Origin of the sequence: Bacillus sp. Bvel1, from assembly GCF_014872755.1 — a bacterium.
In the GTDB taxonomy this organism is placed as follows: Bacteria; Bacillota; Bacilli; order Bacillales; family Bacillaceae; genus Bacillus; species Bacillus velezensis.
On record NZ_JAAOBZ010000003.1, the window covers coordinates 1 to 55,818 of the forward strand.

Below are 55,818 nucleotides of genomic sequence, written 5' to 3' on the forward strand. Positions count from 1 at the left end.
CGAACACGGAAGTTAAGCTCTTCAGCGCCGATGGTAGTCGGGGGTTTCCCCCTGTGAGAGTAGGACGCCGCCAAGCTATATTTACGGTAAAGGCAGCTCATCATGAGCTGCCTTTTTTGTGTTTTTCTGCATACGTTATATAGTATGAGAAAAGTAACGATATGGCTTTTTGCAAAAGCAGGTTTTATGCTTGTGTAAAGTGGAAATAATAGAGATAGAGCGATACAGTTGAAAAATTTTGCGAAACACCTTATAGTAAGATTAAAGTCAAATATAGTCAAAGTCAATAAAGGAGGGGGTTGAGTGGGACATAATATTTCTGACATCATTGAACAGTACTTGAAACAAGTATTAGATCAAAATGGCAAAGAAATTTTAGAGATCAAACGCAGTGAAATCGCTGATAAATTTCAATGTGTTCCTTCCCAAATAAATTATGTCATCAACACCAGATTTACAAGTGAAAGAGGATATATTGTTGAAAGTAAACGGGGAGGCGGCGGTTATATTCGTATTATCAAAATTAAAATGAATAACGAAGTCGTCCTCATCAATAATATTATTTCGCAGATTCATACCCACTTGTCCCAGGCAGCCTCTGATGACATTATTCTCAGACTGTTAGAGGACGGAGTTATTTCGGAAAGAGAAGCTAAAATGATGGTGAGTGTAATGGATCGTTCAGTGCTATATATTGATTTGCCCGAACGGGATGAACTAAGAGCCAGAATGATGAAAGCAATGCTCACATCTTTAAAACTAAAGTAAGCGGGTGAAAAGATTGATTTGTCAAGAATGCAATGAGAGACCGGCCACTTTTCACTTTACGAAAGTTGTTAATGGAGAAAAGCAAGAAGTTCATATTTGTGAACAATGTGCAAAAGAAAATAGCGATTCATACAGTATAAGTGGAAACCAAGGGTTCTCGATTCATAATTTATTATCAGGACTGCTGAATATGGAGTCCTCATTTCAAAACACCGGTTCTCAAATGTTCGGCTACTCAGAGCAAGGCACAGCTTGCAAGAAATGCGGTATGACGTTTCAGCAGCTGAGAAAAACAGGGCGTTTCGGCTGTGCGGAATGTTACGATACGTTCTACAGCCAAATTACGCCGATCTTGCGAAAAGTTCACAGCGGGAATACGGTGCATGCCGGGAAAATTCCAAAACGAATAGGCGGAAACCTGCATGTAAGACGGCAAATGGAAATGTTAAAAAAAGAACTTGAATCTTTAATACACCACGAAGAGTTTGAAAGAGCAGCGGAGGTCAGGGATCAGATCCGATCGTTAGAGCAGGAATTAAAAAGTACAGACAGTGAGGGGGAACAAGGGTAATGTCGCTCAAGCATTTTATTCAGGACGCACTAAGCAATTGGATGAAGCAAAAGGGACCTGAAAGTGACATTGTACTCAGCAGCCGTATACGGTTGGCCCGAAACTTTGAAAATATAAAGTTTCCCGCCCGGTATACGAATGAAGAAGCCTCATCCATCATTCAGCAATTCGAAGATCATTTTTCAGGTAAGGAACTGCCTGATATCGGTCAATTTCATTTAATCAGAATGAGTGAAGCTCAGCCTTTGGAAAAACGGGTGCTGATGGAGAAACATCTGATCAGCCCGAATTTAACGGAATCTCCTTTTGGCGGCTGTCTGCTTTCTGAAAATGAAGAAGTCAGCATTATGTTAAATGAAGAAGATCATATCAGAATTCAATGCCTCTTCCCCGGCTTCCAGCTTCTCAATGCCATAAAAGCGGCAAACCAGGTTGATGACTGGATTGAGGAGAAAGTGGATTACGCCTTTGGAGAGAAGAGAGGGTACTTAACAAGCTGTCCTACAAATGTAGGGACGGGACTAAGGGCTTCAGTCATGATGCATTTGCCGGGCCTTGTATTAACTAGGCAAATGAATCGAATTATCCCGGCAATTAACCAATTAGGCTTAGTTGTTAGAGGAATTTACGGTGAAGGCAGCGAAGCATTAGGAAATATCTTTCAAATTTCAAATCAAATCACACTCGGAAAATCAGAACAGGACATTGTAGATGATTTAAACAGTGTGGCTGCCCAGCTGATTGAGCAGGAACGTTCAGCCCGAGAAGCGCTTTACCAAACTTCGAAAATTGAATTGGAGGACCGGGTATTCAGATCTTACGGCGTTTTATCCAACTGCCGTATGATTGAATCAAAGGAAACGGCGAAATGCCTTTCTGACGTTCGGCTGGGGATAGACCTTGGGATCATCAAAGGGCTATCAAGCAATATACTTAATGAACTGATGATTTTGACACAGCCGGGTTTTCTCCAGCAATATTCGGGCGGTGCATTACGGCCGAACGAAAGAGACGCGAGAAGAGCGGCGCTTATCAGGGAAAGGCTGCATTTAGAAATGAGTGCAAATAGACAGGAGGATGATTCGATATGATGTTTGGAAGGTTTACAGAGCGAGCTCAAAAGGTATTGGCACTGGCACAGGAGGAAGCACTGCGCTTAGGCCATAACAATATTGGAACTGAACATATCTTATTAGGTCTGGTTCGTGAAGGAGAAGGGATTGCGGCTAAAGCACTCCAAGCACTCGGACTCGGTTCGGATAAAATTCAGAAAGAAGTGGAGAGCTTAATCGGACGGGGACAGGAAATGTCTCAAACGATTCATTATACGCCAAGAGCAAAAAAAGTCATTGAGCTCAGCATGGATGAAGCCAGAAAGCTAGGACATTCTTATGTGGGAACAGAACACATACTTCTCGGATTGATCCGTGAAGGAGAAGGCGTGGCGGCGAGAGTTCTGAATAATCTCGGTGTCAGCTTGAATAAAGCGAGACAGCAAGTGCTGCAGCTTCTGGGAAGCAATGAGACGGGGTCTTCTGCATCCGGTACCAACAGCAATGCAAACACGCCGACGCTTGACAGTCTGGCGCGTGATTTAACTGCGATTGCGAAGGAAGACAGTCTTGATCCGGTTATCGGGCGAAGCAAAGAAATTCAGCGTGTTATTGAGGTATTAAGCCGCAGAACGAAAAATAATCCCGTTCTTATCGGAGAACCGGGTGTAGGTAAAACTGCGATTGCTGAAGGCCTCGCACAGCAGATCATCAATAATGAAGTGCCGGAAATTTTACGTGATAAACGCGTAATGACGTTAGACATGGGTACGGTTGTAGCCGGTACGAAATACCGCGGAGAATTTGAAGACCGCTTGAAAAAAGTAATGGATGAAATACGTCAGGCCGGCAATATTATTTTATTCATTGACGAACTGCATACACTGATCGGAGCGGGGGGAGCAGAAGGTGCGATTGACGCATCGAATATCTTAAAACCTTCACTGGCCCGCGGAGAGCTTCAATGCATCGGTGCCACAACGCTTGATGAATACCGTAAATATATCGAAAAAGACGCGGCTCTCGAGCGCCGTTTCCAGCCGATTCAGGTGGATCAGCCGTCAGCCGATGAAAGCATTCAAATTTTAAAAGGGCTCCGTGACCGCTATGAAGCGCATCACCGCGTATCCATTACCGATGAAGCGATCGAAGCCGCGGTTAAATTGTCCGACCGTTATATTTCTGACCGCTTCCTTCCGGATAAAGCGATCGATTTAATTGATGAAGCCGGTTCAAAAGTGCGTCTCCGTTCTTTCACAACGCCTCCGAACTTAAAAGAGCTTGAGCAGAAACTCGATGAAGTTCGCAAGGAAAAAGACGCTGCCGTTCAGAGCCAGGAGTTTGAAAAAGCGGCTTCCCTTCGTGATACGGAGCAGCGCCTGAGAGAACAGGTGGAAGACACGAAAAAAACCTGGAAAGAAAAACAAGGCCAGGAGAACTCCGAAGTTTCTGTAGAGGATATCGCGATGGTTGTATCCAGCTGGACCGGGGTGCCCGTATCTAAAATTGCCCAAACGGAAACAGATAAGCTTCTCAATATGGAAAGCATTCTGCATTCCCGCGTCATCGGCCAGGATGAAGCCGTTGTAGCCGTGGCAAAGGCTGTCAGACGTGCAAGAGCCGGACTGAAGGACCCGAAACGTCCGATTGGTTCATTCATCTTCTTAGGCCCTACAGGCGTTGGGAAGACAGAGCTGGCAAGAGCGCTGGCGGAATCCATTTTCGGTGATGAGGAAGCGATGATCAGAGTGGATATGTCCGAATACATGGAGAAACACTCGACTTCACGTCTTGTCGGTTCTCCTCCGGGATATGTCGGCTATGATGAAGGCGGCCAGCTGACAGAAAAAGTGAGAAGAAAACCTTACTCTGTCGTATTGCTTGATGAAATTGAAAAAGCACACCCTGATGTGTTTAACATTCTCCTGCAAGTGCTTGAAGACGGACGCTTGACTGATTCAAAAGGACGCACTGTGGATTTCCGCAACACGATCCTGATTATGACGTCAAACGTCGGGGCGAGCGAGCTGAAGCGCAACAAATATGTAGGCTTCAATGTCCAGGATGAATCACAAAACCATAAAGACATGAAAGACAAAGTCATGGGAGAGTTGAAGCGTGCCTTCAGACCTGAGTTTATCAACCGGATTGACGAAATTATCGTCTTCCACTCCCTTGAGAAAAAACATCTTACAGACATCGTGTCGCTTATGTCTGATCAGTTAACAAAACGTCTGAAAGAACAAGATCTCTCTATCGAGCTGACGGATGCTGCCAAAGCAAAAGTAGCAGAAGAGGGCGTCGATTTGGAATACGGCGCACGTCCGTTAAGAAGAGCGATTCAAAAGCATGTGGAGGACCGGTTATCAGAAGAACTCCTCAGAGGCAATATTGATAAAGGCCAGCACATTGTTCTTGATGTTGAGGACGGCGAATTTGTCGTAAAAACAACTGCTAAAACGAACTAATATAGTGACAAACATGAGGCATACGTAAGCGAGTGTATGCCTCACTTTGTTATATAGAGAAATATTCGATAAGGAAGAGGTCTTACAACATATATGGCTAAATCAAAAACAAAATTCATCTGCCACTCATGCGGTTATGAATCCGCAAAATGGATGGGAAAGTGCCCGGGCTGCGGGGCTTGGAATACAATGGTGGAAGAAACCATAAAAAAAGCGCCGGCGAATCGGCGGGCGGCTTTCTCCCACTCCGTTCAAACCGTCCAGAAACCATCACCCATTACATCAATTGAAACATCAGAAGAACCCCGCGTTCAAACAAAGCTCGAAGAATTCAACAGAGTGCTTGGCGGCGGCGTTGTGAAAGGCTCGTTAGTATTGATCGGCGGCGATCCCGGGATCGGAAAATCAACGCTCCTTCTCCAAGTATCCGCACAATTAGCAGATACGGCCGGCAGCGTGCTTTACATTTCAGGGGAAGAATCCGTGAAGCAAACGAAGCTGCGCGCCGACAGACTTGGAATCAACAGCCAAATGTTACATGTTTTATCTGAAACCGATATGGAGTATATTTCGTCTGCTATACAAGAGATGAAACCCGCATTTGTTGTCGTAGACTCCATTCAGACCGTTTACCAAAGTGATATCACCTCAGCTCCCGGCAGTGTATCACAAGTAAGAGAGTGTACGGCCGAATTGATGAAAATCGCGAAAACAAACGGCATACCTATTTTTATCGTCGGACACGTCACAAAAGAAGGATCGATCGCAGGGCCGAGATTGCTTGAGCACATGGTCGATACCGTTCTATACTTTGAAGGAGAGCGGCATCATACATTCCGTATTTTGCGGGCCGTAAAAAACCGTTTCGGCTCAACAAATGAAATGGGCATCTTTGAAATGCGGGAAGAGGGGCTTACGGAAGTGCTCAACCCTTCTGAAATTTTCTTGGAAGAGCGTTCTGCCGGGGCATCGGGTTCGAGTATCGTTGCGTCAATGGAAGGAACGAGACCGATTCTGGTTGAAATCCAGGCGCTCATATCACCGACCAGTTTTGGAAACCCGCGCCGCATGGCTACAGGCATTGACCACAACAGGGTATCGTTAATTATGGCTGTGCTTGAGAAGCGTGTGGGTCTTTTGCTTCAAAATCAAGATGCATATTTAAAAGTCGCCGGCGGGGTCAAACTGGATGAACCGGCGATTGATTTGGCAGTAGCCGTCAGCATTGCCTCAAGCTTCAGAGATACACCGCCGAATCCCGCAGATTGCTTTATCGGTGAAGTGGGACTGACAGGAGAAGTCCGCAGGGTGTCAAGAATCGAACAGCGCGTAAAAGAAGCGGCGAAACTCGGCTTCAAGCGCATGATCATACCTGAGGCGAATGCAGACGGGTGGACAATACCAAAAGGGATTGAGGTTGTCGGAGTAGCAAATGTTGCAGAAGCGCTTCGTACTTCATTAGGAGGATCATAATAGATGGAAAAAGAGAAAAAAGGGGCGAAACAAGAGCTTGACCTGTCTGCAATTCTGCAGTTCGTTGCACCGGGCACCCCGCTCAGAGCCGGGATAGAGAATGTACTTCGGGCAAATACAGGCGGCCTGATTGTTGTCGGATACAATGATAAGGTAAAGCAAGTCGTGGATGGCGGTTTTCATATTAATACATCATTTGCGCCCGCTCACTTATACGAGCTGGCCAAAATGGACGGTGCCATTATTTTAAGTGATTCCGGCCAGAAAATTCTTTATGCGAATACGCAGCTTATGCCGGAGGCGACCATTTCTTCTTCAGAAACGGGAATGAGGCACCGTACGGCGGAACGGGTGGCGAAGCAGACCGGCTGTCTCGTCATCGCCATTTCTGAGCGCAGAAATGTCATTACGTTATATCAGGACAGCATGAAGTACACACTAAAGGACATAGGTTTTATTTTAACAAAGGCAAATCAGGCCATTCAAACGCTCGAGAAGTATAAAACCATTTTAGACAAAACAATTACGGCTCTAAACGCATTAGAGTTTGAGGAGCTTGTGACATTCAGTGACGTGCTGTCTGTCATGCATCGGTATGAAATGGTGCTCCGAATAAAAAATGAAATCAATATGTATATTAAAGAACTCGGAACGGAAGGTCACTTAATCCGTCTGCAGGTGATTGAACTGATTACGGACATGGAAGAAGAGGCGGCACTTTTCATCAAAGACTATGTCAAAGAAAAAATCAAAGATCCGTTCGTGCTGTTAAAAGAGCTCCAGGATATGTCCAGCTATGATCTGCTGGATGATTCCATTCTGTTTAAACTGCTTGGATACCCGGCTTCTACGAATCTTGATGATTATGTGCTCCCGAGAGGCTACAGGCTGCTGAACAAAATTCCGCGTCTGCCGATGCCGATTGTTGAAAATGTGGTTGAGGCGTTCGGATTTTTGCCAAGCATAACGGAAGCCACTGTAGAAGAGCTTGATGATGTCGAGGGTATCGGCGAAGTGCGCGCCCAAAAAATCAAAAAAGGCTTAAAACGCCTTCAGGAAAAACACTATATAGATAGACAGCTTTAAGTATCGCTTAAACCTGTCGGAATCCGGGTATATTATTGTTAGTTTTTGTTTATTCTGAATTTGTAGGCTCTGACAGTCTGCTGAAAAAATGCTACTTAAAAGGAGGTGGAGGTATGTTAAAACGAATAGTTCAGGCGTTCTTCATTATTGTGGGCGGCGTTGTCGGTATCTTTTTAATACCTGAATTGTTTGTGCTGTCAAATATACAGGACATACCTTTAATAACAAACGCATATACGTCTGCTGCAATTGGTGCTATTATCTTTTTTCTCATCAGTATATGGACGACAGAATATGTGATTAATTGGGTAAAATGGATTGAAGATTCTTTGCTGAGAGCTCCGGTGCCGGATCTGTTATTCGGGAGTCTCGGATTGGTTTTTGGACTTATCATCGCATATCTCATTGTAAACGTGATTCCGCTGGACAATATTCCGTACCGTATATTCAGCACCATCATTCCGGTCTTTCTGGCTTTCTTTCTCGGTTATCTGGGCTTCCAAGTCGGATTTAAGAAAAAGGATGAACTGATCAGTCTTTTCTCCATTTCTGCAAGAATGCAGAAGAAAAAGGGAAGTGCTGATGAGGAGCAGGAAGAACAGGATAAAAGGCTGAAAATCTTGGATACAAGTGTTATTATTGATGGGAGAATTGCAGATATTTGTCAGACGGGCTTTTTAGAAGGCGTCATTGTCATTCCTCAATTTGTGCTGGAGGAATTACAGCATATCGCTGATTCTTCAGATGTTTTAAAACGTAACAGAGGACGCCGCGGACTGGATATCTTGAATCGCATTCAAAAGGAACTGGATATTACGGTTGAAATTTATGAAGGCGACTTCGAAGACATTCAGGAGGTTGACAGCAAGCTTGTCAAACTTGCGAAGCTGACATCCGGTGTCGTTGTGACGAATGATTTTAATTTAAATAAAGTATGCGAGCTTCAAAAGGTTGCGGTACTGAATATTAATGACCTTGCAAACGCGGTGAAGCCGGTTGTGCTTCCGGGCGAAGAGATGAATGTGCAGGTGATTAAGGACGGGAAAGAGCATAATCAAGGTGTGGCTTACTTAGATGACGGCACAATGATTGTTGTGGAAGAAGGCCGCAATTATATAGGGAAACATATTGATGTGCTCGTAACCAGCGTACTGCAGACAGCGGCGGGACGAATGATTTTTGCCAAGCCCAAGCTGCTTGAGAAAGCTCTTTAAGAGGGAGTTCATATGGAGTATGTTGTCGTTATTCCGGCTGCCGGACAAGGAAAACGGATGAAGGCCGGGAAAAATAAGCTGTTCATCAGCTTAAAAGGTGCGCCCGTTATTATACACACACTGCGGGTTTTTGAAAGCCACGCACCCTGTCAGAAAATAATCCTGGTGATAAACGAGAGTGAACGGGAAGATTTTCGCCAGCTGCTGGCCCAATTTCCGATTCAGACGGAAATTGAGCTTGTTACCGGAGGTGCGGAGCGTCAGCACAGTGTATACGAAGGACTGAAAGTGATTGATAAGGAATCGGTCGTCCTTGTTCATGACGGAGCGCGCCCGTTTGTCACACATCAGCATATCGATAAGCTCGTTGAAACAGCAGAGGAGGCGGGAGCGGCTGTCCTGGCTGTTCCTGTGAAAGACACGATAAAACGGGCGGAAGGCTCCCGGGCTGCGGAGACCTTTGATCGTTCAAGCTTGTGGGCCGTTCAAACGCCGCAAGCTTTTCGTCTTTCTTTATTGAAGACGGCGCATATGGAAGCGGAAAACAAAGGCTTCTTAGGTACGGATGACGCCAGCCTCGTCGAGCGTCTTGATGGATATCAGGTGAGTATCGTTGAAGGCAGCTATACCAATATTAAGCTGACAACGCCGGATGACCTGATATTTGCGGAAGCAATCATGAAAGCGGAAAGTGGGAATCATAATGTTTAGAATCGGACAAGGATTTGATGTGCATCAATTAACGGAAGGCCGTCCGCTCATCATCGGCGGAATTGAAATTCCTTATGAAAAGGGACTGCTCGGACATTCAGATGCTGATGTATTGCTGCATACAGTCGCAGACGCGTGTCTCGGAGCGGCAGGTGAAGGAGATATCGGCAAGCATTTCCCGGATACTGATCCGGAATTCAAGGATGCTGATTCTTTTAAGCTGCTTCAGCATGTCTGGAACATTGTAAAAGAAAAAGGGTACGTACTCGGAAATATAGACTGCACGATTATTGCGCAAAAGCCGAAAATGGCGCCGCATATTGATGCTATGAGAAAACGGATAGCGGAAGGCCTTGAGGCGGACGTCTCTCAAGTAAACGTAAAAGCGACGACGACTGAAAAGCTCGGGTTTACCGGAAGAGCCGAAGGAATTGCCGCTCAGGCAACCGTTCTGATTCAAAAAGCCTGATCATTGTTTTGATGCCGGGTCTATTTGGTGGTAGAATAGATACATATATTCGGCTAGAGGCTACAGACGAGATGAAAGGAAGTATTTGAACATGGGAAATGAAGTACGCGTTCGTTATGCACCGAGTCCGACCGGACATTTGCATATCGGTAACGCCAGAACGGCGCTTTTTAACTATTTATTTGCCCGCAGCCAAGGCGGAAAGTTTATTATCCGGATTGAGGATACGGACAAAAAGCGAAATATTGAAGGCGGAGAGCAAAGTCAGCTTAACTATTTGAAATGGCTCGGCATGGACTGGGATGAAAGTGTGGATGTCGGCGGAGAATACGGCCCGTACCGCCAGTCTGAGCGTAACGACATTTACAAAGAGTACTATGAAGAGCTTCTTGAAAAAGGGCTTGCTTATAAATGTTTCTGTACGGAAGAAGAACTTGAAAAAGAACGTGAAGAGCAAATCGCCCGCGGGGAAATGCCGCGCTATTCCGGCAAACACAGAAACCTGACTCAGGAAGAGCAGGAGCAGTTTTTAGCCGAAGGCAGACAGCCGAGCATCCGTTTCCGCGTGCCGGAAGGGAAAATCATCGCATTTAACGATATCGTAAAAGGCGAGATTTCTTTTGAATCAGACGGCATCGGCGACTTTGTCATCGTCAAAAAAGACGGAACACCGACGTATAACTTTGCCGTCGCGATTGACGATTACTTAATGAAAATGACGCACGTGCTCCGCGGTGAGGATCACATTTCAAATACACCGAAACAGATCATGATTTTCCAGGCATTCGGCTGGGATATTCCTGTCTTCGGACATATGACGCTTATCGTAAACGAAAGCCGCAAAAAATTAAGTAAACGTGATGAATCAATTATCCAGTTTATTGAGCAGTATGATGAGCTGGGTTACCTGCCTGAAGCGCTGTTTAACTTTATCGGACTTCTCGGCTGGTCTCCCGTCGGTGAAGAAGAGCTTTTCACAAGAGAACAATTCATTGAAATTTTTGATGTAAATCGTTTGTCTAAGTCACCGGCTCTGTTTGATATGCATAAACTGAAATGGGTCAACAACCAATACGTCAAAGCGCTGGATCTTGATCAAGTGGTTGAGCTGACCCTGCCGCACCTGCAAAAAGCAGGAAAAGTCGGCACTGAGCTTTCTGCCGAAGAACAGGAATGGGTTCGTAAATTAATCTCTCTTTACCATGAGCAATTGAGCTACGGCGCTGAAATTGTCGAGCTTACTGATTTGTTCTTTAAAGATGAGATCGAGTATAATCAAGAGGCAAAAGCCGTTCTGGAAGAAGAACAGGTGCCTGAAGTGCTCAGCGTATTTGCTGCGAAGCTTGAAGAGCTTGAAGAATTTACGCCTGAGCTGATCAAAGCCTCAATCAAAGCTGTTCAGAAAGAAACAGGCCATAAAGGCAAAAAGCTGTTCATGCCGATTCGTGTAGCGGTTACCGGTCAGACACACGGTCCGGAGCTTCCGCAGGCCATTGAGCTGATCGGCAGAGAAACAGCCGTCAGACGCCTGAAAAGCATTTAAATATACGATTGTTGACAGGGAAGAGTATAAAACAATGACCATTACAGAAAGAATCTTCATCGGCTGAGAGAGATTCATGCGTCATGTTTTAGAAGTGCGCCCTTAAGACCTTTGAAGAACATTTCTGCGGAAATCAGTATTTAAAGGCGGCCGCCGCCGTTACCGGCTTTTAAGTTGGGAAAACAGTGACTTGTTTTTCAAACAGAGTGGAACCGCGCGGTAAAAGCGTCTCTGTCATGTCTACATGCAGAGGCGCTTTTTTTTATAGGCGGAAAAACAGACTGGAGCGGGGAGAGAATGGGGGGAAGCATGTGTTTTTTAAAATGCTAAAAGAAGACATAGATACAGTGTTCGATCAAGATCCGGCAGCAAGAAGCTATTTCGAAGTTGTTTTAACTTATTCTGGTTTACATGCTATATGGGCGCATCGGATTGCACATGCTTTATATAAACGGAGATTTTTCTTCCTGGCGCGCCTGATATCACAGATTGCCCGTTTCTTTACCGGAATTGAAATCCATCCCGGCGCGACCATCGGGAGAAGGTTTTTCATTGACCACGGTATGGGGGTCGTCATAGGGGAAACATGTGAAATCGGCAATAACGTGACGGTATTCCAAGGTGTCACTCTCGGGGGAACGGGAAAAGAAAAGGGGAAGCGGCATCCGACCATAAAAGATGATGCTTTAATTGCAACCGGAGCGAAGGTGCTCGGCTCTATTACGGTCGGGCAGGGGTCTAAAGTAGGGGCCGGCTCCGTTGTGCTTCGTGATGTTCCCGACTTTTCGACCGTTGTCGGCATACCGGGGAAAGTCGTCATTCAGAACGGAAGAAAAATCAAACGCGATCTCAATCACCAAGACTTGCCCGATCCGGTTGCTGACCGGTTTAGAGCATTGGAGCAGCAGATTTTTGAACTGCAGGCTGAACTGGAAGATAAAAAAGAAAGGATCAACCAAAAATGACCATTACACTTTATAATACATTGACACGGAAAAAGGAAACATTCGTTCCTCTTGAGGAAGGCAAAGTAAAAATGTACGTGTGCGGGCCGACTGTATACAACTATATTCATATCGGAAACGCCCGTCCGGCGATTGTGTATGATACCGTACGCAACTATTTGGAGTATAAAGGATACGATGTTCAATACGTATCGAATTTCACCGATGTTGACGACAAACTGATTAAGGCGGCCAACGAGCTCGGCGAGGACGTCCCGACCGTTTCTGAACGGTTCATTAAAGCGTATTTTGAAGACGTGGGCGCCCTCGGATGCCGGAAAGCGGATCTTCACCCCCGGGTCATGGAAAACATGGACGCCATTATTGAATTTGTCAGCGAGCTGATTAAAAAAGGCTACGCTTATGAATCAGAAGGCGACGTCTATTTCAAAACAAGGGCCTTCGAAGGCTACGGCAAGCTATCTCAGCAATCAATTGATGAACTCAGATCAGGCGCGCGTATCCGTGTCGGCGAGAAGAAAGAGGATGCGCTGGACTTTGCGCTTTGGAAAGCTGCTAAGGACGGAGAAATTTCATGGGATAGCCCTTGGGGAAAAGGCCGCCCGGGCTGGCATATTGAATGCTCCGCAATGGTGAAAAAGTATTTGGGTGACGAAATCGATATTCACGCCGGCGGTCAGGACCTGACATTCCCGCACCATGAAAACGAAATCGCGCAATCTGAAGCATTAACAGGCAAGACATTCGCAAAATACTGGCTTCACAACGGATATATCAATATCGATAATGAGAAAATGTCAAAATCGCTCGGCAACTTTGTTTTGGTGCACGATATCATTAAGCAATATGACCCGCAGCTTTTGAGATTTTTCATGCTGTCCGTTCATTACCGCCACCCGATCAACTATTCGGAAGAGCTGCTTGAGAAAACAAAAAACGCGTTTAACCGCCTGAAGACGGCATACAGTAATTTAAACCATCGTTTGATTAGCAGCACGAATCTGACTGACAATGATGAGGAATGGCTCGCTAAAATCGAAGAGCACCGCACTGCGTTTGAAGAAGCAATGGATGATGATTTTAATACGGCGAATGCGATTTCCGTTTGGTTTGATCTGGCGAAGCTCGCCAATTACTACATGCAGGAAGACAATACGGCGGATCACGTCATTAAAGCCTTTATCAGCATGTTTGACAGAATCGGATCTGTTCTCGGACTTACGCTCGGCGAAGAAGAGCTTGTCGACGAAGAGATTGAAGAGTTGATTGAGAAGAGAAATGAAGCCCGCCGCAATCGCGATTTCGCTTTGTCAGACCAGATTCGCGATCAGCTGAAAAGCATGAATATCATTCTTGAAGATACAGCCCAGGGAACTCGCTGGAAGCGGGGAGAATAAGCGGATGCTTCAATTTGAACAAATCAAAGATTCAAAGCAGTTAAACGGTCTTGCGCTTGCTTATATGGGTGATGCCATTTTTGAAATATACGTCCGGCATCACCTGCTTAAGCAGGGCTTTACGAAACCGAATGACCTTCATAAGAAGGCGAGCCGGATTGTATCGGCAAAATCACAGGCAGACATATTGTTCCGCCTTCAGGACGAATCCTTTTTCACGGAGGAAGAGGAAGCCGTGCTGAGAAGAGGCAGAAACGCGAAATCAGGGACCACGCCTAAAAACACAGATGTACAGACGTACCGCCATAGTACAGCTTTTGAGGCTTTACTCGGATACCTTTTTCTTGAGAAAAGAGAAGAAAGACTGAATCAGCTGATTGCTGAGGCTATACAAGTCGGGACGTCAGGGAGGAAAACAAATGAGTCAGCAACATGATTACGTCATAGGAAAAAACGCTGTGATTGAGACGTTAAAGTCAGATCGCAAGCTGTATAAGTTATGGATGGCGGAAAACACAGTAAAAGGACAGGCGCAGCAAGTTATGGAGCTTGCTAAAAAGCGCGGCGTCACCATTCAATTTGTACCGAGGAAAAAACTCGATCAGATGGTGGAGGGGCAGCATCAGGGTGTTGTCGCCCAGGTGGCGGCATATGAATATGCACAATTAGACGAATTATATAAAAGAGCGGAAGAGAGAAACGAACAGCCTTTCTTTCTCATATTGGACGAGCTGGAAGACCCTCATAATCTCGGTTCCATCATGAGAACGGCTGACGCTGTCGGTGCACACGGCATTGTGATTCCGAAACGCAGAGCGGTCGGACTGACATCGACGGTCGCAAAAGCTTCGACCGGTGCGATTGAACACATTCCCGTCGTGAAGGTGACCAACCTTGCCCGGACACTTGATGAAATGAAGGAGCGGGGGATTTGGGTCGTCGGAACGGATGCATCCGCCCGGGAAGACTACCGCTCTATGGACGGCAAGATGCCTTTGGCGCTCGTTATCGGAAGCGAAGGCAGAGGAATGGGCCGGCTTGTGAAAGAGAAATGTGATTTTCTCATTAAACTTCCGATGGCCGGAAAAGTCACGTCTCTGAATGCGTCGGTAGCGGCCGGCCTTCTCATGTATGAAGTCTACCGGAAGCGCAATCCTTTAGGGGAATAAAGACAGATGGACATCCTGTTAGTAGACGGATACAACATGATTGGAGCTTGGCCGCAGCTAAAGGATTTAAAAGCGAACAGTTTTGAAGAAGCGAGAGATGTACTGATCCAGAAGATGGCGGAATATCAGTCCTACACGGGAATCAGAGTCATTGTGGTGTTTGACGCACATCTGGTAAAAGGCATAGAGAAAAAACAAACGAATCACAGAGTCGAAGTGATTTTTACACGGGAGAATGAGACGGCGGATGAGCGGATCGAGAAACTTGCCCAGGCGCTGAATAATATTGCGACACAGATTCATGTCGCAACCTCCGATTATACGGAGCAGTGGGCGATTTTCGGACAAGGGGCTCTCCGCAAATCCGCCCGGGAGCTTCTGAGGGAAGTGGATACGATAGAACGGCGGATTCAAAGGCGGGTTTCAAAGATCACTTCTGAAAAACCACCGGGTAAAATCGAGCTGTCCGAAGAGGTTTTGAAAACGTTTGAAAAGTGGCGCCGAGGCGGTCTGGATTAGGTTGACGCTTTTTCGCCCATTAATGTATAATATTTCTATCTACGTGCGCCGGGGGGATCGCAGTGAATCTACAGAACAGCAAGGGAAAGTTCAACAAAGTGCAATTTTGCCAGTTGGAGGACGAGCAGGTCATTGAAAAGGTTCATGTTGGGGATAGTGATGCGTTAGATTACTTGATTACGAAGTACCGTAATTTTGTACGGGCGAAAGCAAGGTCTTATTTTTTAATAGGGGCCGACAGAGAAGATATTGTACAGGAAGGGATGATAGGCTTATATAAGTCTATCCGAGACTTTAGAGAGGACAAGCTTACTTCATTTAAAGCTTTTGCAGAATTATGCATTACCCGCCAGATTATTACCGCAATAAAGACAGCTACCCGTCAGAAACACATTCCTTTAAATTCCTATGTTTCTTTAGACAAACCTATTTTTGATGAAGAATCTGACAGAACACTGCTTGATGTCATTTCAGGCGCTAAAACGTTAAATCCTGAAGAGATGATTATTAATCAGGAAGAATTTGATGATATCGAAATGAAAATGGGAGAACTGCTGAGCGATCTGGAGAGAAAGGTGCTTGTTCTGTACTTGGACGGAAGAAGTTACCAGGAAATTTCAGATGATTTAAACCGACACGTAAAATCAATCGATAATGCCCTGCAGCGCGTGAAGCGCAAGCTTGAAAAGTATTTGGAAATAAGAGAAATCAGTCTGTAGCGGGTTTCTGTGTCATATTGACAGAATTTTTCTGACTGTGCTATTTTATTAAGATAAATGATTGTTTAGGAAAAGGTGTAACGACATGAGAAAAAAGATTACGCTGGCATGCAAAACATGCGGAAATCGTAATTATACGACAATGAAAAGCTCTGCATCAGCGGCTGAGCGGTTAGAAGTTAAGAAGTACTGCAGCACTTGCAATTCACATACAGCTCATTTAGAAACAAAATAGTGTTCGCTTTTTAAATTGTGGAGGTCTTTTACATGCGCATGATGAGTTTCTTTAAAGATGTTGGGAAAGAAATGAAAAAGGTTAGCTGGCCTAAAGGCAAAGAGTTAACGCGCTATACGATCACGGTGATTTCAACGGTTATCTTTTTTGTTATCTTTTTTGCCCTCCTTGATACAGGAATTTCTCAATTAATTCGTTTAATAGTTGAATAATGATCAGCAATACGTGCTATAATAGATCATAATATCGTTTGCCAAAACCCGTTCAGCGGGTTTTTTATTGTGTTGAAAAAAGGATTCATAGGCTCTGAGCCTATTTTTTGTTTTACACTTCATTTTTAAATGCGGGGAGGGAAGGACTGCAGAGTCCTGATAGAATGGAAAAGAATTGGTATGTTGTTCATACGTATTCCGGTTATGAAAACAAAGTAAAAGCGAACCTTGAAAAACGTGTGGAATCAATGGGAATGCAGGATAAAATTTTCCGCGTTGTCGTCCCTGAAGAGGAAGAGACTGATATTAAGAACGGCAAGAAAAAAGTAGTCAAAAAGAAAGTGTTCCCGGGTTATGTGCTTGTTGAAATCGTCATGACTGATGATTCCTGGTATGTGGTCCGCAACACGCCGGGCGTTACCGGATTCGTCGGATCAGCCGGTTCAGGCTCAAAGCCGACTCCGCTTCTTCCTGGCGAAGCAGAAACCATCTTAAAGCGGATGGGCATGGATGAGCGGAAAACCGACATTGATTTTGAATTGAATGAGACAGTCAAAGTCATAGACGGACCTTTCGCCAACTTTACAGGATCAATTGAAGAGATTGATTATGATAAGAGCAAAGTGAAAGTATTCGTTAACATGTTCGGCCGTGAAACGCCGGTTGAGCTGGAATTTACCCAGATCGACAAATTGTAATGTGAAAAAACTTGAAATTGCTATATATTAATGATAATATAGCAAAGGTACGTCTTGGACTAATCCAAGGCAGCTAGCTTGATATTTCGTCATTCATATAAAGAATGAAACCTTGAGTGGGAGGGTTTACCCTATTACCACATCACGGACTTAAGGAGGTGTGTCTCGTGGCTAAAAAAGTAGTAAAAGTTGTAAAATTGCAAATTCCTGCTGGAAAAGCTAACCCAGCGCCGCCAGTTGGACCTGCACTAGGTCAAGCCGGTGTAAATATCATGGGATTCTGTAAGGAGTTTAACGCTCGTACAGCTGACCAAGCTGGTTTAATCATTCCTGTTGAAATTTCGGTTTACGAAGACCGTTCATTTACATTTATTACAAAAACTCCGCCTGCTGCAGTATTGCTTAAAAAAGCAGCTGGAATTGAGTCTGGTTCTGGTGAACCAAACCGTAATAAAGTGGCAACCGTTAAGCGCGATAAGGTTCGCGAAATCGCTGAAACGAAAATGCCTGACTTAAACGCAGCAGACGTTGAAGCGGCAATGCGCATGGTTGAAGGTACTGCCCGCAGTATGGGTATCGTTATCGAGGATTAATTTGTTTCTTGTCGGGTTGCGAGTTTTCACAAGTTCGCAACCCTTATTCGTGGGAGGTTATTCCGCTATAACCACATAAGGAGGAAATTTTAAAATGGCTAAAAAAGGTAAAAAGTACGTTGAAGCTGCGAAGCTTGTAGACCGTGCGAAAGCTTACGACGTCGCTGAAGCAGTGGCGCTTACTAAAAAAACAAACACAGCTAAATTCGACGCTACAGTTGAAGTTGCTTTTCGTTTAGGGGTTGACCCTCGTAAAAACGATCAGCAAATCCGCGGTGCAGTTGTACTTCCTAACGGAACTGGTAAAACTCAGCGCGTGCTTGTATTCGCTAAAGGCGAAAAAGCAAAAGAAGCTGAAGCTGCCGGTGCAGACTACGTCGGCGATTCTGATTACATTGCGAAAATCCAGCAAGGCTGGTTCGAATTCGATGTAATCGTTGCGACTCCTGACATGATGGGTGAAGTCGGTAAAATCGGCCGTGTGCTTGGACCAAAAGGTCTTATGCCAAACCCTAAAACAGGAACTGTTACATTCGAAGTAGAAAAAGCAATCGGCGAAATCAAAGCTGGTAAAGTAGAATACCGCGTTGACAAAGCTGGTAACATCCATGTTCCGATCGGAAAAGTTTCTTTCGAGGATGAAAAACTTGTTGAGAACTTCACAACAATGTATGATACAATCCTGAAAGCAAAACCGGCTGCGGCTAAAGGTGTTTACGTGAAAAACGTTGCCGTTACTTCTACTATGGGCCCTGGTGTCAAAGTAGACGCTTCTACTTTCAACGTAAAATAATATTTGACTTTAGATCAGCATTCTGATATGATTCAAAATGTTGTAAAATATAATATGTCATTTATACCGTAGACAGCAGGGGCCGTTGAGGCTTAATATCCTGCCGAGGTGTATATATATCACAGCTATTACGTTACGTATGCTTGTATATACAGCCTCCATGTCCACATGGAGGCTTTTTATATGAAATCGTCGTCACAGTCGTGATCACCTAGCGGTATAAGTGTTACACAAAATCTACAGGAGGTGTAACCATGAGCAGCGCAATTGATACAAAAAAAGTTGTTGTTGAAGAGATTGCTTCTAAACTGAAAGAAAGCAAATCAACGATCATCGTTGACTACCGCGGACTTAACGTTTCTGAAGTAACTGAACTCCGTAAACAGCTTCGCGAAGCTAACGTAGAGTTCAAAGTGTACAAAAACACAATGACTCGCCGTGCGGTTGAACAAGCTGAACTTGATGGTTTGAATGATGTCTTAACTGGACCGAATGCGATCGCATTCAGTACTGAAGATGTTGTCGCTCCGGCAAAAGTTCTTAACGAGTTCGCGAAAAATCACGAAGCTCTGGAAATCAAAGCGGGCGTTATCGAAGGAAAAGTATCTTCTGTTGAAGAAGTGAAAGCTCTTGCTGAACTTCCTTCACGCGATGGCTTACTTTCTATGTTGCTTAGCGTACTTCAAGCTCCAGTTCGCAACCTTGCACTTGCAGCTAAAGCAGTTGCAGACCAAAAGGAAGAACAAGGCGCTTAATCTGATTTTACCCTAAAATAAAACAAATGGAGGAATTTCAAATGGCTTTAAATATCGAAGAAATCATTGCTTCCGTTAAAGAAGCAACTGTACTTGAATTGAACGACCTAGTAAAAGCAATCGAAGAAGAATTTGGCGTAACTGCTGCTGCTCCTGTAGCTGTAGCTGGCGGAGCTGCTGCTGGCGGCGCTGCTGAAGAGCAAAGCGAATTCGACCTTATCCTTGCTGGTGCAGGTTCTCAGAAAATCAAAGTTATCAAAGTTGTTCGTGAAATCACTGGTCTTGGCTTGAAAGAAGCTAAAGAACTTGTTGACAACACTCCAAAACCACTTAAAGAAGGTATTGCGAAAGAAGAAGCTGAAGAGCTTAAAGCTAAACTTGAAGAAGTTGGCGCTTCTGTAGAAGTTAAGTAATCTTCACTTGCCTGTAGGGGAAGCTCGCTTTTATGAGGCGGGCTTTTTCTTTGCTTTTCTTTAAGTGCAATTAAAAAAGGAGGTTCTAATAATGAGTGAACACTATTATTCAGAAAAACCTTCAGTTAAAAGCGATAAACAGACATGGTCATTTACACTGCGGAACAGATCTTATACATTCACAAGTGACAGCGGCGTTTTCTCGAAAAAGGAAGTTGATTTCGGTTCGCGTGTCTTAATTGAAGCGTTTGAAGAGCCGGAGATCGATGGTGACTTCCTGGATGCAGGCTGCGGTTACGGCCCGATCGGTCTGTCGCTCGCCGGTGCATTTACAGACCGGACCGTGCACATGATTGACGTGAATGAAAGAGCCGTAGAGCTGTCAAATGAAAATGCAGAAAAAAACGGAATAAAAAACGTTCGGATTTATCAGAGTGATTTATTTTCAAATATTGATTCTGCTCAAACATTTGCTTCTATTATTACAAACCCCCCAATCCGCGCCGGAAAAAAAGTTGTCCATGCCATTTTTGAAAAAAGCGCTGAGCATTTAAGGGCTTCAGGTGAATTGTGGATCGTTATACAGAAAAAACAGGGCGGGCCTTCTGCCATTGAAAAACTGAAGGAGCTTTTTGACGAAGTTTCTGTGGTTCAAAAAAAGAAAGGCTATTATATCATAAAAGCAAAAAAAGTTTGACTTGAATTTTCAGCTATGTTAATATTGTAAAATGCCAATGTATATATTTTGCATGATATGCTCAAATAATCATAGTGCATGTATAAATTATACAAACATGGAAATGCTAATAAAATCGGTATTTGTTTTTGGATGTGGTTTTCTTAATTAGAAACCCTTTTTTCTTTTGTCTTGTAAAAGTATTTCTTTATCGTAAGAGATGCTTATTACACATATAATACGCATGATTTGAGGGGTGAATCAGTTGACAGGTCAACTAGTTCAGTATGGACGACACCGCCAGCGCAGAAGCTATGCTCGCATTAGCGAAGTGTTAGAATTACCAAATCTCATTGAAATTCAAACCTCTTCTTATCAGTGGTTTCTTGATGAGGGTCTTAGAGAGATGTTTCAAGACATATCACCAATTGAGGATTTCACTGGTAACCTCTCTCTAGAGTTCATTGACTACAGTTTAGGAGATCCTAAGTATCCCGTTGAAGAGTCAAAAGAACGTGATGTGACTTACTCAGCTCCGCTAAGAGTGAAGGTTCGTTTAATTAACAAAGAAACTGGAGAGGTAAAAGACCAGGATGTCTTCATGGGTGATTTCCCTATTATGACAGATACCGGTACTTTTATCATCAACGGTGCAGAACGTGTTATCGTATCTCAGCTTGTTCGGTCTCCAAGTGTATATTTCAGTGGTAAAGTAGACAAAAACGGTAAAAAAGGTTTTACCGCGACTGTCATTCCAAACCGTGGCGCATGGTTAGAATACGAAACTGATGCGAAAGATGTTGTGTATGTCCGCATTGATCGCACACGTAAGTTGCCGGTTACGGTTCTTTTGCGTGCTCTCGGCTTCGGTTCCGACCAAGAGATTCTCGATCTCATTGGTGAGAACGAATATCTCCGCAATACACTGGATAAGGACAACACCGAAAACAGTGACAAAGCGCTTCTTGAAATCTATGAGCGCCTTCGTCCCGGAGAGCCGCCTACAGTAGAAAACGCAAAAAGCTTGCTGGATTCCCGTTTCTTCGATCCGAAGCGATACGACCTTGCGAATGTAGGACGCTATAAAATTAATAAAAAGCTTCATATCAAGAACCGCCTGTTTAACCAGCGCCTTGCAGAAACACTGGTGGATCCGGAAACCGGTGAAATTCTCGCTGAAAAAGGGCAGATTCTTGACAGAAGAACACTTGATAAAGTATTGCCATACTTAGAAAATGGAATCGGCTTCAGAAAACTTTATCCTAACGGCGGCGTTGTCGAGGATGAAGTGATGCTTCAATCCATTAAAATCTATGCTCCTACTGATGCAGAAGGAGAGCAGACGATCAATGTGATCGGCAATGCTTACATCGAAGAGGCGATTAAAAACATTACGCCTGCTGATATTATTTCTTCTATCAGCTACTTCTTCAACCTCCTGCACGGAGTGGGCGACACTGATGATATCGACCATCTCGGAAACCGCCGTCTGCGTTCTGTAGGTGAGCTCCTGCAAAACCAATTCCGTATCGGTTTAAGCCGGATGGAACGTGTCGTACGTGAAAGAATGTCTATTCAAGACACGAATACAATTACGCCGCAGCAGCTGATTAACATCAGACCTGTTATTGCGTCTATTAAAGAGTTCTTCGGAAGCTCACAGCTTTCTCAATTCATGGATCAGACGAACCCGCTTGCTGAATTGACGCACAAACGCCGTCTGTCAGCTCTCGGACCGGGCGGTTTGACGCGTGAGCGCGCAGGTATGGAAGTACGTGACGTTCACTACTCTCACTACGGCCGTATGTGTCCGATTGAAACGCCTGAGGGCCCGAACATCGGTTTGATCAACTCATTGTCATCATTTGCGAAAGTAAACCGCTTTGGTTTCATTGAGACGCCATACCGCCGCGTTGATCCTGAAACAGGAAAAGTAACGCCTAGAATCGACTACCTGACTGCTGATGAAGAGGATAACTATGTCGTAGCCCAAGCGAATGCTAAGCTGAGCGATGACGGTTCTTTCTTGGATGACAGCATCGTAGCGCGTTTCAGAGGGGAAAACACCGTTGTAGCCCGCAACCGCGTGGATTACATGGACGTATCTCCTAAACAGGTTGTTTCTGCTGCGACAGCATGTATTCCGTTCTTGGAAAACGATGACTCGAACCGCGCCCTCATGGGAGCGAACATGCAGCGTCAGGCTGTGCCTTTGATGCAGCCGGAAGCTCCGATCGTCGGAACGGGTATGGAATACGTATCCGGTAAAGACTCCGGTGCAGCCGTTATTTGTAAACACCCTGGTATCGTAGAACGGGTGGAAGCGAAAAACGTATGGGTGCGCCGCTATGAAGAAATTGACGGCCAAAAAGTAAAAGGCAACCTGGATAAGTACAGCTTGCTGAAATTTGTCCGCTCCAACCAAGGTACGTGCTACAACCAGCGTCCGATTGTAAGTGTCGGCGATGAAGTAGTCAAAGGAGAAATCCTTGCTGACGGACCTTCAATGGAGCTTGGTGAACTTGCTCTCGGCCGCAACGTAATGGTCGGCTTCATGACATGGGACGGTTACAACTATGAGGATGCCATCATCATGAGTGAACGCCTTGTGAAAGATGATGTATACACATCTATTCACATTGAAGAATATGAATCAGAAGCACGTGATACAAAGCTTGGACCGGAAGAGATCACCCGCGATATTCCAAACGTAGGGGAAGACGCGCTTCGCAACCTTGATGACCGCGGAATTATCCGTATCGGTGCGGAAGTCAACGACGGAGACCTTCTCGTAGGTAAAGTAACGCCTAAAGGTGTAACTGAGCTTACGGCTGAAGAACGCCTTCTTCATGCGATCTTTGGAGAAAAAGCGCGTGAAGTCCGTGATACATCTCTCCGTGTGCCTCACGGCGGCGGCGGAATTATCCACGACGTAAAAGTCTTCAACCGTGAAGACGGCGACGAACTTCCTCCGGGAGTGAACCAGCTTGTACGCGTATATATCGTTCAGAAACGTAAGATTTCTGAAGGTGATAAAATGGCCGGACGTCACGGAAATAAAGGGGTTATCTCGAAGATTCTTCCTGAAGAAGATATGCCTTACCTTCCTGACGGCACGCCGATCGATATCATGCTTAACCCGCTGGGTGTACCATCACGTATGAATATCGGTCAGGTATTAGAACTTCACATGGGTATGGCTGCCCGCTACCTCGGCATTCACATCGCGTCACCTGTATTTGACGGCGCGCGTGAAGAAGATGTGTGGGAAACACTTGAAGAAGCAGGCATGTCAAGAGACGCTAAAACAGTTCTTTATGACGGCCGTACGGGAGAACCGTTCGACAACCGTGTATCAGTCGGAATCATGTACATGATCAAACTGGCTCACATGGTTGACGATAAACTTCATGCCCGTTCTACAGGTCCTTACTCACTTGTTACGCAGCAGCCTCTCGGCGGTAAAGCCCAATTCGGCGGACAGCGTTTCGGTGAGATGGAGGTTTGGGCGCTTGAAGCTTACGGCGCAGCTTACACGCTTCAAGAAATCCTGACTGTGAAGTCCGATGACGTGGTCGGACGTGTGAAAACATATGAAGCCATCGTCAAAGGCGACAATGTTCCAGAGCCTGGTGTTCCGGAATCATTCAAAGTATTGATCAAAGAGCTTCAAAGCTTAGGTATGGACGTGAAAATCCTCTCAGGCGATGAAGAAGAAATAGAAATGAGAGATCTAGAAGACGAGGAAGATGCGAAACAGGCTGACGGCCTTGCATTATCAGGTGATGAAGCGCCGGAAGAAACAGCATCTCCAGACGTTGAACGTGACGCAGTAACGAAAGAATAGTCTCTGATTGATAAAGGCAAGTGACATCGGTTAATCCGAAGATAAAAAGGGAGGTAGGCCCCTTGCTAGATGTGAACAATTTTGAGTATATGAACATCGGTCTTGCTTCACCGGATAAAATCCGTTCATGGTCTTTTGGTGAAGTGAAAAAGCCTGAAACGATAAACTATCGTACGTTGAAACCTGAAAAGGACGGCCTGTTCTGCGAACGCATTTTCGGACCGACTAAGGACTGGGAATGTCATTGCGGCAAGTACAAGCGGGTTCGTTATAAAGGCGTAGTTTGTGACCGTTGCGGAGTTGAAGTAACGCGGGCTAAAGTCCGTCGTGAGAGAATGGGGCATATTGAACTGGCTGCCCCGGTTTCTCACATTTGGTATTTCAAAGGTATTCCGAGCCGTATGGGTCTTGTATTGGATATGTCACCGCGTGCGCTGGAAGAAGTTATTTACTTTGCTTCTTACGTCGTAACTGACCCGGCCAATACACCGCTCGAAAAGAAACAGCTTTTATCTGAAAAGGAATACCGTGCGTATCTGGATAAGTACGGTAACAAATTCCAAGCCTCTATGGGTGCGGAAGCCATTAATAAACTTCTGCAGGACATCGACCTTGTCAAAGAAGTTGATATGTTAAAAGAAGAGCTGAAGACTTCTCAAGGACAGCGCCGTACACGTGCGATCAAACGCCTTGAAGTGCTTGAAGCCTTCCGTAATTCAGGAAACAAGCCGTCTTGGATGATTCTCGACGTGCTTCCGGTTATTCCGCCTGAATTAAGACCGATGGTTCAGCTTGACGGCGGACGTTTCGCAACGTCTGACCTGAACGACCTTTACCGTCGTGTCATCAACCGTAATAACCGTTTAAAACGTCTGTTAGACCTCGGCGCGCCAAGCATCATCGTTCAGAACGAAAAACGTATGCTTCAGGAAGCAGTCGACGCTCTGATTGACAACGGACGCCGCGGCCGTCCGGTTACCGGACCGGGTAACCGTCCGCTTAAATCTCTTTCTCACATGCTGAAAGGGAAACAAGGGCGTTTCCGTCAGAACCTTCTCGGTAAACGTGTAGACTACTCAGGCCGTTCCGTTATCGTCGTAGGCCCGCATCTGAAAATGTATCAGTGCGGTTTGCCGAAGGAAATGGCGCTTGAGCTCTTCAAGCCTTTCGTCATGAAAGAGCTTGTTGAAAAAGGCCTTGCTCACAATATCAAGAGCGCAAAACGCAAAATCGAACGCGTGCAGCCTGAAGTATGGGATGTACTTGAATCTGTCATTAAGGAGCATCCGGTCTTACTGAATCGTGCCCCTACTCTTCACAGATTAGGTATCCAGGCTTTCGAACCGACGCTTGTTGAAGGACGCGCCATCCGTCTTCACCCGTTAGTATGTACAGCTTATAACGCTGACTTTGACGGTGACCAAATGGCGGTTCACGTACCTTTATCAGCTGAGGCTCAAGCTGAGGCGCGCATTCTGATGCTTGCGGCCCAAAACATCTTGAACCCTAAAGATGGTAAACCGGTTGTTACGCCGTCTCAGGATATGGTATTAGGAAACTACTACCTGACGCTTGAGCGCGCCGGAGCAGTCGGCGAGGGTATGGTTTTCAAAAATACGGACGAAGCGCTTCTTGCTTATCAAAACGGTTATGTTCACCTTCATACGAGAGTAGCTGTTGCAGCGAACTCCCTTAAGAATGTGACATTTACTGAAGAACAGCGTTCAAAATTGTTAATTACAACTGTCGGTAAGCTCGTCTTCAATGAAATTCTTCCGGAATCATTCCCTTACATGAATGAACCAACGAAGAGCAACATTGAAGAGAAGACACCTGACCGTTTCTTCTTAGATAAAGGTGCTGACGTAAAAGCTGTGATTGCTGAGCAGCCGATCAACGCACCGTTTAAAAAAGGTATTTTGGGTAAAATCATCGCGGAAATCTTTAAACGATTCCATATCACGGAAACGTCTAAAATGCTTGACCGCATGAAAAACCTTGGTTTCAGATATTCAACGAAAGCCGGCATCACAGTAGGGGTTTCTGATATCGTCGTTCTCGATGATAAACAGGAAATCCTTGAAGAAGCACAAAGCAAAGTGGATAATGTTCTGAAACAGTTCAGACGCGGTTTAATCACCGAAGAAGAACGTTATGAAAGAGTCATTTCAATTTGGAGTTCAGCGAAAGATGTTATCCAAGGCAAACTGATGAAATCATTAGACGAAGTCAACCCGATCTACATGATGAGTGATTCAGGAGCCCGTGGTAACGCATCTAACTTTACACAGCTTGCGGGTATGCGCGGTCTGATGGCCAACCCGGCTGGACGAATCATTGAATTGCCGATTAAATCAAGTTTCCGTGAAGGTCTGACAGTATTGGAGTACTTTATCTCCACTCACGGTGCGCGTAAAGGTCTTGCCGATACCGCCCTGAAAACAGCTGACTCAGGTTACCTTACACGCCGTCTTGTTGATGTTGCGCAGGATGTTATCATTCGTGAAACAGATTGCGGAACAGACCGCGGTATTCTTGCAAAACCGCTCAAAGAAGGCACGGAAATCATCGAGCGTCTGGAAGAGCGTCTGATCGGACGTTTCGCCAGAAAACAGATCAAACATCCTGAAACGGGTGCTGTGCTCATTAACGAAAATGAATTGATCGATGAAGATAAAGCGCTGGAAATCGTTGAAGCCGGAATTGAAGAAGTGTGGATCCGTTCTGCGTTCACATGTAACACTCCTCATGGTGTATGTAAACGATGCTACGGACGAAACCTTGCAACCGGAACTGATGTTGAAGTCGGCGAAGCAGTAGGTATTATCGCCGCTCAATCTATCGGTGAGCCTGGAACACAGTTAACGATGCGTACGTTCCACACAGGCGGGGTTGCCGGAGACGATATCACACAAGGTCTTCCGCGTATCCAAGAGCTTTTCGAAGCGCGTAATCCGAAAGGTCAAGCGACGATTTCTGAGATTGACGGTACAATTGCCGAAATCAATGAAGTCCGCGACAAACAGCAGGAGATTGTTGTTCAGGGCGCTGTTGAGACCCGTTCATACACGGCACCTTACAACTCACGCCTGAAAGTGACTGAGGGTGATCAGATTACCCGCGGTCAAGTGCTGACGGAAGGTTCAATCGATCCGAAAGAACTTCTTAAAGTCACTGACCTGACAACGGTTCAGGAATATCTTCTGCATGAGGTTCAGAAGGTTTACCGTATGCAGGGGGTTGAAATCGGCGATAAACACGTAGAAGTAATGGTTCGCCAGATGCTTCGCAAAGTCCGTGTAATCGATGCCGGAGATACTGATGTTCTCCCTGGCACATTGCTTGATATTCACCAATTTACAGAAGCGAACAAAAAAGTGCTGCTTGAAGGCAATCGACCTGCTACAGGCCGTCCTGTCCTTCTCGGTATCACGAAAGCTTCACTCGAGACGGATTCATTCTTGTCTGCCGCATCATTCCAGGAAACAACACGCGTTCTTACAGATGCTGCGATTAAAGGCAAGCGTGATGAACTTCTCGGCCTGAAAGAGAATGTTATCATCGGTAAACTGGTTCCGGCCGGTACAGGTATGATGAATTACAGAAAAGTAAAACCTGTTTCAAACGTTCAGCCTTCGGAAGATATGGTTCCGGCTGAATAACAGAAACTGCTGCAGGAAAGGCTGTTTCGACAGCTTTTCCTCAGTATTACAATTATTCTGGCGGGGGACTGCACTAAAAAATGTCATACGTTGTTGACATCCGTCCCGCAGAGTGATAATATAACCAAGGTGCTCGAAATAAAACCTGTTACTTTGGAGGATATGTTTATGTCTTATGATAAAGTATCACAGGCCAAATCAATTATTATTGGTACGAAGCAAACAGTGAAAGCTCTAAAACGAGGTTCAGTGAAGGAAGTCGTCGTGGCAAAAGACGCGGATTCAGTTCTTACGGCTGGCGTTATCCAGCTTGCAAAGAACCAAAATACCGCTGTCTGTATGGTGGATTCCATGAAAAAGCTCGGCAAAGCCTGCGGAATTGAAGTGGGAGCAGCAGCTGTTGCCATTATGTTATAGCGTACTTTTTGTTTTTATATAAGATATCAATCTTATGTAAAGACATTGTTTTTTGCCTAATGATGAACCACCTGGGTATGTGGGTTATAAAACGTAATGAAGGGAGGAACACAACATGCCTACAATTAATCAGCTAATTCGCAAGGGACGCGTGAGCAAAGTTGAAAACTCTAAGTCACCTGCACTAAACAAAGGATACAACAGCTTTAAAAAAGAGCACACTAACGTATCTTCTCCACAAAAACGCGGGGTATGTACTCGTGTGGGTACAATGACACCGAAAAAACCGAACTCAGCACTTCGTAAATATGCTCGTGTTCGTTTGACTAACGGAATCGAGGTTACTGCCTACATTCCTGGTATCGGTCACAACCTGCAAGAGCACAGCGTTGTACTGATCCGCGGCGGACGTGTAAAAGACTTACCGGGGGTACGCTACCACATCGTTCGTGGCGCGCTTGACACTGCCGGAGTTGAAAACCGTGCGCAAGGCCGTTCTAAATACGGTACGAAACGTCCTAAAGCAAAGTAATAATAATAAATCATTAAAACTATGAAGGGAGGATATTCAGATGCCACGTAAAGGTCCTGTAGCAAAAAGAGATGTTTTACCTGATCCGCTTTACAACTCTAAGCTGGTATCCCGCCTGATCAACAAAATGATGATCGACGGTAAAAAAGGTAAATCTCAAACAATCCTATACAAGTCATTCGATATCATTAAAGAACGCACTGGCAATGATGCAATGGAGGTTTTCGAACAAGCATTGAAAAACATCATGCCTGTACTTGAAGTAAAAGCACGCCGTGTAGGTGGAGCTAACTACCAAGTGCCTGTAGAAGTTCGTCCTGAACGCCGTACAACTCTTGGTCTTCGCTGGTTAGTTAACTATGCGCGTCTTCGCGGAGAAAAAACAATGGAAGAGCGCCTGGCTAACGAAATTCTTGATGCAGCTAACAACACTGGTGCTGCCGTTAAGAAACGTGAAGACACTCACAAGATGGCAGAAGCGAACAAAGCGTTTGCTCACTACCGCTGGTAGGATTTATATAATCAAAATAATAATTCCCTAATAAGGAAGGAGAAATTACCCAATGGCAAGAGAGTTCTCCTTAGAAAAAACTCGTAATATCGGGATCATGGCTCACATCGATGCCGGTAAAACGACTACTACAGAACGGATCTTGTTCTACACAGGCCGTATCCACAAAATTGGCGAAACTCACGAAGGTGCTTCGCAAATGGACTGGATGGAGCAGGAACAAGAACGCGGTATCACAATCACTTCTGCAGCAACGACTGCACAGTGGAAAGGTTACCGTGTAAACATCATCGATACACCGGGACACGTAGACTTCACAGTTGAAGTTGAACGTTCACTCCGTGTACTTGATGGTGCGGTTGCCGTACTTGATGCTCAATCAGGTGTTGAGCCTCAGACAGAAACAGTATGGCGCCAAGCAACAACTTACGGAGTACCGCGCGTTGTATTTGTCAACAAAATGGACAAAATCGGCGCAGACTTCCTTTACTCTGTAGGCACTTTAAGAGACCGTCTTCAAGCTAATGCTCACGCAATTCAATTGCCGATCGGCGCTGAAGACAACTTCGAAGGTATCATCGACTTAGTAGAAAACGTTGCGTATTTCTACGAAGATGACCTTGGAACTCGTTCAGATGCGAAAGAAATCCCTGAAGAGTACAAAGAGCAAGCTGAAGAGCTTCGCAGCAGCCTGATTGAAGCTGTAGCTGAGCTTGATGAAGAGCTTATGGAAAAGTACCTTGAAGGTGAAGAAATCACTATCCCTGAACTGAAAGCTGCTATCCGTAAAGGTACACTGAATGTTGAATTCTACCCTGTACTTGTTGGTTCTGCTTTCAAAAACAAAGGTGTTCAGCTTGTACTTGATGCTGTTCTTGACTACCTTCCTGCGCCAACTGATGTTGCTGCAATCAAAGGTGTACGTCCTGATACAGATGAAGAGATCGTTCGTCATTCTTCTGATGAAGAGCCGTTCTCTGCACTTGCATTTAAAGTTATGACTGACCCTTATGTCGGTAAGCTGACATTCTTCCGCGTATATTCCGGTACACTTGATTCCGGTTCATATGTAAAGAACTCTACAAAAGGCAAGCGTGAGCGCGTAGGACGTATCCTTCAAATGCACGCTAACAGCCGTGAAGAGATCTCTACTGTTTACGCTGGAGACATCGCAGCTGCTGTAGGTCTGAAAGATACTTCTACTGGAGATACTCTATGTGATGAAAAGGATCTTGTAATCCTTGAATCAATGGAATTCCCAGAGCCTGTTATCGACGTAGCGATTGAGCCTAAATCAAAAGCTGACCAAGATAAAATGGGTATCGCTTTAGCGAAACTTGCTGAAGAAGATCCTACATTCCGTACACAAACTAACCCTGAAACGGGTCAAACAATCATCTCTGGTATGGGTGAGCTTCACCTTGATATCATTGTTGATCGTATGAAGCGTGAGTTCAAAGTTGAAGCTAACGTTGGTGCTCCTCAAGTTGCGTACCGTGAGACATTCCGTACCGGTGCAAAAGTTGAAGGTAAATTCGTACGTCAATCAGGCGGACGCGGTCAGTTCGGTCACGTTTGGATCGAATTTGAACCGAACGAAGAAGGCGCTGGCTTTGAATTCGAAAACGCAATCGTCGGTGGTGTTGTTCCTCGTGAATACATCCCAGCCGTACAAGCAGGTCTTGAAGACTCTCTTGAAAATGGTGTCCTAGCCGGATTCCCGCTAATCGACATCAAGGCGAAACTTTTTGATGGATCTTACCATGATGTTGACTCAAACGAAATGGCGTTTAAAGTCGCTGCTTCTATGGCATTGAAAAATGCAGTCAGCAAATGTAACCCAGTTCTTCTTGAACCAATCATGAAAGTTGAAGTTGTTATTCCTGAAGAATACATGGGGGACATCATGGGTGATGTTACCTCTCGTCGCGGACGCGTAGAAGGTATGGAAGCTCGCGGTAACGCTCAAGTTGTGCGTGCGATGGTACCTCTTGCTGAAATGTTCGGTTACGCTACTGCCCTTCGTTCTAACACGCAAGGACGCGGTACGTTCACAATGTTCATGGATCACTACGAAGAAGTGCCGAAGAGCATCGCTGAAGAAATTATCAAAAAAAATAAAGGCGAATAATTGATTTTGCCACTTAACTCAAGTATAACTACTATTGTAAGATGAGGAAGTGAGAGCTTGCTTTCACTTTCTATCACTCTATACATTACTAATTAAAAGCTCTTAAGGAGGATTTTAGAATGGCTAAAGAAAAATTCGACCGTTCCAAATCACATGCCAATATCGGTACAATTGGACACGTTGACCATGGTAAAACAACATTAACTGCTGCTATCTCAACAGTACTTCATAAGAAATCTGGTAAAGGTACAGCTATGGCGTACGATCAAATTGATGGTGCTCCAGAAGAACGTGAGCGCGGTATCACAATCTCTACTGCACACGTTGAGTACGAAACTGACACTCGTCACTATGCACACGTTGACTGCCCAGGACACGCTGACTATGTTAAAAACATGATCACTGGTGCTGCGCAAATGGACGGAGCTATCCTTGTAGTATCTGCTGCTGATGGCCCAATGCCACAAACTCGTGAGCACATCCTTCTTTCTAAAAACGTTGGTGTACCATACATCGTAGTATTCCTTAACAAATGCGACATGGTAGACGACGAAGAGCTTCTTGAGCTTGTTGAAATGGAAGTTCGCGATCTTCTTAGCGAATACGACTTCCCTGGTGATGATGTACCAGTTGTTAAAGGTTCTGCTCTTAAAGCTCTTGAAGGCGATGCTGAGTACGAAGAAAAAATTCTTGAACTTATGGCTGCAGTTGATGAGTACATCCCAACTCCAGAACGCGACACTGAAAAACCATTCATGATGCCAGTTGAGGACGTATTCTCAATCACTGGTCGTGGTACAGTTGCTACTGGCCGTGTAGAACGCGGACAAGTTAAAGTCGGTGACGAAGTTGAAATCATCGGTCTTCAAGAAGAAAACAGCAAAACAACTGTTACAGGTGTTGAAATGTTCCGTAAGCTTCTTGACTACGCTGAAGCTGGAGACAACATCGGTGCACTTCTTCGCGGTGTAGCTCGTGAAGATATCCAACGTGGACAAGTACTTGCTAAACCAGGTACAATCACTCCACACAGCAAATTCAAAGCTGAAGTTTACGTTCTTTCTAAAGAAGAGGGTGGACGTCATACTCCATTCTTCTCTAACTACCGTCCTCAGTTCTACTTCCGTACAACTGACGTAACTGGTATCATCAATCTTCCAGAAGGCGTAGAAATGGTTATGCCTGGAGATAACACTGAAATGATCGTTGAACTTATCTCTACAATCGCTATCGAAGAAGGAACTCGTTTCTCTATTCGTGAAGGCGGACGTACAGTTGGTTCAGGCGTTGTTTCTACAATCACTGAGTAATCGACTCGTTCAATAATGCGGGGTCCCTTATGGGGCCTCGTTTTTTTGTTTCCCCGCTGATTCCATGTATAATAGAACGTATACAAATTTTAGGAGCAGACCGATGAACGATAACTTCAAGAAAACCAATCGTATTTCAATGCTTCAGCAATTGCAGATTAATGGCAGTGAACAAACCATTATGATTAATGGTGATGACAGGAGTAGTCCGCTGCTTTTGTTTTTGCATGGCGGTCCCGGCACGCCTCAAATCGGTTATGCGAGAAAATACCAGAATGAGCTGGAAAAGCATTTCACCGTTGTGAACTGGGATCAGAGAGGGGCGGGTCTCTCTTATTCAAAGGAAATTCCGGGTTCATCTATGACTTTGGATCAGCTGACAGCCGATACTATTCATCTGACCGAACGCTTATGCAAGCAATTCAGCAGGAGAAAAATATATATCGCCGGCTATTCGTGGGGTTCAGTTTTGGCGCTTCAAGTTCTTCAAGAGAAACCTGATTTGTATTATGCGTATATCGGTATCAGTCAGGTGGTTAATATTCAAAAGGAAGAAACGGAAGCCTACCGGCTGATGATGGAATGGAGCAGGCAACACAAACATATCCTGCTGGGCAAGACGCTGAGCTTTATCGGAGCACCTCCATGGGAGAAACAGCTGCAGCGAACGCTGTTTCTGCTTTGTATTGAGATGAGGGGAGGGGGCTTTACCCATCATCCGATCGGCGCTCTTAAAGCAGGGGGGCGAATGCTGTTTGGTGAACCGTACGGTGTGAGAGGGAGCTTCTTAGCCGCGCGGGGACAAATGTTCAGCCTGAAACACCTGTGGGAGGATCTCATTTCCTTTGATGCAGGGGAATCAGTTTCTTCTATTGTAATACCGTGCTGTTTTATGTCAGGGAGATACGATTTGACGGTTCCGGGGACGACGTCTTATGAATATTATCAGAAGGTTGATGCGCCATATAAAGAATGGCATTGGTTTGAGAACTCAGCCCATTCGCCTCACTTGGAGGAACCGGATCGCTTTGCCGAAGTTGTCAGCCGGTTCGCATCGTTCCATCTCTGAAAGAAAACAGTCATATCCTTGATTAATCATGGTATCACCTGTATAATAATCAAAGTGTGAAAACCACAAGGTTCTTTAAATAAACCTTGCAACATGCGTCTATTTTCTGTATAATAGTGTATGTTGGTCTTTGACTGCGATGAAGTGAGAGGTTGCTGACACACCCGGCCGCTTTGCCATGGCAAGGTGATCAGGTTTTTCTCACGGAGAACTGTCTAACGTGATGTAGGCGAAAAGGAGGGAAAATAATGGCAAAACAAAAAATTCGTATTCGTTTAAAAGCATATGATCATAGAATCCTTGATCAATCTGCAGAGAAGATTGTTGAAACGGCAAAACGTTCTGGTGCCAGCGTATCTGGTCCGATTCCGTTGCCGACTGAAAAATCAGTTTACACAATCCTTCGTGCGGTGCACAAATACAAAGATTCTCGTGAGCAATTTGAAATGCGTACACATAAACGTTTAATCGACATTGTGAACCCAACACCACAAACTGTTGATGCTCTCATGCGATTAGACTTACCATCTGGTGTCGATATCGAAATCAAACTTTAATTCTAAAATATAGAATGATCTTAATAGGAGGTGTGACGAATGACCAAAGGAATCTTAGGAAGAAAAATTGGTATGACGCAAGTATTCGCAGAGAACGGTGATCTTATCCCGGTAACTGTTATTGAAGCAGCTCCAAACGTTGTTCTTCAAAAGAAAACAGCTGAAAATGATGGCTATGAAGCGATCCAGCTTGGTTTTGACGATAAGCGCGAAAAGCTTTCAAACAAACCGGAAAAAGGACACGTTGCAAAAGCGGAAACTGCTCCTAAGCGCTTCGTTAAAGAATTACGCGGCGTGGATATGGATGCGTATGAAATTGGTCAGGAAGTCAAGGTTGAAATTTTCTCTGCAGGAGAAATCGTAGATGTAACAGGAGTATCTAAAGGTAAAGGTTTCCAAGGTGCAATCAAGCGCCACGGACAATCTCGCGGACCTATGTCTCACGGTTCACGCTACCACCGTCGTCCTGGTTCAATGGGACCTGTAGATCCTAACCGTGTATTCAAAGGTAAACTATTACCTGGACGCATGGGCGGAGATCAAATCACTGTCCAAAACCTTGAAGTCGTAAAAGTAGATGCTGAGCGCAATCTTCTTTTGATTAAAGGTAACGTACCTGGTGCGAGAAAAGCTTTAATCACTGTTAAAAGTGCTGTTAAATCTAAATAAGTCTCTTAGGAAAGGAGGAAATTGATCATGCCAAAAGTAGCATTATACAACCAAAACGGTTCTACTGCTGGTGATATCGAATTAAACGCTTCTGTATTTGGAATTGAGCCAAATGAGAGCGTAGTATTCGACGCTATTCTTATGCAAAGAGCTTCCTTACGTCAAGGATCTCACAAAGTAAAAAATCGTTCTGAAGTACGCGGCGGAGGTCGCAAACCATGGCGTCAAAAAGGTACAGGTCGTGCCCGTCAAGGTTCAATCCGTTCACCACAATGGCGCGGAGGTGGTGTCGTATTCGGCCCAACACCACGCAGCTATTCTTACAAATTACCTAAAAAAGTTCGCCGCTTGGCAATCAAATCAGTATTGTCTTCTAAAGTGAACGACAACAACATTATTGTTCTTGAAGATCTTACTCTTGATACGGTTAAAACAAAAGAAATGGCAGCTGTCCTTAAAGGATTATCTGTTGAGAAAAAAGCTTTAATCGTAACTGCGGATGCAAACGAAGCAGTATCTCTTTCTGCACGCAACATCCCTGGAGTTACAGTTGTTCAAGCTAACGGAATCAACGTGTTAGACGTTGTCAACCACGAGAAGCTTCTGATTACAAAAGCTGCGGTTGAAAAAGTAGAGGAGGTGCTTGCATAATGAAAGATCCTCGTGATGTTCTTAAGCGCCCCGTCATTACTGAACGTTCTGCTGATTTAATGACTGAAAAGAAATATACTTTTGAAGTTGATGTAAGAGCTAATAAAACAGAAGTGAAAGATGCAGTTGAAAGTATCTTTGGAGTGAAAGTTGACAAAGTCAACATCATGAACTACAAAGGGAAATCAAAACGTGTCGGCCGCTATACTGGTATGACTAGCCGTCGCAGAAAAGCGATCGTAAAACTTACTGCAGACAGCAAAGAAATCGAAATTTTTGAAGCTTAATTATCTGTAAAAAGAAGGAGGGAAATTCAAAATGGCGATTAAAAAGTATAAACCGACCTCTAACGGACGTCGTGGCATGACAACTTCAGATTTTGCTGAAATCACGACTGACCAGCCGGAAAAATCCTTGCTTGCGCCCCTTCACAAAAAAGGCGGACGTAACAACCAAGGTAAATTGACTGTACGTCACCAAGGTGGCGGACACAAACGCCAATACCGTGTTATCGACTTCAAACGCGATAAAGATGGTATACCTGGACGCGTTGCTACAGTTGAGTACGATCCAAACCGTTCAGCTAACATTGCACTAATCAATTATGTAGACGGAGAAAAACGTTACATTCTTGCTCCAAAAGGAATTCAAGTAGGTACTGAAATCATGTCCGGCCCTGAAGCTGACATCAAAGTAGGTAACGCACTTCCGCTTATCAACATCCCTGTTGGTACAGTTGTGCATAACATTGAATTAAAACCTGGTAAAGGCGGACAGCTTGTACGTTCAGCTGGTACATCTGCTCAGGTTCTTGGTAAAGAAGGCAAATACGTTCTTGTACGTCTTAACTCTGGTGAAGTTCGCATGATCCTTTCTGCTTGCCGCGCTTCTATCGGTCAAGTAGGTAACGAGCAGCACGAACTTATCAACGTTGGTAAAGCAGGACGCTCTCGCTGGAAAGGCATCCGCCCTACAGTCCGCGGTTCTGTAATGAACCCTAACGATCACCCGCACGGTGGTGGTGAAGGTCGCGCGCCAATCGGACGTAAATCACCAATGTCTCCTTGGGGCAAACCGACTCTTGGATTCAAGACACGTAAGAAAAAGAACAAATCTGATAAATTTATCGTACGTCGTCGTAAAAATAAATAACGGGGTTGTCTACGGTTCATTTCGGACCGTAGTGCAATCACGAAGGGAGGTTCCAAAATGGCTCGCAGCTTGAAAAAAGGACCATTTGTCGATGGACACTTGATGACAAAAATCGAGAAATTAAATGAAACGGACAAGAAACAAGTTGTAAAAACTTGGTCTCGCCGTTCAACTATTTTCCCACAATTTATCGGTCACACTATCGCAGTATATGACGGACGTAAACACGTGCCTGTATTCATTTCTGAAGACATGGTAGGCCACAAGTTGGGCGAATTCGCACCGACTCGTACTTACAAAGGCCACGCCAGTGACGATAAAAAAACAAGACGCTAAGAGAGGAGGCTTTTAAATGCAAGCTAAAGCTGTTGCAAGAACAGTCCGTATTGCTCCTCGTAAAGCACGTCTAGTAATGGACCTGATTCGAGGTAAGCAAGTAGGCGAAGCAGTATCTATCTTGAACCTAACTCCGAGAGCTGCTTCTCCGATCATCGAAAAAGTTTTAAAATCTGCTATCGCAAATGCTGAGCACAACTACGAGATGGACGCTAACAATCTGGTTATTTCTCAGGCATTTGTTGACGAAGGCCCAACGTTAAAAAGATTCCGCCCGCGTGCTATGGGACGTGCGAGCCAAATCAACAAACGTACGAGCCACATTACAATCGTTGTATCAGAAAAGAAGGAGGGATAAGTAGTGGGTCAAAAGGTAAATCCAGTCGGTCTTCGTATCGGAGTCATTCGTGATTGGGAATCTAAGTGGTACGCTGGTAAAGATTACGCTGACTTCCTGCACGAAGATTTAAAAATTCGTGAATTCATTAGCAAACGCCTTTCTGACGCTTCTGTTTCTAAAGTAGAAATCGAGCGTGCAGCAAACCGCGTTAACATTACGATCCACACTGCTAAGCCTGGTATGGTAATCGGTAAAGGCGGATCTGAAGTTGAAGCACTTCGTAAAGCCCTTAACAGCCTTACTGGCAAGCGTGTACACATTAACATTCTTGAAATCAAAAGAGCAGATCTTGATGCTCAGCTTGTAGCTGACAACATCGCTCGTCAACTAGAAAACCGTATTTCTTTCCGCCGTGCGCAGAAACAACAAATCCAACGCACTATGCGTGCTGGAGCACAAGGTGTGAAAACAATGGTTTCCGGCCGTCTTGGCGGAGCTGATATCGCTCGTTCTGAATACTACAGTGAAGGAACTGTTCCATTGCACACTTTACGTGCTGACATCGACTATGCAACATCTGAAGCTGACACAACTTACGGTAAGCTTGGTGTAAAAGTCTGGATCTATCGTGGAGAGGTTCTTCCTACTAAGAAGAAAACTGAGGAAGGAGGAAAATAATATGTTATTACCAAAACGCGTTAAATATCGCAGAGAGCATCGCGGAAAAATGCGCGGTCGCGCTAAAGGCGGTACTGAAGTACATTTTGGTGAGTACGGTATCCAGGCTCTTGAAGCTTCTTGGATCACGAACCGCCAAATCGAAGCTGCACGTATTGCGATGACTCGTTACATGAAACGTGGCGGTAAAGTTTGGATTAAAATTTTCCCTTCAAAACCTTACACTGCTAAACCGCTTGAGGTACGGATGGGTTCCGGTAAAGGGGCTCCTGAAGGCTGGGTAGCTGTTGTAAAACCGGGCAAAGTTTTATTTGAAATTTCTGGTGTGTCTGAAGAGGTAGCTCGTGAAGCTCTTCGTCTTGCATCTCACAAATTGCCAATTAAAACGAAGTTCGTAAAACGTGAAGAAATTGGTGGTGAATCAAATGAAAGCTAATGAAATTCGTGACCTTACCACTGCTGAAATTGAACAAAAAGTAAAGTCTCTTAAAGAAGAACTTTTCAATCTTCGCTTTCAATTAGCGACAGGACAACTTGAAAATACTGCTCGCATTCGTGAAGTGCGCAAAGCTATCGCGCGCATGAAAACTGTGATTCGTGAAAGAGAAATTGCTGCCAACAAATAATCACTGAGGGGAGGTCGTGAGCATGAGCGAACGTAACCAACGCAAAGTTTACCAAGGCCGTGTTGTTTCTGACAAAATGGATAAAACCATCACTGTTGTTGTTGAAACATACAAAAAGGATCCTATTTACGGTAAACGCGTAAAATACTCAAAGAAATTCAAAGCACATGATGAAAATAACCAAGCTAAAATCGGAGACATCGTAAAGATCATGGAAACTCGTCCATTATCTGCAACTAAGCGTTTTCGTCTAGTAGAAGTTGTCGAAGAAGCTGTTATTATCTAATAAAGTTCGGAATTCTTTTTCCGAAGGGAGGTAACAAATAATGATTCAACAAGAGACTCGTTTAAAAGTTGCTGACAACTCCGGTGCGCGTGAGGTACTTACTATTAAAGTTCTTGGCGGTTCTGGACGTAAAACGGCTAACATTGGTGATGTAATTGTTTGCACGGTTAAACAAGCAACACCAGGAGGCGTTGTCAAAAAAGGTGAAGTCGTAAGAGCTGTTATCGTTCGCACAAAAAGCGGAGCACGCAGATCTGACGGATCATACATCAGCTTCGATGAGAATGCATGTGTTATCATCCGTGACGACAAGAGCCCGCGTGGAACTCGTATCTTCGGACCGGTTGCCCGTGAATTACGTGAAAACAACTTCATGAAAATTGTTTCTCTGGCTCCAGAAGTTATCTAATGAAATAAATGCCTTACTCAAGGAGGTGCGATCAGGATGCATGTGAAAAAAGGCGATAAAGTAATGGTTATCTCTGGTAAAGATAAAGGCAAACAAGGTACGATCCTTGCTGCTTTCCCTAAAAAGGACCGCGTTCTAGTTGAGGGCGTAAACATGGTGAAGAAGCACTCTAAACCAACTCAAGCAAACCCTCAAGGCGGTATTTCTAATCAAGAGGCGCCAATTCATGTATCAAACGTTATGCCGCTCGATCCTAAAACAGGTGAAGTGACTCGCGTAGGATACAAAGTGGAAGATGGCAAAAAAGTTCGTGTTGCAAAAAAATCTGGGCAAGTCTTAGATAAATAGTATTTAAAGGAAGGGAGGTCTATCTCATGAACCGCCTTAAAGAAAAGTACAATAAAGAAATTTCACCTGCTTTAATGACGAAGTTCAACTACGACTCTGTTATGCAGGTGCCAAAAATCGAAAAAATCGTAATCAACATGGGTGTCGGTGATGCTGTTCAAAACGCAAAAGCAATCGACAGTGCTGTTGAAGAATTAACGTTTATCGCAGGTCAAAAACCTGTCGTTACTCGTGCGAAGAAATCAATTGCTGGATTCCGTCTTCGTGAGGGAATGCCTATCGGTGCGAAAGTAACTCTTCGCGGAGAGCGCATGTATGATTTCCTTGATAAACTTATTTCTGTATCTTTACCGCGTGTACGTGACTTCCGCGGGATTTCTAAGAAATCTTTCGACGGTCGCGGAAACTACACTCTTGGTATCAAAGAACAGTTAATCTTCCCTGAAATTGACTACGATAAAGTAACAAAGGTTCGCGGAATGGACATCGTTATCGTAACGACTGCTAACTCTGACGAAGAGGCTCGTGAGCTATTAACTCAAGTAGGTATGCCGTTCCAGAAATAATCAATGAAAGGGAGGCGAAATCGTGGCTAAAAAGTCAATGATTGCGAAACAACAACGTACACCAAAGTTTAAAGTGCAAGAGTACACTCGCTGTGAACGCTGCGGACGTCCGCACTCAGTCATTCGTAAATTTAAACTTTGCCGTATTTGTTTCCGTGAGCTTGCATATAAAGGACAAATTCCTGGCGTGAAAAAAGCCAGCTGGTAATCCCCAAGAATGGGAAGGAGGTAATTATATAATGGTTATGACAGATCCAATTGCAGATATGCTGACTCGTATTCGCAATGCAAACATGGTACGTCATGAGAAGCTTGAAATTCCTGCTTCTAAATTGAAAAGAGAAATTGCTGACATTTTAAAGCGTGAAGGTTTCATTCGTGACGTTGAGTTCGTAGAAGACAGCAAACAAGGTATCATCCGCGTTTTCTTGAAATACGGACAAAACAACGAGCGCGTTATCACTGGTCTTAAAAGAATCAGCAAACCAGGTTTGCGTGTATACGCTAAATCAAATGAAGTACCTCGCGTACTTAACGGTCTTGGAATCGCGATTATTTCTACATCACAAGGTGTTTTAACGGACAAAGAAGCCCGTGCAAAACAAGCTGGTGGAGAAGTTCTAGCATACGTTTGGTAAGAAGTTTAACAAGAATGGAGGTGTTTTAGTATGTCTCGTGTAGGTAAAAAACTGCTTGAGATCCCTTCTGGAGTTACAGTAACGCTGAACGAAGGCAACACTGTAGCTGTAAAAGGACCAAAAGGAGAATTAACTCGTACTTTCCATCCTGATATGGAAATCAAAATTGAGGACAACGTGCTTACAGTTACTCGTCCTTCTGATCACAAAGAGCACCGTGCGCTGCATGGTACGACTCGCAGTCTGCTTGGAAACATGGTTGAAGGCGTATCTAAAGGATTTGAAAGAGGTTTGGAATTAGTCGGTGTCGGTTATCGTGCGGCTAAATCCGGAAACAAACTTGTTTTAAACGTTGGATACTCTCACCCTGTTGAGATCGTTCCTGAAGAGGGCATCGAAATCGAAGTTCCTTCTCAAACTAAAGTAGTTGTAAAAGGTACAGACAAAGAGCGTGTAGGAGCTATCGCTGCTAACATCCGCGCTGTACGTTCTCCAGAGCCTTACAAAGGTAAAGGAATCCGCTACGAAGGTGAAGTTGTTCGCCGTAAAGAAGGTAAATCTGCTAAGTAAGACCGCTTAAAGTGAAGAAAGGAGTGACCTAAGGATGATTACGAAAACTAGCAAAAATGCTGCTCGTCAAAAAAGACATGCCCGTGTTCGTGCTAAACTTTCAGGCACAGCTGAAAGACCTCGTCTGAATGTGTTCCGTTCAAACAAACACATTTATGCTCAAATCATCGATGATGTAAATGGCGTTACACTTGCTAGTGCCTCTACTCTCGATAAAGATTTGAACGTGGAAAGCACTGGTGACAGCGCTGCTGCTGCTAAAGTCGGTGAACTCGTTGCGAAACGCGCTTCTGAGAAAGGTGTTTCTGACGTAGTATTTGACCGCGGCGGATACTTATACCATGGACGTGTAAAAGCTCTGGCCGATGCAGCTCGTGAAGCCGGACTGAAATTTTAATAAAAAAAGGAGGGACACATGATTATGCGTCGTATTGACCCAAGCAAATTAGAGTTAGAAGAACGCTTAGTTACGGTTAACCGCGTAGCGAAAGTTGTTAAAGGTGGTCGTCGTTTCCGTTTCGCAGCTCTAGTCGTTGTCGGTGACAAAAACGGTCACGTAGGTTTCGGTACTGGTAAAGCACAAGAAGTACCTGAAGCAATCCGCAAAGCTGTTGAAGATGCGAAAAAGAATTTGATTGAAGTACCAATGGTTGGAACTACGATTCCACACGAAATCATCGGACGTTTCGGTGCAGGCAATATCTTGTTGAAACCTGCTTCTGAAGGTACTGGAGTTATCGCTGGAGGCCCTGTACGTGCGGTACTTGAGCTTGCTGGCGTTGCTGATATCCTTTCTAAGTCTTTAGGTTCTAACACACCGATCAACATGATCCGTGCAACACTTCAAGGTTTAAGTGAGCTTAAACGTGCCGAAGAGGTTGCGAAGCTTCGTGGAAAATCTGTAGAAGAACTGTTAGGATAAGGAGGGAACATTAATGGCTAAATTAGAAATTACCCTCAAACGCAGTGTAATCGGTCGCCCGGAAGATCAGCGCGTTACTGTAAGAACACTTGGTTTAAAGAAAACAAACCAAACTGTCGTTCATGAAGATAACGCTGCGATCCGCGGTATGATTAATAAAGTATCTCATCTAGTTTCTGTTAAAGAACAATAAAAATAAATTATAGGCTAAGGAGGTGTCCTAATGAAACTTCATGAATTAAAGCCTTCAGAAGGTTCACGTAAAGTACGCAATCGCGTAGGTCGTGGTATTGGTTCTGGTAACGGTAAAACAGCTGGTAAAGGTCACAAAGGTCAAAACGCTCGTTCTGGCGGCGGTGTACGCCCTGGATTCGAGGGGGGACAAATGCCTTTATTCCAACGTCTTCCTAAGCGCGGTTTTACAAACATCAACCGTAAGGAATACGCTATTGTGAACGTAGACAAATTGAACGGTTTTGCGGAAGGAACGGAAGTCACTCCTGAACTTCTTCTTGAGACTGGTGTTATTAGCAAACTTAATGCAGGAGTAAAGATTCTTGGCAACGGTAAATTAGAGAAAAAATTAACTGTAAAAGCCAATAAATTCTCTGCTTCTGCGAAAGAAGCTGTTGAAGCTGCTGGCGGTACAGCTGAGGTGATCTAACTTGTTTAAGACAATCTCCAACTTTATGCGTGTGAGTGATATTCGGAATAAAATCATTTTTACATTACTCATGCTTATCGTCTTTCGCATAGGTGCGTTTATCCCTGTGCCATATGTAAATGCTCAGGCGTTGCAGACACAAAGTTCGATGGGGGTTTTTGATCTCCTTAACACATTTGGCGGCGGTGCGCTTTATCAGTTCTCCATTTTTGCGATGGGAATTACGCCTTACATCACTGCTTCGATCATCATTCAGCTGCTTCAGATGGATGTTGTGCCGAAGTTTACCGAGTGGTCTAAGCAAGGTGAAGTCGGCCGCCGTAAATTAGCTCAGTTCACGAGATATTTTACGATTGTGCTTGGTTTTATCCAGGCATTAGGTATGTCTTACGGGTTTAACAACCTGGCAAACGGTATGCTGATTGAAAAATCCGGCATATCGACATATCTGATTATTGCTTTAGTACTCACTGGAGGAACTGCTTTTTTAATGTGGCTGGGTGAACAAATTACTTCCAATGGAGTAGGTAACGGAATTTCGATCATCATCTTCGCGGGGATTGTGGCTAGTATTCCGAAAACTGTTGGGCAGATTTATGAGACTCAATTTGTCGGCAGCAGCGATCAGCTGTTTATTCATATTGTGAAAATCGCTTTACTGGTGATTGCGATTTTGGCCGTTATTGTTGGTGTTATTTTCATTCAGCAGGCCGTACGCAAAATCGCGATTCAATATGCAAAAGGGCAAGGTCGTTCACCTGTTGGCGGAGGCCAGTCAACTCACCTTCCGCTTAAAGTGAATCCGGCAGGGGTTATTCCGGTAATCTTTGCGGTTGCGTTCCTTATTACGCCGCGTACTATCGCGTCATTTTTCGGAGAAAACGATGTGACAAAGTGGATTCAAGCCAACTTTGACAATACACATCCGGTGGGCATGACGGTTTATGTCGCATTAATTATCGCCTTTACGTACTTCTATGCTTTTGTGCAGGTAAACCCTGAACAAATGGCTGATAACCTAAAAAAACAGGGTGGCTATATCCCGGGGGTTCGTCCAGGGAAAATGACTCAAGATAGAATTACGAGCATTTTGTATCGACTTACGTTTGTGGGTTCTATATTCTTAGCCGTGATTTCCATTCTTCCTATCTTTTTCATTCAATTCGCTGGATTGCCTCAAAGTGCACAGATTGGCGGAACATCATTGTTAATTGTCGTCGGGGTAGCCTTGGAGACAATGAAGCAGCTGGAGAGCCAGTTAGTGAAACGTAATTACCGAGGATTTATGAAAAATTAGAGGACTGGTTTTAACCATTCCTCTTAATAAGAGAGGACGGGGGAAATCCGAATGAACTTAGTCTTAATGGGACTTCCTGGAGCCGGTAAAGGCACACAGGGAGAACGAATTGTTGAGGATTATGGGATACCTCATATCTCAACGGGAGATATGTTCCGTGCTGCTATGAAAGAAGAAACACCACTCGGACTCGAAGCAAAGTCTTATATTGATAAAGGCGAGCTCGTACCGGACGAAGTCACAATCGGCATTGTCAAAGAAAGACTCGGCAAAGATGATTGTGAAAGAGGTTTTCTTCTGGACGGATTTCCGCGAACAGTCGCTCAGGCTGAAGCTCTTGAAAACATTCTTGAGGAATACGGCAAGCCGATTGATTATGTCATTAACATTAAAGTAGACAAAGACTCTTTAATGGAACGTTTGACTGGACGCAGAATTTGCAGTGTTTGCGGCACAACCTATCATTTGGTTTTCAATCCGCCGAAAACGCCGGGTGTTTGTGATAAAGACGGAGGAGACCTTTATCAACGGGCAGATGATAATGAGGAAACCGTCTCAAAACGGCTTGAGGTCAACATGAAGCAGACTCAGCCTTTACTCGATTTTTATTCTGAGAAAGGGTATCTTGTCAACGTCAATGGCCAGCAGGACATTAACGACGTGTACAAAGATGTGAAAGAGCTTCTTGGAGGATTGAGCAAATGATTATCTGTAAGACCCCTCGTGAGCTTAGCATCATGCGGGAAGCAGGGCGAATCGTGGCTTTGACTCATGAAGAGATGAAAAAGCACATTAAACCAGGAATCTCGACAAAAGAATTGGATCAAATTGCCGAACGTTTTATTGAGAAGCAGGGTGCAATCCCATCTTTTAAGGGGTATAATGGGTTTCGCGGGAGCATCTGTGTATCAGTTAATGAAGAACTCGTTCACGGAATTCCCGGTAAAAGGGTTTTGCGTGACGGTGACATTATCAGCATTGATATCGGTGCTAAATTAAATGGTTATCATGGTGACTCTGCTTGGACATATCCGGTAGGAAACATCAGTGATGATGATAAACGACTGCTGGAAGTGACAGAGGAGTCTTTATATAAAGGCTTGAAGGAAGCAAAACCAGGTGAACGTTTGTCGAATATTTCCCACGCAATACAAACGTATGTCGAAAATGAGCAGTTTTCAGTTGTTAGGGAGTATGTCGGACATGGTGTTGGTCAAGACTTGCATGAGGATCCGCAAATTCCTCATTACGGTCCGCCAAACAAAGGACCTAGGCTGAAGCCTGGTATGGTTCTCGCTATAGAACCGATGGTTAACGCTGGCAGCCGGTATGTGAAAACATTGGCTGATAACTGGACGGTTGTAACGGTAGATGGGAAAAAGTGTGCTCATTTTGAACATACGATTGCGATTACGGAAACGGGTTTTGATATACTGACAAAAGTCTAGATGATGAAATGAATTCCATGACACATGTTTTTCATTCCGCACCTGGGCAGATTGTAGGTTTACAATTGGTCGGAAGAAAAACCGGCTAGCTGCTGTCATCGGAAGGAAGATTCATCATCGTGTACTAAAGCAGACGGAGAAAAGCGTACATTTCATTCTCCTTAGAAAAAGAATATCAATCATTCACCCTTTATGATTGCGTATCTCCGGAAGTTCAGAACAGTATAAACGAAACAGGGCGTGTGACAAACGGATAACTGAGATTTTCTCTTTTGAAATTTGTCAGAGAGCAAGTTACTGATTTGAAGAAGGGAGAACACTTGAATGGCGAAAGACGATGTAATTGAAGTGGAAGGTACGATTGTCGAAACACTGCCAAACGCGATGTTCAAAGTTGAACTCGAAAATGGCCATACGGTTTTGGCTCACGTATCTGGTAAAATCCGCATGCACTTCATTCGCATTTTACCTGGAGACAAAGTTACGGTAGAATTATCTCCATATGACTTAACTCGTGGCAGGATTACGTACCGTTACAAATAAAGCACTCCGGAAACTGAAGGAGGTTGGAAACACATGAAAGTGAGACCATCAGTTAAACCAATCTGCGAGAAATGTAAAGTTATTCGCAGAAAAGGAAAAGTAATGGTGATCTGTGAAAATCCAAAGCATAAACAAAAACAAGGATAATTAATAAGGAGGTGCCCAGAGAATGGCTCGTATTGCTGGTGTAGATATCCCACGTGACAAACGTGTTGTTATTTCTTTAACATATGTCTTCGGAATTGGCCGCACAACGGCTCAGCAAGTCTTGAAAGAGGCTGGTGTTTCTGAAGATACTCGTGTGCGTGATCTTACTGAAGAAGAACTTGGTAAAATCCGTGATGTTATTGACAAACTGAAAGTAGAAGGTGACCTTCGCCGTGAAGTTTCTCTTAACATCAAGCGTCTGATCGAAATCGGAAGCTACCGCGGAATCCGCCATCGCAGAGGTTTGCCTGTTCGCGGACAAAACTCTAAAAACAATGCGCGTACTCGTAAAGGTCCGCGTCGTACTGTAGCTAACAAGAAAAAATAAGTAAGGGAGGTACCTAAACAATGGCTGCTGCTCGTAAACAAAACACGCGTAAACGTCGCGTGAAAAAGAATATTGAGTCAGGAATCGCTCATATTCGTTCAACTTTCAACAACACGATCGTTACGATCACTGATACTCATGGTAATGCTATTTCTTGGTCAAGTGCCGGAGCTCTAGGATTCAGAGGTTCTCGTAAATCGACTCCTTTTGCTGCGCAAATGGCTGCTGAAACAGCTGCTAAAGGTTCAATCGAACACGGACTTAAAACTCTTGAAGTAACTGTTAAAGGACCAGGTTCTGGCCGTGAAGCTGCAATCCGTGCTTTACAAGCTGCCGGACTTGAAGTTACAGCTATCAGAGACGTAACTCCTGTTCCTCATAATGGATGCCGTCCACCAAAACGTCGCCGCGTGTAATTTGTTTGTATAGATTTTGTGTCCCTGTCAATAATGGGTTATGATACAGTTATTTATGAAACGAATGCACCGACTCGTTGCCTGAGCACATACGGGACTAAACAATGGGGAATTTCGGATGGAATCTCATATGATTCTATTCGAGGTTTCGACGTTTTGAAGGAGGGTTTTAAGTAATGATCGAGATTGAAAAACCAAAAATCGAAACGGTTGAAATCAGCGACGATGCCAAATTTGGTAAGTTTGTCGTAGAGCCGCTTGAGCGTGGATATGGTACAACTCTGGGTAACTCCTTACGTCGTATCCTCTTATCCTCACTCCCTGGTGCCGCTGTAACATCGATCCAGATAGATGGTGTACTGCACGAATTCTCGACAATCGAAGGCGTTGTGGAAGATGTTACAACGATAATCTTGCACATTAAAAAGCTTGCATTGAAAATCTACTCTGATGAAGAGAAGACGCTTGAAATTGATGTACAGGGCGAAGGAACTGTCACAGCAGCTGATATTACACACGACAGCGATGTTGAAATCCTTAATCCGGATCTTCATATCGCGACTCTTGGTGAGAATGCGAGTTTCCGAGTTCGCCTTACTGCACAAAGAGGACGTGGGTATACACCTGCTGATTCGAACAAAAGAGACGATCAGCCAATCGGCGTGATTCCGATCGATTCAATCTTTACGCCAGTTTCTCGTTTATCTTATCAGGTAGAAAACACTCGTGTAGGCCAGGTTGCAAACTATGACAAACTTACACTTGATGTTTGGACTGACGGAAGCACTGGACCGAAGGAAGCAATTGCTCTCGGTTCAAAGATTTTAACTGAACACCTTAATATATTCGTCGGTTTAACTGACGAAGCTCAGCATGCTGAAATCATGGTTGAAAAAGAAGAGGATCAAAAAGAAAAAGTTCTTGAAATGACGATTGAGGAACTTGATCTTTCTGTCCGTTCTTACAACTGCTTGAAGCGTGCGGGCATTAACACGGTTCAAGAACTTGCGAACAAGACGGAAGAAGATATGATGAAAGTTCGCAACCTGGGACGCAAATCACTTGAAGAAGTGAAAGCGAAACTTGAAGAACTTGGACTCGGCCTTCGCAAAGACGATTGATCTAGTTTCCATGTGAACTAGGATTTTCGTGTGTTTTTTAATTAGAAACAGCATTCCATTAAAGGAGGGGACATCACATGTCATACAGAAAACTAGGACGTACGAGTTCACAGCGTAAAGCTATGCTTCGTGATCTTACAACAGATTTGATCATCAACGAAAGAATTGAAACAACTGAAACACGTGCGAAAGAACTTCGCTCTGTTGTTGAAAAGATGATCACTCTTGGTAAGCGCGGTGACTTGCATGCTCGTCGTCAAGCTGCTGCATACATTCGCAACGAGGTTGCTAATGAAGAAAATAACCAAGATGCACTTCAAAAATTATTCTCTGACATTGCAACTCGTTACGAGGAGCGCCAAGGCGGATACACACGTATTATGAAGCTTGGTCCTCGCCGTGGTGACGGTGCACCAATGGCAATCATCGAATTGGTTTAATCACATATTTTTGTGTATCTAAAGAAGGGCGGGACAGTTTCTAACTGGATCTATGCCCTTTTTTTAGATATCAGAACTTTTTATCATGAGACAGAAAAGCAGAGCTATAGCTGAGAGGAGGTCAGGCGCCCGTGGATCAAAAACAGCTTATATCCGTAAAAGACATTCTATTCCGCTACCGCAAAGATGCAGTAAGACCGGCGCTGGACGGTGTGAGTCTGGAGGTATATGAAGGAGAATGGCTTGCTATCGTAGGTCACAACGGTTCAGGGAAGTCGACTTTGGCCAGAGCGCTGAACGGGCTGATTTTGCCTGAGGCCGGAGAAATTGATGTCGGCGGCATCAAGCTGACTGAGGATACCGTGTGGGATGTGCGAAAAAAAATAGGGATGGTCTTTCAGAATCCCGATAACCAATTTGTCGGAACGACTGTTCGCGATGATGTGGCTTTTGGTTTAGAAAACAATGGTGTTCCGCGCGAAGAAATGATTGAGAGAGTAGATTGGGCTGTCACACAAGTCAATATGCAGGATTTTCTTGATCAAGAGCCGCACCATCTCTCCGGAGGTCAAAAACAAAGAGTGGCGATCGCGGGAATTATTGCCGCGCGTCCTGATATTATGATTTTGGATGAAGCGACATCCATGCTTGACCCGATTGGGAGAGAAGAAGTCCTTGATACTGTCAGACGCTTAAAAGATCAGGGCATGGCCACCGTCATTTCGATAACACATGACCTGGAAGAAGCCGCAAGGGCGGATAGGATCATTGTGATGAACGGCGGCAGGAAATATGCAGAGGGCACGCCTGAAGAGATTTTTAAATTAAATGAAGACTTGGTTCGCATCGGTCTTGATTTGCCTTTCTCATTCCAGCTCAGCCTGCTTTTGAAAGAAAGCGGACTGGCGTTAACGAAAAACCATCTGACTCAGGAAGGGCTGGTGAATGAGCTGTGGACATTAAAATCAAAGATGTAGAACACCGCTATCAAATGAAGACACCGTTTGAACGGCTTGCTCTGTATGATATCAATGCCGTGATAAAAGAGGGCAGCTACGTTGCCGTCATCGGACATACAGGGTCGGGCAAATCGACGCTCCTGCAGCATTTAAACGGTTTGCTGAAACCGACTAAAGGACAGCTTGAGCTCGGGAGCACGATTCTGGCAGCCGGTAAAAAGAATAAAGACCTTAAGACTCTGCGAAAAAAAGTCGGAATCGTTTTCCAATTTCCCGAACATCAGCTGTTTGAAGAGACTGTGCTGAAGGACATCGCATTCGGACCGATGAATTTCGGTGTAAAAAAAGAAGACGCTGAACGGAAAGCAAAAGAAATGCTGGGGCTTGTGGGCCTTCCGGAAGACATTTTGGATCGTTCACCGTTTGAGCTCAGCGGCGGCCAGATGCGCAGAGTGGCGATTGCCGGCGTTCTCGCGATGGAGCCGGAAGTGCTGGTTTTGGATGAACCGACAGCCGGTCTTGATCCGAGAGGGCGCCAGGACATTATGGACATGTTCTATGCGCTTCATCAGCGGGGAAACCTGACTACCGTTCTCGTCACCCACAGCATGGAGGACGCCGCCCGCTATGCTGACGAAATGATCGTCATGCACAAAGGCACCATTAAAGCGACGGGGAGTCCGCGTGACTTGTTTGTAAAAGGTGAAGAGATGGCCGAAATGGGACTGGATCTTCCTGAGTCGGTGAAGTTTCAGAGACGGCTTGAGGAGGCTCTCGGAGTTAAGTATGAAAAACCCATGCTGACCCTGCAGGATGCCGCGAGCGAAATTAAGGCTTTCTTTCAGGAGGAAAAGGACCAATGATGGACAGCATGATTATCGGAAAGTATGTTCCCGGATCATCGCTTATTCACCGATTGGACCCGCGAACAAAACTTGTCAGCATCTTTCTTTTTGTATGTATCGTTTTTTTGGCAAACAACGTACAAACGTATGCTTTGCTCGGTTTGTTTACATTCGGGGTGATCGCCTTAACACGAGTGCCGTTCAGCTTTTTGCTGAAAGGGCTTAAGCCGATTATCTGGATTGTGGCGTTTACCTTTTTATTACACATTTTCATGACGCATGAAGGATCTGTTATTTTTCAGCTTGGCTGGTTTAAAGTGTATGAGGGCGGACTTATACAGGGGATTTTTATCTCCCTCCGTTTCGTTTACCTTATCTTTATGACAACGCTGCTGACGCTGACAACAACGCCGATTGAAATAACGGATGGAATGGAGCAGCTCTTGAATCCTTTTAAAAAGGTGAAGCTGCCCGTACACGAACTCGCATTGATGATGTCGATATCATTGCGATTTATCCCGACATTGATGGAAGAGACAGATAAAATCATGAAGGCGCAAATGGCGAGGGGTGCGGACTTTACAAGCGGCCCGGTGAAAGACAGAATCAAAGCGGTTGTTCCGCTGCTTGTCCCGCTGTTTGTCAGCGCCTTTAAACGCGCGGAAGAGCTTGCGGTCGCCATGGAGGCGAGAGGCTACCAGGGCGGTGAGGGGAGAACGAAATACAGAAAGCTCGTCTGGACCGGAAAGGATACCGGAGCCATTCTGCTCATCATCGTATTAGCCGTGTTATTGTTTTTCTTAAGAAGTTAGAGGTGCTGCTGAATGAGAGTGAAATGTACCATTGCTTATGACGGGCATTTATTTAACGGATATCAGGTTCAGCCTGGAAAGCGGACCGTTCAAAGTGAATTGGAAAAAGCGCTGGCCGTCATCCATAAAACGGACGGCAGGGTGCCTGTCATCTCATCCGGCCGCACGGACAGCGATGTTCATGCTGCCGGGCAGGTTATTCATTTTGATACGCCGCTGTCCATCCCGGCTGAGAAATGGCCGTTTGCGCTCAATGCCCTGCTGCCTGATGATATTGCCGTCAAAACAGCAGAGATTGCGGATGATGGGTTCCATGCACGATTTAGCGCAGTCCAAAAGGAATATCGCTACTTTGTATATACGGAGAAACACCCGGACGTATTTAAACGACATTACGCTTACCATTTTGCATATCAGCTTAATGTGCAGAAAATGAGGGAAGCTTCAAGGCACCTCATCGGGACACATGATTTCACAAGCTTTTGCGCGGCTGATACCGCGGTTCAGGATAAGGTCAGAACGATTTACGAGCTGGATTGGACTGAGACCGGAGACGGCCTGCAGATGCGGATCACCGGAAACGGTTTTCTCTATAATATGGTCAGAATCATTGCCGGAACGTTATTGGATACAGGAGCTGGAAAATTTTCTCCCGATGATGTAAAAGCAATGCTCGAAGCGAAGGATCGCGAAGCCGCGGGGCGCACCGCACCGGGGCACGGGCTGTATTTATGGAGCGTTTGCTATGACAACTAAACCAGGTGTAACATTTTCTTGACAGAGTCTGCATAAAGTTATAAGATATCATATGGTATGTATTTCAACCCCACGATAAGCCCCGGAACTTATTGTGTTGTGAAATAGAACGTAACAGAAGTTTATGAAAAAATGACAGATCATTTAGGAGGGAATTAAATGCGTACAACACCTATGGCTAACGCAAGTACTATTGAACGCAAGTGGTTAGTTGTTGATGCAGCAGGCAAGACTTTAGGACGTCTTTCTACAGAAGTTGCATCTATCCTTCGCGGGAAACACAAACCGACTTACACACCGCACGTTGATACTGGAGATCATGTGATCATCATCAACGCTGAAAAAATCGAGTTAACTGGTAAAAAGTTAACTGATAAAATCTACTACCGTCACACAATGCACCCAGGCGGTCTGAAATCAAGAACAGCTCTTGAAATGCGTACAAACTACCCTGAGAAAATGCTTGAGCTTGCTATCAAAGGCATGCTTCCAAAAGGTTCTCTAGGTCGTCAAATGTTCAAGAAATTGAACGTATACCGTGGTTCTGAGCATCCACATGAAGCACAAAAACCTGAAGTTTACGAACTTCGCGGTTAATTAAAAAGGAGGTTACCAATTTGGCACAGGTTCAATATTACGGTACTGGCCGTCGTAAAAGTTCTGTAGCGCGTGTGCGCTTAGTTCCAGGAGAAGGTCGTATCGTCGTTAATAATCGTGAAATCAGCGAGCACATTCCATCTCCGGCTCTAATCGAAGATATCAAACAACCATTAGCTTTAACTGAAACAGCTGGTACTTATGATGTTTTAGTAAACGTACATGGAGGCGGCTTATCTGGTCAAGCTGGAGCAATCCGTCACGGTATCGCTCGTGCTTTGCTTGAAGCAGATCCAGAATACCGCGCAACACTTAAACGTGCTGGTCTTCTGACTCGTGACGCCCGTATGAAAGAACGTAAAAAATACGGTCTTAAAGGCGCTCGTCGTGCACCTCAGTTCTCAAAACGTTAATCGTTTTGGATGGCAAAAACCACAACTTCTTGGTTGTGGTTTTTTTGTATTTTTTTCTCATATCGAAGAGGTTATCCGATGTTTTTCTAGAATTGTTTGTTATACTCTATTCATTACCAATAAGGAGCGCAGTTATAATGAATAAGTTAGTCATACATAACAGCAAGGCATGGGATAAAAAAGTCGAAACAGGCAATGAATGGACGGTTGCGGTTGATTCTCATACAATTGGTGAAGCGAAAAAAGGCAATTGGAGCATCAGAATGACCCCCGGAAAAGATGTGCCGGCGGATTGGTTTCCGCCCCTAGACGGTCTGGAGGTTCTTTGTCTCGCTTCAGGAGGAGGACAGCAAGGGCCGGTCCTTGCTGCTGCAGGAGCGGACGTCACCATCTTTGACAATTCGGAAAAACAGCTTGCGCAAGACAGAATGGTAGCTGAGCGGGACGGTCTTACGCTTCGGACTGTCAAAGGCAGCATGAATGATCTGAGCTGTTTTGATGATGAGTCATTTGATTTTATCGTGCACCCGGTATCGAATTGCTTTGTTGATACGGTTCTTCCGGTATGGAAAGAAGCTCATCGCGTATTGAAAAAAGGCGGGTCTTTAGTCTCCGGTTTTGTAAATCCCGTCGTGTTCTTATTTGATATGGATTTAGAGCAGGAAGGCGTACTAAAAGTAAAGTATTCCATTCCGTTTTCGGATGAAAAAGATCTGAGTAAGAAAAAGGTAAAGGAACTTATTGATAATCATGAAGCGCTTGAATTCGGCCATACGCTGGAGGATCAAATTAAAGGTCAGATTGACGTAGGCTTTATGGTTGCCGGTTTTTACGAGGACAAAGGCGGCCTCGTGCTGGATGAATACATTAATACATACTCCGTAACAAGAAGCATTAAAATATAAAAACGGCATCCCGTCAGAGGTGCTGTTTTTTTGCGGCTTTTTCCTGCGGACGGCTGATCACATTAGCCGAAACCGGTTCTATTCCAATCTCTCTGGCCCAAACCGACAGTTGTCCCATGTGGTGAATCTCATGCGCAAGGATGTGGCGGAGAATATCTTCTTTAGGAAAGGTTTGGTCCATCCAGTCCGGCTTAACAAGATCCGCCCCTTTGCGGGAGACCGCATGAATGACATCCTCCCGATACTGTTCAGACAGCTTTCTGAGATCCTGAATGCTCGTATAGTCAGACTCAGCGGGTAAAACATCATCTTTACCTAAAATGGCACGAGCCCAGCTGATCTCGACATCAATGATATGAAATAAAGTCCGCAAGATGCTCTCCATTCCGCCCGTCCGGGTTTTCGTCAGTTCCTCCCGGCTCAGCTTTTCACATATCATAAACCACTCGTCACGCACCGTCCAATTGTATTGAAACAGCTTTTTCATCACGTCACCTCAGCTCTTTATTCTTCCAGTTAACATGAAACTCCTTCATTTGGGAGGATTTCCACTATCAACAAAGCATGCTTTTTCCCTTTTCCTTTCAAAATAACAGTAAAAAGGAGCGTGGCTGGCAATGGCAGAAGTATTATCTTTTTCAGACGTGAAACGGCAGAAGGATTATGAGCTTGAGAAGAGTTTACTAAAGGAGCTGTCACTGACGCAGATCATTCAGTCCGTAAAAGCATGTCTCACCCCTTTGTTTCCCTTTCTTCAAGACGAAAACGGCATTCTGAGTGAAGGATGCATAGATTTTGCAATTGAAGCGTATTTATTAGGCGGCCGGTTCGGCGTCTTTGGCTATTATGGTGAGTCTTTGCAGAGGGCAAACGCACGTTCGGCTGAAGAAGAGGAAGAACTGACGGCCGATTTTTTTGAATATCTTTGCAATTGGACGCATGAGCAATATTCTTCCGTTGAACAAAAAGAAATCTATGAAGCGTCCTGCCGGTTTATCAACAGCTGGTGGACGGAAGGATTTCTGCAAAGAGAAAAACAATGTAAGCTCCGCATGAGGTAATCATAATTTCTTCCCTTGTCCCATACTTATTAATAACGGGGACAAGCGGGAGGGAAAGCTATGACAAAAAAGCTGAAATGGCTCGGTTTTTTACTTGGCTTTATCATATTATTGTGTTTATTCCGATTTCAATTCCATAATGATGATTCCTGGCGGCCGTGGAGCCTGCCGCTGAGCGGGAAAATCATCTATCTCGATCCGGGACACGGCGGGCCGGACGGAGGCGCCACGGGAGGCAGTCACCTTGAAAAGGACATTACTCTCGAAGTGGCCTCCAGGG

72 protein-coding genes, 1 rRNA gene, 1 pseudogene and 2 other annotated features (1 of these 76 only partly in view) are annotated in these 55,818 nt (G+C 44.7%); of the genes and pseudogenes, 73 read left to right on the forward strand and 1 reads right to left on the reverse strand.

What is annotated here, in order from left to right; translation table 11 throughout:
• The 71 genes and pseudogenes from rrf to HAP68_RS00770 form a co-directional block, all read left to right on the forward strand.
• A 5S ribosomal RNA gene (gene rrf / locus HAP68_RS19730) occupies positions 1-76 on the forward strand; the annotation flags it as partial.
• Positions 77-303: 227 nt separating this feature from the next.
• A complete protein-coding gene (gene ctsR / locus HAP68_RS00430) occupies positions 304-768 on the forward strand; it encodes a transcriptional regulator CtsR (protein WP_003156396.1) in 465 nt (154 codons plus the stop codon).
• Positions 769-781: 13 nt separating this feature from the next.
• Positions 782-1,339 carry a protein-arginine kinase activator protein McsA gene (gene mcsA / locus HAP68_RS00435; RefSeq protein ID WP_003156397.1) on the forward strand — a complete coding sequence of 186 codons (558 nt, stop codon included), beginning with the start codon at positions 782-784 and terminating at the stop codon, positions 1,337-1,339.
• Positions 1,339-2,430, forward strand: coding sequence for a protein-arginine kinase McsB (mcsB, locus tag HAP68_RS00440; protein WP_003156398.1), 1,092 nt, complete (start codon positions 1,339-1,341; stop codon positions 2,428-2,430). Before mcsA ends, mcsB begins: the two co-directional genes overlap by 1 nt.
• Positions 2,427-4,859, forward strand: a complete 2,433-nt coding sequence (gene clpC, locus HAP68_RS00445) for an ATP-dependent protease ATP-binding subunit ClpC (protein WP_007410388.1) — start codon at positions 2,427-2,429, stop codon at positions 4,857-4,859. Before mcsB ends, clpC begins: the two co-directional genes overlap by 4 nt.
• 93 nt (positions 4,860-4,952) lie before the next feature.
• Positions 4,953-6,332, forward strand: coding sequence for a DNA repair protein RadA (radA, locus tag HAP68_RS00450; protein WP_014304212.1), 1,380 nt, complete (start codon positions 4,953-4,955; stop codon positions 6,330-6,332).
• A gap of 3 nt (positions 6,333-6,335) precedes the next feature.
• On the forward strand, positions 6,336-7,418 hold the full coding sequence (disA, locus tag HAP68_RS00455; protein ID WP_003156401.1) for a DNA integrity scanning diadenylate cyclase DisA: 1,083 nt from the start codon (positions 6,336-6,338) through the stop codon (positions 7,416-7,418).
• 113 nt (positions 7,419-7,531) lie between these two features.
• Positions 7,532-8,632 (forward strand): PIN/TRAM domain-containing protein, encoded by a 1,101-nt coding sequence (locus HAP68_RS00460; RefSeq protein WP_003156403.1) that lies wholly within the window; start codon positions 7,532-7,534, stop codon positions 8,630-8,632.
• Positions 8,633-8,644: 12 nt separating this feature from the next.
• Positions 8,645-9,343 (forward strand): 2-C-methyl-D-erythritol 4-phosphate cytidylyltransferase, encoded by a 699-nt coding sequence (gene ispD, locus HAP68_RS00465; protein WP_003156405.1) that lies wholly within the window; start codon positions 8,645-8,647, stop codon positions 9,341-9,343.
• Positions 9,336-9,812: a 2-C-methyl-D-erythritol 2,4-cyclodiphosphate synthase gene (gene ispF / locus HAP68_RS00470; RefSeq protein ID WP_003156407.1), complete on the forward strand. Its 477-nt coding sequence runs from the start codon at positions 9,336-9,338 to the stop codon at positions 9,810-9,812. The genes ispD and ispF overlap by 8 nt, the downstream gene beginning before the upstream one ends.
• Positions 9,813-9,903: 91 nt before the next feature.
• On the forward strand, positions 9,904-11,355 hold the full coding sequence (gene gltX, locus HAP68_RS00475; RefSeq protein ID WP_015388783.1) for a glutamate--tRNA ligase: 1,452 nt from the start codon (positions 9,904-9,906) through the stop codon (positions 11,353-11,355).
• A 2-nt stretch (positions 11,356-11,357) separates the two neighbouring features.
• Positions 11,358-11,591, forward strand: a binding site (T-box leader).
• Between the two features lie 75 nt (positions 11,592-11,666).
• Positions 11,667-12,320 (forward strand): serine O-acetyltransferase, encoded by a 654-nt coding sequence (gene cysE / locus HAP68_RS00480; RefSeq protein WP_003156410.1) that lies wholly within the window; start codon positions 11,667-11,669, stop codon positions 12,318-12,320.
• Positions 12,317-13,717 carry a cysteine--tRNA ligase gene (gene cysS / locus HAP68_RS00485; protein ID WP_003156411.1) on the forward strand — a complete coding sequence of 467 codons (1,401 nt, stop codon included), beginning with the start codon at positions 12,317-12,319 and terminating at the stop codon, positions 13,715-13,717. Before cysE ends, cysS begins: the two co-directional genes overlap by 4 nt.
• Before the next feature lie 4 nt (positions 13,718-13,721).
• Positions 13,722-14,153 (forward strand): Mini-ribonuclease 3, encoded by a 432-nt coding sequence (locus HAP68_RS00490; RefSeq protein WP_003156412.1) that lies wholly within the window; start codon positions 13,722-13,724, stop codon positions 14,151-14,153.
• Entirely contained in the window at positions 14,137-14,886 is a 750-nt protein-coding gene (gene rlmB / locus HAP68_RS00495) for a 23S rRNA (guanosine(2251)-2'-O)-methyltransferase RlmB (protein ID WP_003156413.1), read from the forward strand. The genes HAP68_RS00490 and rlmB overlap by 17 nt, the downstream gene beginning before the upstream one ends.
• A gap of 6 nt (positions 14,887-14,892) precedes the next feature.
• On the forward strand, positions 14,893-15,405 hold the full coding sequence (rae1, locus tag HAP68_RS00500; protein ID WP_003156414.1) for a ribosome-dependent mRNA decay endonuclease Rae1/YacP: 513 nt from the start codon (positions 14,893-14,895) through the stop codon (positions 15,403-15,405).
• A 62-nt stretch (positions 15,406-15,467) separates the two neighbouring features.
• Positions 15,468-16,124: an RNA polymerase sporulation sigma factor SigH gene (sigH, locus tag HAP68_RS00505; RefSeq protein WP_003156415.1), complete on the forward strand. Its 657-nt coding sequence runs from the start codon at positions 15,468-15,470 to the stop codon at positions 16,122-16,124.
• Positions 16,125-16,209: 85 nt separating this feature from the next.
• Entirely contained in the window at positions 16,210-16,359 is a 150-nt protein-coding gene (gene rpmG, locus HAP68_RS00510; protein ID WP_003156421.1) for a 50S ribosomal protein L33, read from the forward strand.
• Between the two features lie 32 nt (positions 16,360-16,391).
• Positions 16,392-16,571 carry a preprotein translocase subunit SecE gene (gene secE, locus HAP68_RS00515; RefSeq protein ID WP_003156422.1) on the forward strand — a complete coding sequence of 60 codons (180 nt, stop codon included), beginning with the start codon at positions 16,392-16,394 and terminating at the stop codon, positions 16,569-16,571.
• A 164-nt stretch (positions 16,572-16,735) separates the two neighbouring features.
• The gene (nusG, locus tag HAP68_RS00520; RefSeq protein WP_003156423.1) at positions 16,736-17,269 is read left to right on the forward strand and encodes a transcription termination/antitermination protein NusG; all 534 of its coding nucleotides are present in this window, start codon (positions 16,736-16,738) and stop codon (positions 17,267-17,269) included.
• A gap of 167 nt (positions 17,270-17,436) precedes the next feature.
• Positions 17,437-17,862 (forward strand): 50S ribosomal protein L11, encoded by a 426-nt coding sequence (rplK, locus tag HAP68_RS00525; protein ID WP_003156430.1) that lies wholly within the window; start codon positions 17,437-17,439, stop codon positions 17,860-17,862.
• Between the two features lie 94 nt (positions 17,863-17,956).
• Positions 17,957-18,655: a 50S ribosomal protein L1 gene (rplA, locus tag HAP68_RS00530; RefSeq protein WP_003156431.1), complete on the forward strand. Its 699-nt coding sequence runs from the start codon at positions 17,957-17,959 to the stop codon at positions 18,653-18,655.
• A gap of 48 nt (positions 18,656-18,703) precedes the next feature.
• Positions 18,704-18,846, forward strand: a sequence feature (ribosomal protein L10 leader region).
• A gap of 63 nt (positions 18,847-18,909) precedes the next feature.
• On the forward strand, positions 18,910-19,410 hold the full coding sequence (gene rplJ, locus HAP68_RS00535) for a 50S ribosomal protein L10 (protein WP_003156433.1): 501 nt from the start codon (positions 18,910-18,912) through the stop codon (positions 19,408-19,410).
• A 41-nt stretch (positions 19,411-19,451) separates the two neighbouring features.
• Positions 19,452-19,823, forward strand: a complete 372-nt coding sequence (gene rplL, locus HAP68_RS00540) for a 50S ribosomal protein L7/L12 (protein WP_003156436.1) — start codon at positions 19,452-19,454, stop codon at positions 19,821-19,823.
• A 91-nt stretch (positions 19,824-19,914) separates the two neighbouring features.
• The gene (locus tag HAP68_RS00545; RefSeq protein WP_015388780.1) at positions 19,915-20,520 is read left to right on the forward strand and encodes a class I SAM-dependent methyltransferase; all 606 of its coding nucleotides are present in this window, start codon (positions 19,915-19,917) and stop codon (positions 20,518-20,520) included.
• A gap of 244 nt (positions 20,521-20,764) precedes the next feature.
• Complete coding sequence (rpoB, locus tag HAP68_RS00550; RefSeq protein WP_003156440.1) at positions 20,765-24,346, forward strand: DNA-directed RNA polymerase subunit beta; 3,582 nt, start codon at positions 20,765-20,767, stop codon at positions 24,344-24,346.
• Between the two features lie 62 nt (positions 24,347-24,408).
• Positions 24,409-28,008 (forward strand): DNA-directed RNA polymerase subunit beta', encoded by a 3,600-nt coding sequence (gene rpoC, locus HAP68_RS00555; protein WP_003156441.1) that lies wholly within the window; start codon positions 24,409-24,411, stop codon positions 28,006-28,008.
• Positions 28,009-28,176: 168 nt separating this feature from the next.
• On the forward strand, positions 28,177-28,425 hold the full coding sequence (locus HAP68_RS00560) for a 50S ribosomal protein L7ae-like protein (protein WP_003156443.1): 249 nt from the start codon (positions 28,177-28,179) through the stop codon (positions 28,423-28,425).
• Between the two features lie 115 nt (positions 28,426-28,540).
• Positions 28,541-28,957, forward strand: coding sequence for a 30S ribosomal protein S12 (gene rpsL / locus HAP68_RS00565; protein WP_003156445.1), 417 nt, complete (start codon positions 28,541-28,543; stop codon positions 28,955-28,957).
• Between the two features lie 40 nt (positions 28,958-28,997).
• Positions 28,998-29,468, forward strand: a complete 471-nt coding sequence (rpsG, locus tag HAP68_RS00570; protein WP_003156447.1) for a 30S ribosomal protein S7 — start codon at positions 28,998-29,000, stop codon at positions 29,466-29,468.
• A 52-nt stretch (positions 29,469-29,520) separates the two neighbouring features.
• A complete protein-coding gene (fusA, locus tag HAP68_RS00575; RefSeq protein ID WP_007410399.1) occupies positions 29,521-31,599 on the forward strand; it encodes an elongation factor G in 2,079 nt (692 codons plus the stop codon).
• Between the two features lie 119 nt (positions 31,600-31,718).
• Positions 31,719-32,909 carry an elongation factor Tu gene (gene tuf / locus HAP68_RS00580; RefSeq protein WP_003156451.1) on the forward strand — a complete coding sequence of 397 codons (1,191 nt, stop codon included), beginning with the start codon at positions 31,719-31,721 and terminating at the stop codon, positions 32,907-32,909.
• A 103-nt stretch (positions 32,910-33,012) separates the two neighbouring features.
• Positions 33,013-33,978 carry an alpha/beta fold hydrolase gene (locus HAP68_RS00585; RefSeq protein ID WP_024084801.1) on the forward strand — a complete coding sequence of 322 codons (966 nt, stop codon included), beginning with the start codon at positions 33,013-33,015 and terminating at the stop codon, positions 33,976-33,978.
• A 248-nt stretch (positions 33,979-34,226) separates the two neighbouring features.
• Positions 34,227-34,535: a 30S ribosomal protein S10 gene (gene rpsJ, locus HAP68_RS00590; RefSeq protein WP_003156464.1), complete on the forward strand. Its 309-nt coding sequence runs from the start codon at positions 34,227-34,229 to the stop codon at positions 34,533-34,535.
• Between the two features lie 39 nt (positions 34,536-34,574).
• Positions 34,575-35,204, forward strand: coding sequence for a 50S ribosomal protein L3 (gene rplC, locus HAP68_RS00595; protein ID WP_003156465.1), 630 nt, complete (start codon positions 34,575-34,577; stop codon positions 35,202-35,204).
• A gap of 27 nt (positions 35,205-35,231) precedes the next feature.
• Complete coding sequence (gene rplD, locus HAP68_RS00600) at positions 35,232-35,855, forward strand: 50S ribosomal protein L4 (protein WP_003156466.1); 624 nt, start codon at positions 35,232-35,234, stop codon at positions 35,853-35,855.
• Positions 35,855-36,142, forward strand: a complete 288-nt coding sequence (rplW, locus tag HAP68_RS00605) for a 50S ribosomal protein L23 (RefSeq protein WP_003156467.1) — start codon at positions 35,855-35,857, stop codon at positions 36,140-36,142. Before rplD ends, rplW begins: the two co-directional genes overlap by 1 nt.
• Positions 36,143-36,173: 31 nt before the next feature.
• Complete coding sequence (gene rplB / locus HAP68_RS00610) at positions 36,174-37,007, forward strand: 50S ribosomal protein L2 (RefSeq protein ID WP_003156470.1); 834 nt, start codon at positions 36,174-36,176, stop codon at positions 37,005-37,007.
• 57 nt (positions 37,008-37,064) lie between these two features.
• Positions 37,065-37,343, forward strand: coding sequence for a 30S ribosomal protein S19 (gene rpsS, locus HAP68_RS00615; RefSeq protein WP_003156472.1), 279 nt, complete (start codon positions 37,065-37,067; stop codon positions 37,341-37,343).
• 16 nt (positions 37,344-37,359) lie between these two features.
• The gene (gene rplV / locus HAP68_RS00620) at positions 37,360-37,701 is read left to right on the forward strand and encodes a 50S ribosomal protein L22 (protein WP_003156475.1); all 342 of its coding nucleotides are present in this window, start codon (positions 37,360-37,362) and stop codon (positions 37,699-37,701) included.
• Positions 37,702-37,704: 3 nt separating this feature from the next.
• Positions 37,705-38,361: a 30S ribosomal protein S3 gene (gene rpsC, locus HAP68_RS00625; RefSeq protein WP_003156476.1), complete on the forward strand. Its 657-nt coding sequence runs from the start codon at positions 37,705-37,707 to the stop codon at positions 38,359-38,361.
• 1 nt (position 38,362) lies between these two features.
• Entirely contained in the window at positions 38,363-38,797 is a 435-nt protein-coding gene (gene rplP, locus HAP68_RS00630; protein WP_003156478.1) for a 50S ribosomal protein L16, read from the forward strand.
• Positions 38,787-38,987 carry a 50S ribosomal protein L29 gene (gene rpmC, locus HAP68_RS00635; RefSeq protein ID WP_003156482.1) on the forward strand — a complete coding sequence of 67 codons (201 nt, stop codon included), beginning with the start codon at positions 38,787-38,789 and terminating at the stop codon, positions 38,985-38,987. Before rplP ends, rpmC begins: the two co-directional genes overlap by 11 nt.
• A 22-nt stretch (positions 38,988-39,009) precedes the next feature.
• The gene (gene rpsQ / locus HAP68_RS00640; RefSeq protein WP_003156484.1) at positions 39,010-39,273 is read left to right on the forward strand and encodes a 30S ribosomal protein S17; all 264 of its coding nucleotides are present in this window, start codon (positions 39,010-39,012) and stop codon (positions 39,271-39,273) included.
• Between the two features lie 40 nt (positions 39,274-39,313).
• Positions 39,314-39,682 carry a 50S ribosomal protein L14 gene (gene rplN, locus HAP68_RS00645; protein ID WP_003156485.1) on the forward strand — a complete coding sequence of 123 codons (369 nt, stop codon included), beginning with the start codon at positions 39,314-39,316 and terminating at the stop codon, positions 39,680-39,682.
• A gap of 36 nt (positions 39,683-39,718) precedes the next feature.
• Complete coding sequence (rplX, locus tag HAP68_RS00650) at positions 39,719-40,030, forward strand: 50S ribosomal protein L24 (protein ID WP_003156486.1); 312 nt, start codon at positions 39,719-39,721, stop codon at positions 40,028-40,030.
• Positions 40,031-40,056: 26 nt separating this feature from the next.
• Positions 40,057-40,596: a 50S ribosomal protein L5 gene (gene rplE / locus HAP68_RS00655; RefSeq protein ID WP_003156487.1), complete on the forward strand. Its 540-nt coding sequence runs from the start codon at positions 40,057-40,059 to the stop codon at positions 40,594-40,596.
• A gap of 22 nt (positions 40,597-40,618) precedes the next feature.
• The gene (gene rpsN / locus HAP68_RS00660) at positions 40,619-40,804 is read left to right on the forward strand and encodes a 30S ribosomal protein S14 (protein WP_003156488.1); all 186 of its coding nucleotides are present in this window, start codon (positions 40,619-40,621) and stop codon (positions 40,802-40,804) included.
• A 31-nt stretch (positions 40,805-40,835) separates the two neighbouring features.
• The gene (gene rpsH, locus HAP68_RS00665; protein ID WP_003156489.1) at positions 40,836-41,234 is read left to right on the forward strand and encodes a 30S ribosomal protein S8; all 399 of its coding nucleotides are present in this window, start codon (positions 40,836-40,838) and stop codon (positions 41,232-41,234) included.
• A gap of 30 nt (positions 41,235-41,264) precedes the next feature.
• Positions 41,265-41,804 (forward strand): 50S ribosomal protein L6, encoded by a 540-nt coding sequence (gene rplF, locus HAP68_RS00670; RefSeq protein ID WP_003156490.1) that lies wholly within the window; start codon positions 41,265-41,267, stop codon positions 41,802-41,804.
• A 34-nt stretch (positions 41,805-41,838) separates the two neighbouring features.
• Positions 41,839-42,201, forward strand: coding sequence for a 50S ribosomal protein L18 (gene rplR / locus HAP68_RS00675; protein WP_003156492.1), 363 nt, complete (start codon positions 41,839-41,841; stop codon positions 42,199-42,201).
• Positions 42,202-42,225: 24 nt separating this feature from the next.
• Positions 42,226-42,726 (forward strand): 30S ribosomal protein S5, encoded by a 501-nt coding sequence (rpsE, locus tag HAP68_RS00680; protein WP_003156493.1) that lies wholly within the window; start codon positions 42,226-42,228, stop codon positions 42,724-42,726.
• Positions 42,727-42,739: 13 nt separating this feature from the next.
• On the forward strand, positions 42,740-42,919 hold the full coding sequence (rpmD, locus tag HAP68_RS00685; protein WP_003156497.1) for a 50S ribosomal protein L30: 180 nt from the start codon (positions 42,740-42,742) through the stop codon (positions 42,917-42,919).
• Positions 42,920-42,949: 30 nt separating this feature from the next.
• On the forward strand, positions 42,950-43,390 hold the full coding sequence (gene rplO / locus HAP68_RS00690) for a 50S ribosomal protein L15 (RefSeq protein ID WP_003156499.1): 441 nt from the start codon (positions 42,950-42,952) through the stop codon (positions 43,388-43,390).
• A gap of 1 nt (position 43,391) precedes the next feature.
• Positions 43,392-44,687, forward strand: coding sequence for a preprotein translocase subunit SecY (secY, locus tag HAP68_RS00695; RefSeq protein WP_003156501.1), 1,296 nt, complete (start codon positions 43,392-43,394; stop codon positions 44,685-44,687).
• Between the two features lie 51 nt (positions 44,688-44,738).
• Complete coding sequence (locus tag HAP68_RS00700) at positions 44,739-45,392, forward strand: adenylate kinase (protein ID WP_007410407.1); 654 nt, start codon at positions 44,739-44,741, stop codon at positions 45,390-45,392.
• Positions 45,389-46,135 carry a type I methionyl aminopeptidase gene (gene map, locus HAP68_RS00705; protein WP_003156505.1) on the forward strand — a complete coding sequence of 249 codons (747 nt, stop codon included), beginning with the start codon at positions 45,389-45,391 and terminating at the stop codon, positions 46,133-46,135. Before HAP68_RS00700 ends, map begins: the two co-directional genes overlap by 4 nt.
• 64 nt (positions 46,136-46,199) lie before the next feature.
• Positions 46,200-46,482, forward strand: a pseudogene (locus HAP68_RS19425) (KOW domain-containing RNA-binding protein).
• The gene (gene infA / locus HAP68_RS00710) at positions 46,460-46,678 is read left to right on the forward strand and encodes a translation initiation factor IF-1 (protein WP_003156508.1); all 219 of its coding nucleotides are present in this window, start codon (positions 46,460-46,462) and stop codon (positions 46,676-46,678) included. The pseudogene HAP68_RS19425 and the gene infA overlap by 23 nt, the downstream one beginning before the upstream one ends.
• Before the next feature lie 33 nt (positions 46,679-46,711).
• A complete protein-coding gene (gene rpmJ, locus HAP68_RS00715) occupies positions 46,712-46,825 on the forward strand; it encodes a 50S ribosomal protein L36 (RefSeq protein ID WP_003156543.1) in 114 nt (37 codons plus the stop codon).
• A 22-nt stretch (positions 46,826-46,847) separates the two neighbouring features.
• Complete coding sequence (rpsM, locus tag HAP68_RS00720) at positions 46,848-47,213, forward strand: 30S ribosomal protein S13 (RefSeq protein WP_003156545.1); 366 nt, start codon at positions 46,848-46,850, stop codon at positions 47,211-47,213.
• A gap of 20 nt (positions 47,214-47,233) precedes the next feature.
• On the forward strand, positions 47,234-47,629 hold the full coding sequence (gene rpsK / locus HAP68_RS00725; protein WP_003156547.1) for a 30S ribosomal protein S11: 396 nt from the start codon (positions 47,234-47,236) through the stop codon (positions 47,627-47,629).
• A gap of 176 nt (positions 47,630-47,805) precedes the next feature.
• On the forward strand, positions 47,806-48,750 hold the full coding sequence (locus HAP68_RS00730) for a DNA-directed RNA polymerase subunit alpha (protein ID WP_003156549.1): 945 nt from the start codon (positions 47,806-47,808) through the stop codon (positions 48,748-48,750).
• A gap of 77 nt (positions 48,751-48,827) precedes the next feature.
• A complete protein-coding gene (rplQ, locus tag HAP68_RS00735) occupies positions 48,828-49,190 on the forward strand; it encodes a 50S ribosomal protein L17 (RefSeq protein ID WP_003156550.1) in 363 nt (120 codons plus the stop codon).
• 131 nt (positions 49,191-49,321) lie between these two features.
• On the forward strand, positions 49,322-50,167 hold the full coding sequence (locus tag HAP68_RS00740; protein ID WP_003156551.1) for an energy-coupling factor ABC transporter ATP-binding protein: 846 nt from the start codon (positions 49,322-49,324) through the stop codon (positions 50,165-50,167).
• Positions 50,143-51,012, forward strand: coding sequence for an energy-coupling factor ABC transporter ATP-binding protein (locus tag HAP68_RS00745; RefSeq protein ID WP_003156552.1), 870 nt, complete (start codon positions 50,143-50,145; stop codon positions 51,010-51,012). The genes HAP68_RS00740 and HAP68_RS00745 overlap by 25 nt, the downstream gene beginning before the upstream one ends.
• Complete coding sequence (locus tag HAP68_RS00750; RefSeq protein WP_014304219.1) at positions 51,009-51,806, forward strand: energy-coupling factor transporter transmembrane component T family protein; 798 nt, start codon at positions 51,009-51,011, stop codon at positions 51,804-51,806. The genes HAP68_RS00745 and HAP68_RS00750 overlap by 4 nt, the downstream gene beginning before the upstream one ends.
• A gap of 12 nt (positions 51,807-51,818) precedes the next feature.
• Positions 51,819-52,562, forward strand: a complete 744-nt coding sequence (truA, locus tag HAP68_RS00755; RefSeq protein WP_015388779.1) for a tRNA pseudouridine(38-40) synthase TruA — start codon at positions 51,819-51,821, stop codon at positions 52,560-52,562.
• Positions 52,563-52,721: 159 nt separating this feature from the next.
• A complete protein-coding gene (gene rplM / locus HAP68_RS00760; RefSeq protein ID WP_003156556.1) occupies positions 52,722-53,159 on the forward strand; it encodes a 50S ribosomal protein L13 in 438 nt (145 codons plus the stop codon).
• Positions 53,160-53,179: 20 nt separating this feature from the next.
• Positions 53,180-53,572, forward strand: coding sequence for a 30S ribosomal protein S9 (gene rpsI / locus HAP68_RS00765; protein ID WP_003156557.1), 393 nt, complete (start codon positions 53,180-53,182; stop codon positions 53,570-53,572).
• Positions 53,573-53,709: 137 nt separating this feature from the next.
• Entirely contained in the window at positions 53,710-54,477 is a 768-nt protein-coding gene (locus tag HAP68_RS00770) for a class I SAM-dependent methyltransferase (RefSeq protein WP_024084803.1), read from the forward strand.
• 13 nt (positions 54,478-54,490) lie between these two features.
• On the opposite strand, the gene HAP68_RS00775 is transcribed toward HAP68_RS00770, so the two are convergent.
• Entirely contained in the window at positions 54,491-54,964 is a 474-nt protein-coding gene (locus HAP68_RS00775) for a DinB family protein (protein WP_015388778.1), read from the reverse strand.
• 130 nt (positions 54,965-55,094) lie between these two features.
• Between HAP68_RS00775 and HAP68_RS00780 the strand changes: the two genes are divergently transcribed.
• Together HAP68_RS00780 and cwlD are read left to right on the forward strand one after the other, a co-directional pair.
• Positions 55,095-55,538, forward strand: coding sequence for a DUF2521 family protein (locus HAP68_RS00780; protein WP_003156564.1), 444 nt, complete (start codon positions 55,095-55,097; stop codon positions 55,536-55,538).
• A 60-nt stretch (positions 55,539-55,598) separates the two neighbouring features.
• Positions 55,599-55,818, forward strand: the start of a protein-coding gene (gene cwlD, locus HAP68_RS00785; RefSeq protein ID WP_007410417.1) for an N-acetylmuramoyl-L-alanine amidase CwlD. It continues 494 nt past the right edge of the window; the window shows 220 of its 714 coding nt (coding positions 1-220); it begins with the start codon at positions 55,599-55,601; its stop codon lies off the right edge, out of view.

Coding starts and splice junctions, on each gene's coding strand:
- rplX (WP_003156486.1), top strand. CDS start 39,719: ATGCATGTGAAAAAAGGCGATAAAGTAATGGTTATCTCTGGTAAAGAT.
- rplB (WP_003156470.1), top strand. CDS start 36,174: ATGGCGATTAAAAAGTATAAACCGACCTCTAACGGACGTCGTGGCATG.
- radA (WP_014304212.1), top strand. CDS start 4,953: ATGGCTAAATCAAAAACAAAATTCATCTGCCACTCATGCGGTTATGAA.
- rplE (WP_003156487.1), top strand. CDS start 40,057: ATGAACCGCCTTAAAGAAAAGTACAATAAAGAAATTTCACCTGCTTTA.
- HAP68_RS00780 (WP_003156564.1), top strand. CDS start 55,095: ATGGCAGAAGTATTATCTTTTTCAGACGTGAAACGGCAGAAGGATTAT.
- rpmC (WP_003156482.1), top strand. CDS start 38,787: ATGAAAGCTAATGAAATTCGTGACCTTACCACTGCTGAAATTGAACAA.
- rpsM (WP_003156545.1), top strand. CDS start 46,848: ATGGCTCGTATTGCTGGTGTAGATATCCCACGTGACAAACGTGTTGTT.
- nusG (WP_003156423.1), top strand. CDS start 16,736: ATGGAAAAGAATTGGTATGTTGTTCATACGTATTCCGGTTATGAAAAC.
- rpmG (WP_003156421.1), top strand. CDS start 16,210: ATGAGAAAAAAGATTACGCTGGCATGCAAAACATGCGGAAATCGTAAT.
- infA (WP_003156508.1), top strand. CDS start 46,460: ATGGCGAAAGACGATGTAATTGAAGTGGAAGGTACGATTGTCGAAACA.
- rplD (WP_003156466.1), top strand. CDS start 35,232: ATGCCAAAAGTAGCATTATACAACCAAAACGGTTCTACTGCTGGTGAT.
- disA (WP_003156401.1), top strand. CDS start 6,336: ATGGAAAAAGAGAAAAAAGGGGCGAAACAAGAGCTTGACCTGTCTGCA.
- rplV (WP_003156475.1), top strand. CDS start 37,360: ATGCAAGCTAAAGCTGTTGCAAGAACAGTCCGTATTGCTCCTCGTAAA.
- HAP68_RS00775 (WP_015388778.1), bottom strand. CDS start 54,964: ATGAAAAAGCTGTTTCAATACAATTGGACGGTGCGTGACGAGTGGTTT.
- ispD (WP_003156405.1), top strand. CDS start 8,645: ATGGAGTATGTTGTCGTTATTCCGGCTGCCGGACAAGGAAAACGGATG.
- rpsJ (WP_003156464.1), top strand. CDS start 34,227: ATGGCAAAACAAAAAATTCGTATTCGTTTAAAAGCATATGATCATAGA.
- rplP (WP_003156478.1), top strand. CDS start 38,363: ATGTTATTACCAAAACGCGTTAAATATCGCAGAGAGCATCGCGGAAAA.
- ispF (WP_003156407.1), top strand. CDS start 9,336: ATGTTTAGAATCGGACAAGGATTTGATGTGCATCAATTAACGGAAGGC.
- map (WP_003156505.1), top strand. CDS start 45,389: ATGATTATCTGTAAGACCCCTCGTGAGCTTAGCATCATGCGGGAAGCA.
- gltX (WP_015388783.1), top strand. CDS start 9,904: ATGGGAAATGAAGTACGCGTTCGTTATGCACCGAGTCCGACCGGACAT.
- rpsE (WP_003156493.1), top strand. CDS start 42,226: ATGCGTCGTATTGACCCAAGCAAATTAGAGTTAGAAGAACGCTTAGTT.
- rplF (WP_003156490.1), top strand. CDS start 41,265: ATGTCTCGTGTAGGTAAAAAACTGCTTGAGATCCCTTCTGGAGTTACA.
- rplA (WP_003156431.1), top strand. CDS start 17,957: ATGGCTAAAAAAGGTAAAAAGTACGTTGAAGCTGCGAAGCTTGTAGAC.
- HAP68_RS00700 (WP_007410407.1), top strand. CDS start 44,739: ATGAACTTAGTCTTAATGGGACTTCCTGGAGCCGGTAAAGGCACACAG.
- rplC (WP_003156465.1), top strand. CDS start 34,575: ATGACCAAAGGAATCTTAGGAAGAAAAATTGGTATGACGCAAGTATTC.
- rlmB (WP_003156413.1), top strand. CDS start 14,137: ATGAGTCAGCAACATGATTACGTCATAGGAAAAAACGCTGTGATTGAG.
- HAP68_RS00730 (WP_003156549.1), top strand. CDS start 47,806: ATGATCGAGATTGAAAAACCAAAAATCGAAACGGTTGAAATCAGCGAC.
- rpmD (WP_003156497.1), top strand. CDS start 42,740: ATGGCTAAATTAGAAATTACCCTCAAACGCAGTGTAATCGGTCGCCCG.
- HAP68_RS00560 (WP_003156443.1), top strand. CDS start 28,177: ATGTCTTATGATAAAGTATCACAGGCCAAATCAATTATTATTGGTACG.
- rpsH (WP_003156489.1), top strand. CDS start 40,836: ATGGTTATGACAGATCCAATTGCAGATATGCTGACTCGTATTCGCAAT.
- rpsQ (WP_003156484.1), top strand. CDS start 39,010: ATGAGCGAACGTAACCAACGCAAAGTTTACCAAGGCCGTGTTGTTTCT.
- tuf (WP_003156451.1), top strand. CDS start 31,719: ATGGCTAAAGAAAAATTCGACCGTTCCAAATCACATGCCAATATCGGT.
- HAP68_RS00490 (WP_003156412.1), top strand. CDS start 13,722: ATGCTTCAATTTGAACAAATCAAAGATTCAAAGCAGTTAAACGGTCTT.
- rplM (WP_003156556.1), top strand. CDS start 52,722: ATGCGTACAACACCTATGGCTAACGCAAGTACTATTGAACGCAAGTGG.
- rpmJ (WP_003156543.1), top strand. CDS start 46,712: ATGAAAGTGAGACCATCAGTTAAACCAATCTGCGAGAAATGTAAAGTT.
- rpsL (WP_003156445.1), top strand. CDS start 28,541: ATGCCTACAATTAATCAGCTAATTCGCAAGGGACGCGTGAGCAAAGTT.
- HAP68_RS00750 (WP_014304219.1), top strand. CDS start 51,009: ATGATGGACAGCATGATTATCGGAAAGTATGTTCCCGGATCATCGCTT.
- rplN (WP_003156485.1), top strand. CDS start 39,314: ATGATTCAACAAGAGACTCGTTTAAAAGTTGCTGACAACTCCGGTGCG.
- rpsK (WP_003156547.1), top strand. CDS start 47,234: ATGGCTGCTGCTCGTAAACAAAACACGCGTAAACGTCGCGTGAAAAAG.
- rplJ (WP_003156433.1), top strand. CDS start 18,910: ATGAGCAGCGCAATTGATACAAAAAAAGTTGTTGTTGAAGAGATTGCT.
- HAP68_RS00585 (WP_024084801.1), top strand. CDS start 33,013: ATGAACGATAACTTCAAGAAAACCAATCGTATTTCAATGCTTCAGCAA.
- fusA (WP_007410399.1), top strand. CDS start 29,521: ATGGCAAGAGAGTTCTCCTTAGAAAAAACTCGTAATATCGGGATCATG.
- truA (WP_015388779.1), top strand. CDS start 51,819: ATGAGAGTGAAATGTACCATTGCTTATGACGGGCATTTATTTAACGGA.
- rplW (WP_003156467.1), top strand. CDS start 35,855: ATGAAAGATCCTCGTGATGTTCTTAAGCGCCCCGTCATTACTGAACGT.
- rae1 (WP_003156414.1), top strand. CDS start 14,893: ATGGACATCCTGTTAGTAGACGGATACAACATGATTGGAGCTTGGCCG.
- rpsS (WP_003156472.1), top strand. CDS start 37,065: ATGGCTCGCAGCTTGAAAAAAGGACCATTTGTCGATGGACACTTGATG.
- HAP68_RS00770 (WP_024084803.1), top strand. CDS start 53,710: ATGAATAAGTTAGTCATACATAACAGCAAGGCATGGGATAAAAAAGTC.
- rpsG (WP_003156447.1), top strand. CDS start 28,998: ATGCCACGTAAAGGTCCTGTAGCAAAAAGAGATGTTTTACCTGATCCG.
- secE (WP_003156422.1), top strand. CDS start 16,392: ATGCGCATGATGAGTTTCTTTAAAGATGTTGGGAAAGAAATGAAAAAG.
- rplO (WP_003156499.1), top strand. CDS start 42,950: ATGAAACTTCATGAATTAAAGCCTTCAGAAGGTTCACGTAAAGTACGC.
- rplR (WP_003156492.1), top strand. CDS start 41,839: ATGATTACGAAAACTAGCAAAAATGCTGCTCGTCAAAAAAGACATGCC.
- HAP68_RS00545 (WP_015388780.1), top strand. CDS start 19,915: ATGAGTGAACACTATTATTCAGAAAAACCTTCAGTTAAAAGCGATAAA.
- rplQ (WP_003156550.1), top strand. CDS start 48,828: ATGTCATACAGAAAACTAGGACGTACGAGTTCACAGCGTAAAGCTATG.
- mcsB (WP_003156398.1), top strand. CDS start 1,339: ATGTCGCTCAAGCATTTTATTCAGGACGCACTAAGCAATTGGATGAAG.
- rplL (WP_003156436.1), top strand. CDS start 19,452: ATGGCTTTAAATATCGAAGAAATCATTGCTTCCGTTAAAGAAGCAACT.
- HAP68_RS00460 (WP_003156403.1), top strand. CDS start 7,532: ATGTTAAAACGAATAGTTCAGGCGTTCTTCATTATTGTGGGCGGCGTT.
- cysS (WP_003156411.1), top strand. CDS start 12,317: ATGACCATTACACTTTATAATACATTGACACGGAAAAAGGAAACATTC.
- clpC (WP_007410388.1), top strand. CDS start 2,427: ATGATGTTTGGAAGGTTTACAGAGCGAGCTCAAAAGGTATTGGCACTG.